Below are 57,023 nucleotides of genomic sequence, written 5' to 3'. Positions count from 1 at the left end.
TGCCGATCATGCGCGTGGCCACCCGGCAGCAATCGGGCCTGGTCGAAGACGTGCTGCGCAGCCAGGTGCCGGACCGTACCAACTGGCGCGCGCTGCTCAAGGGCGATGCCGAGGTGCTCGACCTGCCGGCCATCCGGGAGCAGGTCTTCGAAGCCTGCGCCGACGGCCTGCGCGAGCTGCAGGGGCGCTTCGGCCTGCAGGCGATCCAGCCGCTGCCGGACGCCGAAGTGGTGCAGATGAACTACCCGGTCGAGGCGTACCCCAAGAAGATTGTCAGCTTCAACCTCGACAAGGACCCGGTGGCCGAGGGCACGCTGCTGGGCATCAAGGGCCAGTACCTGATCTTCGACACCGGTGTGATCAATATTCGCAAGTACACGGCCTACCAGTTGGCCGTGCTCCAGTAAAAAGGACCTGCACATGCGTACCGAACAACCGCAAGTGATCTACCTCAAGGATTACCAGGCGCCGGAGTACCTGATCGACGAGACGCACCTGACCTTCGAGCTGTTCGAGGACCACACGCTGGTTCACGCGCAACTGGTCATGCGCCGCAACCCGGCACGCGGTGCCGGCCTGCCGCCACTGGAACTCGATGGCCAGCAGCTGGAACTGCTGCGCGCCTCGCTGGATGACCAGGAACTGCAGCCAGGCGACTACCAGCTCGACGCCGACAGCCTGACCGTACAGCCCAAGGCCGAGCGCTTCACCCTCGACACCAGCGTGAAGATCCACCCGGAAAGCAACACCGCCCTGGAAGGCCTGTACAAGTCGGGCAAGATGTTCTGCACCCAGTGCGAGGCCGAGGGCTTCCGCAAGATCACCTACTACCTCGACCGCCCGGACGTGATGAGCACCTTCACCACCACGGTCATCGCCGAGCAGCATCGCTACCCGGTATTGTTGTCGAACGGCAACCCGATCGGCAGCGGGCCGACCGAAGATGGCCGCCACTGGGCGACCTGGGAAGACCCGTTCATGAAGCCGGCCTACCTGTTCGCTCTGGTGGCCGGTGACCTGTGGTGCGTTGAAGACAGCTTCACCCGTCAGTCCGGCCGTGATGTGACCCTGCGCATCTACGTCGAGCCCGAGAACATCGACAAGTGCGACCACGCCATGGTCAGCCTGAAAAAGTCCATGCGCTGGGACGAAGAAGTCTATGGCCGCGAGTACGACCTGGACATCTTCATGATTGTTGCGGTCAATGACTTCAACATGGGCGCCATGGAAAACAAGGGCCTGAACATCTTCAACTCCAGCTGTGTGCTGGCCCGTGCCGAAACCGCCACCGATGCTGCGCACCAGCGCGTCGAAGGCGTGGTCGCCCACGAGTACTTCCACAACTGGTCAGGCAACCGCGTTACCTGCCGTGACTGGTTCCAGTTGTCGCTGAAGGAAGGCTTCACGGTATTCCGCGATGCCGAGTTCAGTGCCGACATGAACTCGCGCACGGTCAAGCGCATCGAAGACGTGGCCTACCTGCGCACCCACCAGTTCGCCGAAGACGCCGGCCCCATGGCCCACCCGGTGCGCCCGGAAAGCTTCATCGAAATCTCCAACTTCTACACCCTGACCGTGTACGAGAAGGGCGCCGAAGTGGTGCGCATGGTCCGTACCCTGTTGGGTAGCGAAGGCTTCCGTAAAGGCAGCGACCTGTATTTTGAGCGTCATGATGGCCAGGCGGTAACCACCGACGACTTCATCAAGGCCATGGAAGACGCCAACGGCGTCGACTTCACCCAGTTCAAGCGCTGGTACAGCCAGGCGGGCACCCCACGCCTGGAGGTCAGCGAAGCGTATGACGACGCCGCGCAGACCTACAGCCTGACGTTCCGCCAGAGCTGCCCGCAGACCCCGGACAAGGCCGAGAAACTGCCGTTCGTGATCCCGGTGGAACTGGGCCTGCTGGATGCCGCCGGCAACGACCTGCCGCTGCAACTGGTTGGCGAAGACGCCGCTCAAGGGACCAGCCGCGTGCTGTCGGTGACCGAGGCCGAGCAAACCGTCACCTTCCAGGGCATCCAGGCCAAGCCGCTGCCGTCGCTGCTGCGTGGCTTCAGCGCCCCGGTGAAGCTGAGCTTCCCGTATGGCCGCGACCAGCTGATGTTCCTGATGCAGCACGACAGCGACGGCTTCAACCGCTGGGAAGCGGGCCAGCAGCTGTCGGTGCAGGTACTGCAGGAACTGATCGGCCAGCATCAACGCGGCGAAGCCCTGAAGCTCGACCAGCGCCTGATTACCGCCTTGGGCACTGTGCTGGGCAATGCATCGCTGGACCCGGCCATGGTGGCCGAAATGCTCTCGCTGCCAGGTGAGGCGTACCTTACCGAGATCAGCCAGGTGGCCGATGTCGACGCCATCCATGCCGCCCGCGAGTTCGCACGCCAGCAGATCGCCGAACACCTGTTCGACACCCTGTGGGCGCGTTACCAGGCCAACCGCGAAGTGTCGCGCAGCACTGCCTATGTGGCCTCGGCCGAGCACTTTGCCCGCCGCAGCCTGCAGAACATCGCCCTGTCGTACCTGATGCAGAGTGGCAAGCAACAGGTGCTGGAGGCGACCCTGGAGCAGTTCGAGCACTGCGACAACATGACCGAGCGCCTTACCGCGCTGGCGGTACTGGTCAACTCGCCGTTCGAGGCCGAGCGCGCGAAAGCGCTGGAAGCGTTTGCCGAGCACTTCAAGGACAACCCGCTGGTCATGGACCAATGGTTCAGCGTGCAGGCGGCCAGCACGCTGCCGGGCGGGCTGGCGCGGGTCAAGGCATTGATGCAGCACCCGGCCTTCACCCTGAAGAACCCGAACAAGGTGCGTGCGCTGATCGGTGCCTTTGCCGGGCAGAACCTGGTCAACTTCCATGCTGCCGATGGCTCGGGGTATCGCTTCCTGGCGGACCTGGTGATCGAGCTGAATGCGCTGAATCCGCAGATTGCATCGCGGCAACTGGCGCCGCTGACCCGCTGGCGCAAGTATGACGATGCGCGTCAGGCGCTGATGAAGGGTGAGCTGGAGCGCATTCTGGCGTCTGGCGAGCTGTCCAGTGATGTGTATGAAGTGGTGAGCAAGAGCCTGGCGTAATTCTTGTGAATTGGGGCTGCTTTGCAACCCTTCGCGGGTGAACCCGCTCCTACAGGGGGACGTAACCTTTGTAGGAGCGGGTTTACCCGCGAAGGGCCGCCCAGCGGCCCCGGCTTTCCCCGGCCGACAACAAAACATAACACCCCGCCCGTTGTACTCCCGCCAACATCCCCGCTACGATCCCCTCAAGCTATTGCAGGCCTCTAGATCAGGCATTCGCAAGGCCTGCAAGGCATTGACCCACCAAAAAGAACACAACAAGGGGGCAGTCATGAGGGAGCAGTTACGTACGCCAGCCAGGCGTGGTGCCTGGCCATGGGCAGCCAGCGCGATGCTGGCACTGGCATTGGGTGTGTGGGCCGACAGCGCCCAGGCCGCGGCAGCCGACGAATACTCCACCGAGTCGGCCAAGGCCAGTGAAAGCCTGTTGATCGACACCACCCATGCCGGCAAGCGTCTGGTGGTGGTCGGTGATCGCGGCCACATTCTGTTCTCCGACGACCAGGGCAGTACCTGGACCCAGGCCCGGGTACCCACCCGGCAATTGCTCACTGCCGTGTTTTTCCTCGATGACAAGCATGGCTGGGCCGTCGGCCATGACGCGCAGATACTTGCCAGCAGCGACGGCGGCGCTACCTGGAGCAAGCAGTTCGAAGACCTCGCCCGTGAAGCGCCCTTGCTCGATGTCACCTTCCTCGACGCCCAGCACGGCTTTGCCGTGGGGGCCTATGGCGCCTTGCTGGAAACCACCGATGGCGGGCAGCACTGGCAGGACGTGGCCGAGCGGCTGGACAACCCGGATCAGTTGCACCTGAACGGTATCGCCCAAGTGCGCGATGCCGGCCTGTTCATCGTGGGTGAGCAGGGCGGTATGTACCGCTCCGCCGACAAGGGCCAGACCTGGGCCAAGGTCCAGGGCCCCTACGAGGGCTCGCTGTTCGGCGTGATCGGCACCGCCAGGCCGCAGACCCTGCTGGCCTACGGCCTTCGCGGCAACCTGTTCCGCTCCAGCGACTTCGGTGACAGCTGGCAGCCGATCGAACTCAAGGCCGCGCGCGGTACGCTGGAGTTCGGCCTGGCAGGCGCTACGCTTGTCGATGATGGCACCCTGGTGCTGGTCGGCAATGGTGGCAGCGTGCTGCGCAGCACGGACGACGGCCAGACTTTCAGCGTGTACAACCGTGCCGACCGCCTCGCCCTGGCCGGCGTCAGTGGCCTGGCCAACGGCGGCCTGCTGCTGGTAGGGCAGGGTGGTGTGCACCTGACCAGCGCCGAAGGGGCTGATCAGGCTGCCCGGGAGGTGCGTCCATGACCAGCAGGGAGAGCATTGCCATGCACCCGCATCATCAGGATCAAGCCACGCTGCTCGAACGCCTGATCTTCAATAACCGCCCCGTGGTCATCGCCCTGTGCGTGCTGGTCAGCATTTTCCTGTTCTGGCAGGCCACGCAGATTCGCCCGTCCACCAGCTTCGAGAAGATGATCCCGCTGCAGCACCCGTTCATCGAGCAGATGATGGAGCACCGCAACGACCTGGCCAACCTCGGCAACACCGTGCGCATCTCGGTGGAGGCGGTGAACGGTGACATCTTCGACAAGGACTACATGGAGACCTTGCGTCAGATCCATGACGAGGTGTTCTACATTCCCGGTGTCGACCGGGCCGGGTTGAAGTCACTGTGGAGCCCCAGCGTGCGCTGGAGCGAGGTCACCGAGGAGGGCTTTTCCGGTGGCGAAGTAATCCCTAACACCTACAACGGTTCGCAGGACAGCCTCGATAGCTTGCGCGACAACGTGCTCAAGTCAGGCCAGGTGGGGCGCCTGGTGGGCAACAACTTCAAGTCCAGCATCGTCGACGTGCCGCTGCTGGAGAGCTACCCGGACCCGCAGGACCCTGGCAAACAGGTGAAGCTGGACTACCAGCAGTTCTCTCACCTGCTGGAAGAGAAGATCCGCGACAAGTTCCAGGCGCAGAACCCCAATGTAAAAATCCACATCGTCGGCTTTGCCAAGAAGGTCGGTGACCTGATCGATGGCCTGGTGATGGTGGCGATGTTCTTCGGCGTCGCCCTGGCGATCACCTTGGTGTTGTTGTACTGGTTTACCTGGTGCATCCGCAGCACTGTCGCCGTGCTCATTACCACGCTGGTGGCGGTGGTCTGGCAGTTGGGGCTGATGCATGCGGTGGGCTTTGGCCTGGACCCGTACTCGATGCTGGTGCCGTTCCTGATCTTCGCCATCGGCATTTCCCACGGGGTGCAGAAGATCAACGGTATCGCGCTGCAGTCGAGTGATGCCGACAATGCCCTAACCGCTGCCCGGCGCACATTCCGTCAGTTGTTCCTGCCGGGAATGATCGCCATTCTTGCCGACGCAGTGGGCTTCATTACCCTGCTCATCATCGACATCGGGGTGATTCGCGAACTGGCCATCGGCGCCTCCATCGGTGTGGCGGTGATCGTGTTCACCAACCTGATCATGTTGCCGGTGGCCATCTCCTACGTCGGCATCAGCAAGAAGGCCATCGAGCGCAGCAAGAAAGACGCGACCCGCGAGCACCCGTTCTGGCGCCTGTTGTCGAACTTCGCCAGTGCCAAGGTGGCGCCGGTGTCGGTGGTGCTGGCACTGCTCGCCTTCGCCGGCGGCCTGTGGTACAGCCAGAACCTGAAGATCGGTGACCTCGACCAGGGTGCACCGGAGCTGCGCCCCGACTCGCGCTACAACCAGGACAACAACTTCATCATCAGCAACTACTCGACCAGTTCCGATGTGCTGGTGATCATGGTCAAGACGCCGTCGGAGAAGTGCTCGGTCCACTCGACCATGGCGCCGATCGACGAGCTGATGTGGACCATGGAAAACACCCCTGGCGTGCAGTCGGCGATTTCCCTGGTCACCGTTTCCAAACAGGTGATCAAGGGCATGAACGAGGGCAGCCTGAAATGGGAAACCCTGTCGCGCAACCCGGACATCCTCAACAACTCTATCGCCCGGGCCGATGGCCTTTACAACGGCGACTGCTCATTGGCACCCGTGCTGGTGTTCCTCAATGATCACAAGGCTGAAACGCTGGAGCGCGTCACCGCCGTGGCCAAGGCGTTTGCCGACAGCCATGACAAGGAAGGCCTGCAGTTCCTGCTGGCGGCGGGCAACGCGGGCATCGAGGCCGCGACCAACGAGGTGATCAAGTCGGCCGAGCTGACCATCCTGATCCTGGTGTACATCTGCGTGGCCGTGATGTGCCTGATCACCTTCCGCTCGTTCGCCGCCACGCTGTGCATCGTGCTGCCCCTGGTGCTGACCTCGGTGCTGGGCAACGCGCTGATGGCCTACATGGGCATCGGGGTGAAAGTGGCGACCTTGCCGGTGGTGGCGCTGGGTGTGGGGATTGGTGTGGACTATGGCATCTATATCTACAGCCGCCTGGAAAGCTTCCTGCGTGCCGGTTTACCGTTGCAGGAGGCGTATTACCAGACCCTGCGCTCGACCGGCAAAGCGGTGCTGTTCACCGGGCTGTGCCTGGCCATTGGGGTATGCACCTGGATTTTCTCGGCGATCAAGTTCCAGGCGGACATGGGTCTGATGCTGACCTTCATGCTGCTTTGGAACATGTTTGGTGCGTTGTGGCTGCTACCGGCATTGGCGCGGTTCCTGATCAAGCCTGAGAAGATGGTGGGCAAGGAGGGTGGGTCGATCTTTGCCCATTGATTGAAGGGGCCGCAATGCGGCCCCAAGGTTATACTGCCAATCCATTTCAGATTGGTACCCCTATGTCCCCCCTCGCTACCGCCCTGCAGGCCTGCGATATGCTTCTGATCGACGGCCTGCACGCCTTCGACTTCACCGCCGATGAAGCCGGCCTCACTGTCGAATGCATGGACGGCCGCCAATTGCGCCGCTGGTCGTTCACGCCTGAGCAAATCGCTGCCGCCATCGCCACCGGAGACGAGTGGCAACTCGACGATGCCAACGGCGCGCATCGACTAGTCTGTATGAGTGCCTTTCGCGCCCCGGATGATGAGCAAGATGAACCGCACCTGGACTAACCTGCTGACCGCTAGCCTGATGAGCCTGACTATCCACGCCCACGCCTCGACGTTGCTGGTGGGCAGCTACACCGATGGCGCCAGCCAGGGTATCTACCGCTACCAGTTCGACGACAAGGCCGGCCGCATCGACCCCACACCGCGACAAGTGGTCAAGAACGTCAACCCTTCCTGGCTTGTGCTGTCGGCCGACCAGCGTCAGCTGTTCGTGGTCAATGAAACCCCGGGTGGCCATGCCAGTAGTTTCAGCGTCAGCACCAAGGGCGAAATCAAGCCGCTCAACCAGATGGTCACCCAAGGTGACGAACCGACTCACGCCAGCCTCAGTCGTGACCAGCGTTATCTGTTCGTGGCCAACTACGCGGTCAAGCCTGACCCCGGCGGCAGCCTGGTGGTCATCCCGGTGGCCAGGGACGGCAAACTCGAGCCCGCGGTGCAACAGGCCCGGCACAAGGCGAGTGGCGTCAACCCCGAGCGCCAGGCCGGTGCCCATGTGCATGCACTGGTGCTGTCGCCCGATGGCCAGCATGTCTATGCCTGCGACCTGGGCGCGGACAAGGTATTCATCTACCGCTACGACGGCGCCAGTGTGGACAAGCCGTTGAGCCCGGCAATCCCGGCCTCGGTGGCCTTGCCGCCAGGCAGTGGGCCCCGTCACCTGCTGTTCGACGCCAAGGGCCAGCATGCTTACCTGACGTTGGAGATGAGTGGCGAAGTGGTGATGTTCGACGTCGAGGACGCTGCTTTGCTTGAGCGTCAACGCCTGCCGCTGACCGAGCAGCAGGATGCAGCGGCCAAGGCAGCGGGAGGCCTGCACCTGTCGGCGGACGGCCGCTTCCTGTACGTGAGCAACCGTGGCACGGCGAATGAAATCCTGGTGTTCGCGGTTGGCAAGAATGACGGCCAGTTGACGTTCGTGCAGCGCCGCTCCGTGGAAGGCGATCACCCCCGCGAATTTGCCCTGGACCCTAGCGGCAATTTCCTGCTGGTAGCCAACCAGAAGAGCAACCAGATCGTGGTCATGCGCCGTGATCTCTTGACTGGCAAGTTGGGGGAGACCGTGCAGACCATGGCGCAGGACGCGCCTTCGGACCTGAAGTTCATCGATTAAGAGGTTGGGAGGGTTCGCTCATAGGTGAACTGGCCAGACACACCGTGCAAGAAGTGGATTTACCCGCGAAAGGGCCGGGCCTGCTGGCCAATTTTCACGCGCCGTTCACTGTTGCCGCCGCCACCGTATTCGCGGGTAAACCCGCACCTACACACAGATGGTGGTGGACACAGGCCGTCGTAGGAGCGGGTTCACCCGCGAAAGGGCCGGCCCTGCTGGCCAAATTTCCACCCTGTTCAGCGAACCATGATCGCTTTGAACAGCTCCGAAGCCAGCCACCCCTCCAGCCAGCTCCGCACCCGCGGATAAGCCGCCTCGGCGAACCACTGCGGTTCGACCCCGGCAAACTGGCGCATCAGAGGCAGCAACGCGGCATCGGCCATGCTCGGGTGGTCGGCCAGCAGGTAGGGCTGGCCCGCCAGCAGGCCTTCTAGCTCCGCCAGCCAGGCCTCGGCCTGCTGGCGGTAATGTTCGCGGGAATGCTCCGGGTAACGTTCGGCATACTTGTACAGGTTCACGTGCGCCTTGAACGTGGTGTCATTGCGCGCAATCAGCGTTTCAGCCTGCTGTGCAGCCACAGGGTTGGCCTGTAGCCGCCAGTCCTGCGGGTCGTTTTGCGTCAGCGCCCAGCGCATGATGTCCAGGCTCTCTTCCAGTACCCCGGCACCGGTGTCCAGCACCGGTACCGTGCCCTTGGGCGACAAGGCCAGCAGCTCTGCCGGCTTGTTCTTCATCGCCACTTCGCAGATCTCCACCTCGCAGCCGGCATAGCGCAGGGCCAGGCGCGCACGCATGGCCCACGGGCAGCGGCGGAACGAGTAGAGGATCACCCGCACACCTCCACGTGACTCAGGCCATTACCCTGACGCCGCACCTGGATCTGTACCGGGATGCGCTCGTGCATTTCCTGTACGTGGGAAATCACCGCCACTTTGCGGCCCTGGGCTTGCAAGCCGTCGAGGGCGTCCATTGCCAACTGCAGTGACTCGGGGTCGAGGCTGCCGAAGCCTTCGTCGATGAACAACGATTCGATACGCAGGGTGCTGGAAGCCATCGACGCCAGGCCCAGGGCCAGGGCCAGCGACACCAGGAAGGTTTCCCCGCCCGACAACGAGTGCACCGAACGCAGTTCGTCGCCCATCTCGGTGTCCAGCACCAGCAGGCCAAGGGCACTGCCGCCGCGCTTCAGGCGGTAGCGGCGGGCCAGCTGACGCAGTTGGGCGTTGGCGTGGTGCAGCAGCAGGTCGAGGTTGTAGCCCTGGGCGATCTTGCGGAACACATCGCCCGAGGCCGAACCGATCAGGGCATTGAGGCGGGCCCAGCGTTGCCACTGCTGGTGGGCCTGTTCGATTTCTGCCGTCAGCGCCTGGTGGGCCTGCTGCCGGCGCTGGTCGTCGGCCTGTTGCGCGCGCAGTTCGGCGCACTGCTGCTCATGGTTGGCCAGGCGCCCGCGCAGTTCGGCCAGGGCCTGCTCCAGGGCTTCGGCCGAGGTGTCCACGGTCATTTGTGCGGCGTGTTGTTGCAGGCGCTGCTCACGTTCCTGCAGCAGCACGCGGCCTTGTTCGATGGCCTTCTCGGCACCTTGAACACGCTGACGCAGCTCATTCACCTGGGCGTCATCCATGGCCAGCAGGCGATCCAGCCCGGCGTCGTCCAGCTCCGGATGCTCGCTGCGCCATTGCGCGATCTGGCCCTGCAATTGCTGGCACTCGCTTTCCAGCGCCTGTTGCTGCTGGGCATTGGCCTTGAGTTCGCTGGCCAGTTGTACACCCTGGGTGCGCAGCTCCTGCAGGCGCTGGGCGGTGTCGGCGTCAAGGGCGCGGGCGTGTTCCAGCGCGGTGTCCATGTGCTGTTGCCAGGCTTCGGCGCTGGCATGTTCGCCGAGCAGTTCGCCGAGTGAGGCCAGGGCTTGCTGGCGTTGCTCGTCGAGGGCGGCCAGTTTCTGCTGCAACTGCTGCTGGCCTTGCAGGCGCGTCTGTTGTTGATCACGCAGCTTGTCCAGCTGGGTTTGGCGGGCTTGCTGTTCTTCCAGTTCGTCCTTGCGCTGGTCCAGTTGCTGCAGGCGCTGGGCAATCTGCTGGTCGAGGGCGAGGAAGGCATTGGCCGGGTCTTCGTTCAGGGCCTTGAGGGCTTCCTTGGGCAAGACGCCGGCCAGGTCGTCAAGGCCTTGCTGCAACTGCTGCTCATCGTTGGCCAGGGCCTGGTGCTGTTGCTCCAGATGGCGCTGGGCCTGTTGCTGGGCGTCGTAGGCCGCCTGCAATTGCTGGTTCAGGCGGGCGGCGTCTTTTTGCAGAGCCAGCAGGGCGCTCTGGCGTTTCTCGTCCTGGCTGATTTCTTCATCCAGGCGACGTAGCTGGCCGTCGAGCCAGGTGCTACGGGCCTTGTCGTCCTGCGGGGCGAGGGCTGGCCACAGGCTGTGTGCCTGCACCTGAGCCACCAGCGGTTGCAACTGTTCACCCAGTTGCTGCTGTTGCTGCTGGGAGTCCTTGAGCTGGGCGTTGACCACCCCCAGTTGGGTACGCAGCTCCACCAGCTTGCTGTTGAGGGTTTCGACCTGTTTCTGCGCGGCGTGCTCTTCGGCCTGGTCATGGCGACCCAGGCTCTGCAGCAGCGCTTCTGGCTGATGGAACGGGTGTTCGGCGCTGCCACAGACCGGGCAGGGTTCGCCGTCACGCAATTGTCCACGCAGTTCTTCGACGCTGGTGTTGCGTGCCAGGCGTTGCCGTTCCAGCAGTTGACGGGTGAGGACCAACGCCTGTTCGGCGGCCTCCAGCTCGGCCTTGGCGGCAGTGCCTTCGGTAATCAGTTGCTGGCGTTGCAGCATGGCCTGCTGCTGCCGTTCACGCAGGGCGTCCAGCTGCTGGCGCAGCTCCTGTTCACGGCCGTGCAGGCGTGACATTTCCTCTACGGCGCGCTGCTGTTTGCGGTTGTCCTGCAGCATGCCGCCGAGCAGGTCGATCTGCTCGGCAAGGGCCTGGGGTTCGGCCTTGGCTTCACGGAACAACAGGTCGTAGGCGTCGCGCTCGGCCTGCAGGTGCGCATTGGCCTGGCTGGCCTGGGCCTGCAGGCCGGGTAACTCTTCTCGGCCCTTGGTCAGGCGGCCACCGATCAGCATTACCTGCTTCAGTTGCGGCAGGTAGGCGTGCCAGGCATTGGCCAGGCCCGCCAGGTGCTGGCTGTCGGCAAGCGCGGTTTCGATCTGCGCCAGTTGCTGCACGCTGCGCTGCTGGTTGTCTTCCAGCTGCTGCAGTTGCTGCTGGCCGTCAGCGAGCTGCTGTTGCGCCTGCTGGCTGATGTTGCGCTCGGCGGCCAGTTCCTGGTCCAGGCGTGCCAGACTGTCCTGCGCGGCAAAAGCCTGGCGCAGGCGCGGCGCGTTCTCGACGTGCTGGGCCTGGCGGTCGGCAAGCGCTTGGCGCGCATGGTCCAGCGCCTGTTCGAGCTCGCGGGTACGCACCTGCAGTTCGGCTTGTTGCTGTTGCTGCTCGGCAATTTTTGCCGCCACTGGCGCCAGCTGTGCGCTCAGTGCCTGTCGGCGGTGGAACTGGTGACGCTGTGGGGCCAGGCGCTCCAGGCGTACCAGGTCCAGGCGTGGTTCGGCCAGCTGTTGCCAGTCCAGTTCGGCGGCCTGCAGCGTGGTGCTGGCTTCGGTGTGTTGGGCCTGTAGCTGGCGTTGCTCATTCAGCCAACTGCGTTGCTTCTCCAGCTGACGCTCGCCGGCCTGGTCGGTCTTGAACTGCTGCTGCGCCTGCTCCAGGCGCTGGTCGAGCTCGGCACGGGCCTCGGCAGCCATCGGCAGCAGGTGGCTGGCGCGTTCTTTCAGGGCGTTGTGTGCCTCGCTGGCTTCGCGTGCCTTGCTGAAGGCACGCTGGCCCAGGCGGGTGTAGATGGCAGTGTTGGTGAGCTTTTCCAGCAGCTCGCTGCGGTCTTTGTCATCGGCCTTGAGGAACGCGCCGAACTCGCTCTGGGCCAGCATCACCGCACGGGTGAACTGTTCGAAGTTCAGGCCCAGGCGGGCTTCGACCAGTTGCTTGTATTCGTTCTTGCCACTGCCGAGCACCTGCTCGCTGTCGAGGTCGTAGAAGCTCTGGCGGCTGTGCTGCAGTTTGCCGTTGGCCTTGTCGCGGGCACGGTTGGCTTCCCAGCGGGCGCGGTAGCGGCGGCCGTCGATGCCGACGAAATCGACCTCGGCAAAACCGCTGCCGGTGCCACGGCGCAGCAGGTTGCGCGGGTCGGAAGTGGGGATTTCGCCGTCGGCGTCTGGCACCTTGGCCTCACGGCCAATGTCATTGAGGCGCGGCACGGTGCCAAACAGCGCCAGGCACAGGGCGTCGAGCAGGGTGCTCTTGCCGGCGCCGGTAGGCCCGGTGATGGCGAACAGGCCAGCGCTGGCCAACGGTTCTGCGGTGAAATCGATGTCGATCGGACCGGCCAGCGATGCCAGGTTCTTCAGGCGGATGGCGAGAATTTTCATGGCTGTTCCTCCTCCTGCAGCACGTCCTGCAACAGCAGGGCGAAGTCGGCCAGGGTCTGCTCGTCGGCGGGGTTGCCGTAGGCTTGCTCCCAGGCGCGACTGAACAGGTCTTGCGGGGTCATCTGGGCCAGCTCGACAAAGGCCAGGCCATCGTCTTCGGCGTTGTTGCGGCCAGCGTATTCGGCGCTGATGCGGATCAACCGTACCGCCTTGCCTTCAAGCGCGGTTTCGATCTGCTGGCGCAGGTCGGGTTGCGGCTCGTCGAGCATCACCCGCACCTCCAGCCAGGGCTGGCGGTTGGGGTCTTCAAGCAGGTCGATCACTGGCAGGTCGGCCAGTTGCTGCAACAGCTCGCCCAGCGGTGCCGGGCCCACCCGTTGCAGGGCCACGGCGCGTGGTACGGGGCGTGGCTCGACGCTGACCAGGCCGTTGCCGTCCAACTCCACTTCCAGGACCTGGTGCGGGTAGTTGATTTCGGCGAACGACAGCGGGATTGGCGAGCCGCTGTAGCGGATGCGTTCTTCGCGGTTGACCTTCTGCGGCTTGTGCAGGTGGCCCAGGGCGACGTAGCTGATAGCCTTGTCGAACAGCTTGGCCGGCAGCGCCTCGGCGTTGCCGATGATCAGGCTGCGTTCGGAGTCTTCCGACACCGCGCCACCTGCCATGTGAGCATGGCTGATGGCAATCAGCGCCTGGTCTTTCTTGCGCTTCTTCTGCGCGGCGGCGATCAGTTGCTGGTGCACCTGGGTGATGCCTTGCAGGTAGTCGTCACCCAACTGCGGGCCGGTCACTTCGGCCGGGCGCAGGAACGGCAGGGCCAGGCACCAGGCGGCCACCTTGCCACGGCCGTTGGTCAGCGGAATCAGCAGGCGCTCGGCATCCAGCTGGCCCTCGTCCAGCCAGTGCACACGGCCCAGGGCATGGGTGCGCAGGCGGCGCATGAGCGCGGCGGGCAGCTCGATGCGCGAACCGGAGTCGTGGTTGCCGGCGATCATCACGATGTCCAGCTTGGGCTGCTGCTCGTGGGCCTGGACGATGAAGTCGTAGAGGCGTTCCTGGGCTTTGACGGGCGGGTTGACGGTGTCGAAGATGTCGCCCGCAATCAGCAGCGCATCCGGCTGGCGCAGGTGTAGCTGGCCGAGCAGCCAGTCGAGGAAGCAGGCGTGTTCGAAATCGCGTTCCTGGCCGTGCAGGCTTTGGCCCAGGTGCCAGTCGGAGGTATGAAACAGACGCATGGATGACCTGTTGGTGTCGAGTCGAGCAAGCGAGGGCTTGGCTTGGGTGATGGGTGTTGCGCAAGGGCGGTATGGTAACCCATGCACGGGGCCGCTGTGCGGCCCGAAAGTTCAGCGCTTGATCTCATGGGCGCACGGTGCTGGTTGTCCTGCAGGCAAGCCCGCGCATTGAACCCCTTGTTCATGGATGGCATTGGCTTATCGCAGTAGCGTCCTGCGACTCCAGGCGTTGACGCGGGTTGCCACGTTGGTTCCATGAAAAGCTGACATTGATAGCAGGGTGTCGCGCATCTCGGTTTGCCCCACGGACATGTCGCGGCAAAGCATCGAGCACACGCTCGGCCACTTCCGCCTTGAACGTTCTGTGAGCTGGCTCTCGCTTTGCACCAGGGATCAAGCTTGCCCTCAAAAGTATGCTGATTTACCCTCCGAAACGGCCATGATCACGGCTATTCGAAACCCACGGACGACAATCACAGGAGTCACCAATGGAAGGCATCCCTCAGACCCAATCTTCCCCGGATAACCTCAAGCCAAAATGGCGGGAGCGTTTCGCCTTCTTCGATCAGTACGGCGCCCCCACCTCCGAGTCATACAAAGCCGCATTCCGCGCCTTGCCGTTCGGGAAGAAGTTGCTGATCAACAACAATTTCATAGCCTTTTTCTTCGGCCCGATCTATTGGTTCGTGCTGGGGCTGTGGAAGAAGAACCTGGTCATGCTGGCCATCATCATCGGCATCGGGCTGCTGCTGAGCGTCTATGAGGTCGCGACGGGCAGCGAAATCCCGCGTCCTCTGGATAACGGTATCAGCATGGGGTTTGCGTTTTTGTACAGCTTCCTGACCAACCGGGCCTATTACCTGAAGCAGGCCAAAGGGCAGCAGAGCTGGAACCCGTTCGAGGGGCAGCGGTTCATCTGACTCGGCTGGTACATTCGGCAAGTATTGTCAGGGGCGGCCATGAGCTGAAAATTCGCAACCAGCCACTGCGCATCACTTGGGGTAGAGCGGCGGCAAACTGCCGTTCTCACCCGCCGGCAGCAATACCTGCTCAGCTGGCGGAATGGTACCAATCGCCCGCCACAAATCCTCCCCCTGCCAATACTGCCCGCTCTCGCTGTACAACGCCCCGTTCAAACCATCCAGCGCATCCGACAACGGTACGAAGCGCGCCGCCATCTCGGCCAGGGTTTCCGGTTGTTGCCGGGCCCAGGCATCCAGCGCCTGGCGCGTAGCCTGAGGGTCGTTGGCCTGGCACGCGCGCTTGAGGTCGTCCAGCAAGGTGCGTGGGCTTGGCCCGTTCTGCGCCGTGCGCAGCACCGCTGGCCGCGACCGGGCGCGCCACCACAGGGCAAAGCCCAGCACGGTGGTCAGGGCGAACACCAGTGTGGACAGCTGCCAGGGCCACAGCAGGGTGCTGGCGCTGCTGTTGTCGCCCACCGGGGTGTCGGCGCTCAGTGCCGGGTTGTCCTGCACGTTCAGCGTGCGTGCCGGCAGGCTGCTGTGTTCCAGGTGGTCTTCGCGGGTGTTCCACCAGGCCACTTCCAGCGCCGGCAAGGCCAGCGTGCCGCTGTGGGTCGGCACCAGGGCCTCGCGCTCTTCGCGGTTGGCGGTCATGCCCCGTTCGCTGATTTCGTTGCGCAGCAGCGGTTGGTCTGGGTAGCGGCGCAGGCCGATGATTTCTGTGGCCGGCAGCGGTGGCAGTTGGGTGCTGGACAAGCCTTCGGCACGCAAGGTGATGCTGCGCGTCAGCGAGTCGCCAATCTGCACCTGCTGGCTGCCGGGGTCGGGGCTCCAGTGCTCTTCCAGGGTCAGGCTGCTGGTTGGCAACCACGGCAAGCCAGCCGGCCAGGCTGCCGGAATCGGCCGTACGTTAAGGCGCAAGGGCAGCGAGCTGACCTGGACCTGATGGCCGGCGCGGGCCGCGCCATTGGCCTGCGTTGCTGCGTCGTTGCTGGCGGCTGCCGTGGCGGTGAATGTCAGCGGCGGGATGTCGAGGGTACCGCTTTGCTGGGCATACACCGCATAGCGGGTTTCGATCACGCCATGACGCACGCCGTTGATTTCCTTTTCATACGTGCGCGACTCGCCCAGCGGCTCGACCTTGGCGTTCTCCAGTTGCAGGGGGCTGAGGCTGCTGTCGTCGTACAGCGCGACCGAGTGATAGATGCGCAGGGTCAGCACGGCTTGGGCCTGGACATAGACGTCGTGGTTGTCGAGGGTCGCTTCGATGAATACCTGAGCGTTTTCCTGGCGGCTGGCATCGGCCTGCAGCACTTGCAGTTCGATGGCCTGGCTGTGCGACTGGCCCAGTTGCAGCTCGGGGATGCGCAGGCTACCGCTGCGCCGTGGCAGCAGGGTAATGATCCAGCGGGTGCTGGCGCGGGTTTCGCCGTCGAGGGTGTGCAGGCTGTTCAGCTGGCGCGTGCCCCGCACTTCGAAGTCACCTTCCAGGGCGCGCAGGTCGGGCTTGCCGAACTGGGTGACGTCCTGGCTTTCCAGGGTCAGTTCCAGGCTTTCGCCAGCTTCCAGGCGGGTGCGGTCGACACTGGCCTGCAGCAGCGGCTCGGCCTGGGCCAGCACGGCCCACAGCAGGGTGAGGAGAAAGACGCCGAAGCGACTCATCGTGATTTTTCCTGATGCAATTGCTGTTCATACCAGAATTTGCGTCGCAGCAGCTCTGCCGGGTTGTCGGGGATTTCCCGCAGCCATTGTTCCAGGGCTTGGCGCTGTTCGCCGTCGAGGCTGGTCGACACTGGGCGCTGGGGCGGCTGGATGACGCTGTCGTCGCCCCCGGCCTGGTTGCCGGGGGCGGCCTGGCTGTTGCTGCTGCTTTCGCCGGGTTGTTCGGGGCTGGCCTGTTGGTCGTTGCCGGGTGTGCCTTGGGCCGGGCTGCTGGCCGAGCTGCTGTTGCCTTCGGTTTCGCTGCCGGGCGTGTCTTGGGCATCGTTGCCGGGTGGCTGTTCCTCGGCCTTGGCTTCACGTTGCTGCAGCAGTTGCTGCACCAGCGCCTGGTTGTCCAGCGCGGCTTGCAGGTCGGGCTGGCGCTCCAGGGCTTGTTCGTACGCATCCAGGGCGGCTTCCAGCTCGCCACCATGGGCCAGGGCATTGCCCCGATTGTAGTGGGCTGCTGCTGTGTCGCCTTGGGAAAATGCCTCGGCAGCACCGGCGTAGTCGCCGGCCTGGTACAGGGCCATGCCGCGCCATTGCGGGTTCTGGAAGTGACGCGCAGCGCTGGCCGGGCGGTTTTGCTCCAGCAGCTTCTGGCCTTGCTGGTCGGGGCGCAGCCACAGGTCGTTGAACTCGAAAGCGTGGCCGGGCTGCGGCAATGCCAGCAGCAGTGGCAGGCAGAACAGCCAGCCGCGCCGGCCTGCGCAGGCGGCCAGCAGCAACAACGGAATCAGCAGCCAGTAACCTTGGTCGGCCCAGCTGTCCAGTTGCAGGGTCTGGCCGTCATTGCGCCCGCTCCGCGGGTTGTCGAACAGGCCCAGGCCACGCAGGTCGAGGTCGTCGATGCGGGCGTGCCGGTAGCGACCACCCGTGCCGCTGATAAAACCTTTCAGGCTGGCACTGTCCAGGCGAGGCAAGAGGATGCCGCCCTGGTCGTCTTTAAGGTATTCGCCATTGGCCTGGCGCACAGGGGCGCCTTCGCGGCTGCCGATGCCCAGCATCAGCAGGCTGGGGCCCTGGCGGCCGAGGGCCTGGGTGATGCCTTGGCGCTCGGCGTCGCTGAGCGCCGAGCCTACCAGCAGCAGGCGGCCTTGGCCGAGGCCGCTCTGGGCCAGCAGCGCCAGGCCTTTTTGCACAGCCAGGTCGGCACGCTGGCCGGGTTTTGGCATGATCGACGGGTCGATGGCCTCGAGCAAATTGCGGGTGGTGGCCAGGTCGTCAGACAGCGGCACCAGGGTGTGCGCGGAGCCGGCATACACCACCAGCGCCGTCTGGCTGTCGCGGCGGTGTTCAAGCAGGTCGAGGATCTTGCGCCGCGCCTGTTCCAGGCGGTTGGGCGGGCTGTCCTCGGCGAGCATTTGCGGGGTCAGTTCGAGCAGGATCACCAGGGGGTCGGCCGGGCGCTGATGGCTTTCTTCCAGCCGCTGCCAGCTGGGCCCGAGCAGTGCCAGGATCACCAGTAACCAGGCAAGGCCCAATGCCACCCACGGTAGTTTGCTGGTGCTGCCGCTGCCGCCACCCAGCAGTACGCCATGGAAGGCTGGCGGCAGAATCATCTGCCAGCGCCCGGCGCGTTTGCGCCGGTGCCACAGCTTGTACAGCAGCCAGCCGAGCACCGGCACCGCCAGCAGCCAGAGCGGACGCAGCCATTGGGGCCACAAGTCGATCATCGCCGCCTCCTTAAACGCAGGCGTTTCAAGCGTTGGCGCCATTCCGGGTGCGGCTGCAGGAAGCGCGGCTTGCGCAGCAAGCGCTGCAACAGGTTGTCGGGCCACTGCACGGCCACCACCAGCAGCACGCTGAGCAGCAGTGCCAGCGCCAGGGGCCAGGCGTACAGGGCCTGGGCTGTGCGTGCCTGGGTCGGTTGCTGGGCCACGGGCTCCAGTTGGTCGAGGGTATCGCCGATAGCGTCCAGTTCGGCGCCGTCATGGGCGCGGAAGTAGGCGCCATGGGTGATGTCGGCAATTTCCTTGAGTGCGGCTTCGTCCAGGTCCAGGCTCGGGTTGAGGCCGAGCAGGCCTGGGGTGCCACTGGCTTCGGGGTTGGCGCCGATACCGATGGTGTAGATGCGCACGCCTTCCTGGGCCGCCAGGCGGGCGGCTGTCAGCGGGTGAATCTGACCGCCGTTGTTGGCACCGTCGGTGATCAGCACCAGCACCCGGCTTTGTGCCGGGCGTTCGCGCAGGCGTTTGACCGCCAGGCCAATGGCGTCGCCGATGGCGGTGTTCTTGCCGGCGATACCGATCTGCGCCTCAATGAGGAAGGTGCGCACGGTACGCCGGTCAAAGGTGAGCGGCGCCTGCAGGTAGGCCTGGCTGCCGAACAGGATCAGGCCCACGCGGTCGCCTTCACGGTCTTGCAGGAAGTCTCCCATCAGCGCCTTGACCAGGTCGAGGCGGCTGATGTCCTCGTTCTTCCACTGCATGTCGGGGAAGTCCATCGACCCGGACACATCCACCGCTACCAGCAGGTCGCGGCCGCTGGCGGCGATCGGCACCGGTTCGCCCAGCCATTGCGGGCGAGCTGCGGCGCACAGCAGCAACAGCCAGATGACGACGAACGGTGCCTGCTGGCGCAAGGTGGGCAGGTTGAGCCGTGCGCGGCGCCCGGCCAGGCCTTCCAGCTCGTTGAGGAAACCCACCTTGAGCACCGGTTCACCGCTGTCGGCTGCGGGCAGCAGCAGGCGCGCCAGCCATGGCAGCGGCAACAGGGCGAAGACCCACGGCCAGGCCAGTTCAAACATGCTTGCGGATCCAGGTTTCGACGGCTTGGCTGAGCCCGGCGATGGCCTTGTCATCGAGCTTGCACTCGGGTTTATAGGCGCCTTCGACCAGTACCATCCAGCGGGTCAGGCCGGCGGCCGGGCAGCGGTTGTCGAGAAAGGCCAGCCACTGGCGGCCGTTGAGGGTGTGGCTGTTGGCGCCTGGGTAGTGGTTGCGGCACAGGCGTTTGAGCAGGGCGTTGATCTGTTGCAGCCAGGCGCCAGCCGGGGCACCGTCATACGGGCGTGGCAGGCGGGCCAGCTCGGCCAAGGCCTCCAGGCGCACCGGGTCCAGGGGTTGTTCGGCGCGCACGATGCGGCGTTTGCCCGGGCGCCAGCGGCGCAGCCGCCACAGGCCCCAGCCCAGTAGCGGCAGGACGGCCAGCAGCAGCCACCAGCCCGGTGCGGGTGGCCACAGGCTGACCGGTGCCGGGGCGATCAGTGGGTGCAACTGGTCGAGCGGGTTCATGACGCGCTCCGTGGCCGTTGGGCGCTCAGGTACTCGCGCAGTTGTTCGACCATTTCGCTTTGCGTGCTCAGTGGCATCAGTACCACCCTCAGCTTTTGCGCCATCAGCTCCCAGCGCTCGATACGGGCTTCAGCCTGCTGGCGGTACGCCTGGCGCAGGTTGGCGTCGAGGGTGTCTAGCTCCAGCTGGGCGCTGCGCTGAGCGAAGCGCAGCAGGCCGGCGGCGGGCAACGCGTGGTCGAGCGGGTCGGATACCGGCAGCAACAGCAGGTCGCAATGCCGTGAGAGCATGGCCAGGTGCTGTTCCACCTGGGCGCTGAGCGAGCGTTCATCGCAGATCACGATGGCCAGGCTGCCGGGACGCAGCACTTCGCGGGCGCGGCGCAGGGCCAGGCCGAGGCTATCGGCCCCCGGTACGGCTTCGGTGTGCAGTGACTGGTTGACCTTTGCCAAGCGGTTGAGCAGTTGCAGCAGGCTCTGTTTGCTGCGCCGGGGTTTGACTTCGTGGTGTTCGTTGTCGCCGAACACCAGGCCACCGATGCGGTCGTTGTGGCCCAGCGCTGCCCAGCCGAACAGCGCCGCCGCCTGGGCCGCCAAAACGGACTTGAACATCAGCCCCGAGCCGAAGAAAAGCCTTTGGCTTTGTTCGACGAGGATGAAGATCGGCCGCTCGCGTTCTTCGTGGAACAGCTTGGTGTGCGGCTCCTGGGTCCGCGCAGTGACACGCCAGTCGATGTTGCGCACATCATCGCCGGCCTGGTAAACGCGCACCTGGTCGAAGTCGACGCCGCGCCCGCGCAGCCTCGAATGGTGCAGGCCAACCAGCGGGCTGCGTTGGCCGGGCTTGGAAAACAGCTGGATTTCGCGCACGCGGTGGCGCATGTCGATCAGATCGGCAAGGCCAATGCGGATGCCATGTTCGGCCAGCTGCGCAGTGGGCATGGGCTCAGGCAACGGCGACGACGTCGAGGATGCGCTGGATCACGCGGTCCTGGTCGATCCCTGCCGCCTCGGCCTCGAACGAGAGGATGATACGGTGGCGCAGTACATCGAACAGCACGGCCTGGATGTCTTCGGGGCTGACGAAGTCGCGCCCGGCCAGCCAGGCATGGGCACGCGCGCAGCGGTCCAGCGAGATGGAACCACGCGGGCTGGCACCGTAGGCAATCCAGTCGGCCAGCTCGGTGTCGAACTTGGCCGGAGTGCGGGTGGCCATGACCAGTTGCACCAGGTATTCCTCCACTGCGTCGGCCATGTACAGGCCAAGGATTTCCTTGCGCGCGGCGAAGATGGCCTGCTGGCTGACCCGGCGCTCAGGCTTGGTTTCGCCGCCCAGAGCTTCACCCCGGGCCTGCGCCAGGATACGCCGCTCTACGGCGGCATCGGGGAAACCGATTTTTACATGCATCAGGAAGCGGTCGAGCTGGGCTTCGGGCAGCGGGTAGGTGCCTTCCTGCTCGATCGGGTTCTGCGTGGCCATGACCAGAAACAGCGGCGACAGGTCGTAGGTGCTGCGGCCCACGCTGACCTGGCGCTCGGCCATGGCTTCGAGCAGCGCCGACTGCACCTTGGCCGGCGCGCGGTTGATTTCGTCGGCCAGCACCAGGTTATGGAAGATAGGCCCCTGCTGGAACACGAAGCTGCCGGTTTCCGGGCGGTAAATCTCCGTGCCGGTGATGTCGGCCGGGAGCAGGTCGGGGGTGAACTGGATGCGATGGAACTGCGCTTCGATGCCTTCTGCGAGTTCTTTGATGGCTTTGGTCTTGGCCAGGCCAGGTGCCCCTTCGACCAGCATGTGGCCGTCGGCCAGCAGCACGATCAACAGCCGTTCGACCAGTTTTTCCTGGCCTAGGATCTGGGTAGAAAGAAAAGTGCGCAGCGCGATCAGCGCTTCACGGTGTTCCATCGGCGACGGTTCCTGGTAGGGGGCCTGAGGCGGCGTGAGGCAGCAGCCTTGGCAAGGGGTGATACTTTAATCTATCCGGGGGGGCGGCGACCAATGGCGGCGGGTAAATTTATCGTTGCAGTCGGGCATGCGGGTAAAGAAATGTCCCACGTATGGCTGGCCATTGCCTGATGTTCCGTGACGGCGTGCTGGCGCCTGCTTGTGCTTTTTGGACAAGCAGAAGGCACGATGATGAAAATGAGCAGCGGCAGCACGCCAAACCTTACGCCGGTCACCCTGCGTTTTGGCGTGTTCTTCGATGGCACCGGTAACAACCTGCACAATGCCACGACGGTGGGTGAGCAGGAGGACAAAGGCGGCAGCTATGGCAACGCCTTGAGCAATGTGGCCCTGTTGCATGCGCTGTATCCGGCTGATGCGGTCAGTGCCGACGGGGCCCAGGCGTTCTTGAAGCGCTATGTGGAAGGCGTGGGCACGTTGGCGGGTGAAGCCGACCATGTCTACGCCTCGGCCACCGGGCATGGGCGCACGGGTGCCGAGGCGCGGGTGGCCGAGGCGTTGCAGGGGATGGCCGAGCAACTGCAGGCGTGGCGCCGGGCGCATCCGCAGGCAACGCTGGAAGGGGTCGAGTTCGACCTTTTCGGTTTCAGCCGCGGCGCGGCAGCGGTGCGGCATCTGGCCAACCTGCTGCACGATGGCGCGGGCGGGCTGTTGTCGGTGGCGTGCGAAACCTCGATCAACTTTATTGGCCTGTTCGACACCGTGGCGGCAATCGTCGCGCCCCTACAGGGTGACTTCGACCCTGCAGACGACCGCCACGGCGGCCTGCGCCTGGGCCTGGGTGCGGATATTGCCCGGCACGTGGTGCAGTTGGTGGCCGAGGACGAGCGGCGGCATAACTTCCCGCTGGTGCGCAGTGGCCACGACATCGTGCTGCCGGGCGTGCACTCGAACATTGGTGGTGGTTACCCGGAGACCCTCCTGGAGCAGGTGTTGCTGTGCAAGCCGCAGTCCCAGCGGGTGCCCGCAGGCATGTGCGTCGAGCAGTGCCGCGTACATGCCAAGGTGAGTGCCTTGCTGGCTTCGGCGTTTGCCGACATGGGCGAACCCAGGCCGCGCGTGATGACCTGGGAGGAGCCGATTGCCGGTGGGCGGCGGGACGAGGCGCAAAAGCAGGTCTATGCGGCGGTGTACCGGGAGCGGCAAGTGGCGGGGCACCTGTCCCGGGTGTACTTGAGCGTGATGCGGGCGTTGGCGGTGCGCGCTGGCGTGCCGTTTGCGCCGTTGGGGGCGCAGGCTGAGCATTGGCTGCCGGATGAGTTGTCGGGTATCAGCCGCAAATTGCATGCCTTTGCCTTGGGGGAAACTGGCCAGGTGGGGTTGAGCGAGGAAGAACAGCGGCTGTTGCGCGACAGATACGTGCATGCGTCAGCGAACTGGAATGCACTGAAGGGCTTGCGCAACAGTGTGCTGGATGTGTTGTTCGTCAATCGGCCGGGGGCAGGCGGGCGAGTGATGCATGCCAACCCGGCGCAATGAATGATTGATCGTGGCCTGGCAATGCTGCACCGGGTCCTACTGGGCGCGCGCCAACTGTTCTGTCGCGCGTCTCTTGGCTGAATACGTCTCCTGTGCCAGGGTCAGCAGCACTGTCAGCAGCATGAATACCACCGATGCGATGAAAATCCCGTTGGGCAGGCGCTGATCGAGCATCCAGCCGAATGCCACCGGCCCGATGGCCCCGCCGACGTTGAACCCGGTCGACACCAGGCCGAAGGTTTTGCCCTCGGCCCCGGGTGGCGCCGCCGCCTTGACCAGCATGTCCCGTGATGGGGCGATGACCCCGGTGAGCAAGCCGATGGCACCCAGTACGACCACCAACGCCCAGCCCTGCAGCAGCCCCAGCGCCACCAGTGCGGTCAGCGCAGCCGCCAGCGCGAAGGCCAGTGCCGCCACCAGGCCATGGCGGCGGGTACGGTCGGCCAAAGCGCCCCCGCACAGCACGCCGGCTGCGCTGCTCAGCAGGAAAGCGGTGAGCGCGGCGTTGGCCCAGGCCAGCGTCAGGCCTTGGCCCTGGACCAGGGCGGCCACGGAGAATTTCTCGATGGCACTGGTGCTCAGGTTGAGCAGGATGAACAGCACCGTCAGCACGCCGATCATGGGGGTGAACAAGCGTACGCGGCCTGTTGCTGCGGCCGGGCCTGCGCCTTGTGGGTTGGCAGGCCTGGCGACCCGGTACACGCCGCTGCCGGGTATCGATATCAGCAGCAGCGCGGCTACCCCGAATACCGCGCCCGCCGCCAGGGCTGCCCGCGTGCCGAACGCTGCGGCGATGCCGAGGAATACTGCAGGTGTAACGGCCGAACCGAGGAAGCCGGCAAAGGTATGAATAGAGAACGACCGCCCCAGGCGTGCTGGCTCGATGCCGTTGGCCAGCAGCGCATAGTCGGCCGGGTGATACACACCATTGGCCAGGCCAGCCATGGCCATCGCCACCAGCAATACCGCGTAACCGGGGCTGGCCGCCAGCAGCACAAAGCTGAGGCTGCCCAACAGCAGCCCGGCCTTGAGCATTTTACGTGCACCGTAGTGGTCGACGGCGTAACCCAGCGGGGCCTGCACCAGCGCGGAGACGATGTTGAACACTGCCAGGGCTACGCCGAGCTCTACGAAGCCCACGCCCAGCAGGCCGGGCAGCACCGGCAGTAGCGCCGGGATCAGCATGATGTGCACATGGCTGACGAAATGCACGGCAGCAATTTGGGTCAGCAGCTTGGGGCCAGGGTGGGGCATGTCGATACCTGTTGAACAGCGTGCGCCCCTGGCGCACGGCAGGATGGTGGAAAGCCCGCTTAGCGGGAGGCGCCCCTCAAACCGGGGAGGCGGCCGTTGAGTACAACATGGGCCAGCAGACCAATGACCAGGCCCCAGAAAGCCCCGCCAATGCCCAACAGGCTGATGTTGGCCGCCGCCGCCAGGAAGGTGATCAGTGCTGACTCGCGTGAGCGGGCATCGGCCATGGCGCTGGCCAGGCTGGCGCCGATGGTACCCAGCAGGGCAAGGCCCGCCAGGGTGGTGATAAAGGTGCCCGGCAGGGCCATGAAGACACTCGCGAGCGTGACGCCGAACACCCCGACCAGGATGTAGCAGACACCGGCAGCGATGCCCGCTACCCAGCGCTTGTCCGGGTTTTCATGGGCTTCCTTGCCGGTGCAGATGGCCGCGGTGATGGCGGCGATGTTGAACGCGTGTGAACCGAAGGGCGCCATCAGCAACGAGCCGATGCCGGTGACGGCGACAATCGGGTTGGCGCTGGTCTTGAAACCATCGTTGCGCAGCACCAGCATGCCGGGCATGTACTGGCCGGTGAGGGTGATCAGGAACAAGGGTAGGGCCACGCTGAGGGCCGCGTTGAGGGAGAAGGTGGGCGCGGTGAAAACCGGTGAGGCGAATTCCAGCCGCAACGTCGTCAGGCCCACTTGCCCCTGCAGCAACAGGTAGCCCAGGCCCAGCAGCAGTATGGCGACCACGGCGTAACGGGCGGTGAAGCGTTTGAAGGCCACATAGGCTGCAATCAGCAGCCCGGCGAGGGCGGGGTCGACCGACAGGCTGGCAAAGGCACCGATGCCGAACTGCAGCAGGATGCCGGCCAGCAGGCCGGCGGCAATGCCGCCGGGCACGACGCGCACCAGGCGCTCGAAGCACCCGCTAAGCCCCAGCACCACGAAGCCGGCGGCCGACAGCAGGTAGGCACCTATGGCCTCGCTGTAGGGCACGCTGGCAAGCGCGGTGACCAGGAACGCGGCGGCTGGCGTGGACCAGGCTGTGATGACCGGCTCGCGGGTGTACCAGGACAGTGCCAGGCCGCTGAGGCCGACGCCAATCGACACCGCCCAGACCCACGATGACGTCAGTTCCGGGCTCAGCCCGGCCACTTTGGCTGCCTGGAACACCAGGATGAACGTGCCGCCGTAGTTGACGATCACCGAAACGAGTCCGGCAATCACCGGGTGAAGGATGTCTGTCAGCCTCAGTGGGGTAGCAGAGCTTTGTGCAGGCGCGTCCATGGTTGCCTCTGGGAATGGTCAGATGAGGAGCAGTTTTGTGTGGCGAAGGGGTAATGCGACTGCAGCGTCATTGGCCCCTTCGCTGCAAAAGGCTGTTTCTGAAGAAAAAGGCTGCCCGACAGCGACAGGCTGCCGGGCAGTTTTGTGCGTCAGTTGGTCAGCGCCACCAGCAGGCTTTTCAGGTGGTTGCTGCCTTGCGCATCCAGTGGCTGCAGGGGCAGGCGTGGGTCGCCGACATCCTGGCCGAGCATTTTCAGGCCGGCCTTGATGGTGGTCGGCAGGCCACGGCGGGTGATGTATTCCAGCAGTTCGTACTGGCGATAGAACAACGCACGGGCTTCGGCCAGATCGCCTTGTTGTACGGCGTCCCACAGCGCCAGGTTGAGTGCCGGGATCAGGTTGGGCGCGGCGGTACACCAGCCCGTGGCACCGGCCACCAAGGCTTCCAGGGTCAGCGGGTTGCAACCGTTGTAGAACGCCACCTGCCCATCCGTAGCCTTGAACAGGCGGTGCATGCGCTGGATGTCACCGGTGCTTTCCTTGACCATGGTCACGTTGGGCACCTCGCCGAGGATACGCAGGATCAGCTCCACCGACAGGTCGGTGCCGCTGGTGCCCGGGTTGTTGTAGAGCATGATCGGAATGTCGATGGCGGCGCCGACCGCCTTGTAGTGGGCGACCACTTCGGCTTCGGTGAGTTTCCAGTAAGAGATGGGTAGCACCATCACCGCCGTAGCGCCGCAGGCCTGTGCCAGGCGGGCACGCTGCACGGTGCGGGCGGTGGTCAGGTCGGAGACGCTGACCACGCTGGGTACGCGCCCGGCAATGCGTGCCTGGCTGAAGCGCACCACGGTTTCCCATTCGTTATCGGACAGGTAGGCCCCTTCGCCGGTGCTGCCCAGCGGCGCGATGGCGTGCACGCCGTCTGCGATCAGGCTATCGATGGACGTGCCCAGGGCATCCAGGTCGAGTGTGCCGTCTGCCGTGAAGGGGGTGATGGTGTAGCCGATAACGCCGCGAATTACAGATGTAGACATGACCAGGCACCTTTGCCGTTGTTGAGGAAAGAGTACAGCTTCGATCAGCCCAGGCAGTCGCCATGGGCACGCAAGGCACGGCGCGCGTAGTAGCTGAAGGCGGCGCCGTGACGTTTGGGGGTGGAAATCCAGTCGTGGGCTTCTTTGCCCAGTGCTTCGGGGATGGGGCGGATGTCACCGGCGCCCATGGCCAGCAGTTGCATCTTTGCTGCGCGCTCGAACAGCAGGGCGAGCACGCAGGCTTCCTCGATCGAACGGCCAGCGATCAGCAGGCCATGATGGGAAAGCAGGATTGCGCGCTTGTCGCCAATCGCCTTCGCGATGATTTCGCCTTCTTCGTTGCCCACCGGCACACCGGGCCATTCCTTGAGGAATGCACAGTCGTCGAACAGTGGGCACAGGTCCATGTGCGAGATGGCCAGCGGAACTTCCAGCATCGACAAGGCGGCGCTGTGCAGCGGGTGGGTGTGGATGATGCAGTTGACGTCGGGGCGGGCGCGGTACAGCCAGCTGTGGAAGCGGTTGGCCGGGTTGGCCATGCCACGGCCTTGCAGCACCGTCAGGTCTTCGTCCACTACCAGCAGGTTGGAGGCGGCAATTTCGTCGAAGCCAAGCCCCAGTTGTTGGGTGTAGTAGGTGCCAGGTTCCTGCGCGCGCGCAGTGATCTGCCCGGCCAGGCCAGAGTCGTGGCCGCCGTCGAACAGGATACGGCAGGTGAGGGCGAGCTTTTGTCGCGCGGTGTAGGTGTTGTCGGCCAGCGCCGTCAGCATCTGTTGCTGGGCGAGTTTGACAAGCTGGTCCTTGGGGGTGTGCATGGTGGTCGTCATGGGCGGTACCTGCAAGGGGAGGAGTGTATGGATGACTGATCGGCGCGGAGGCGACGCCAGGACACGTTGTTGATCATAATGACACAAAGTGTCATTTGCAAGCGATGTGTCATCCTTGGCTCAGGTCGTCAAAGCACCCGTGCCAGCGCAATCTGTTATGGCGTGCATACGTAACTGGTATTACTTGCCCCGGCTTCCCGCTGTTTAGCATCGACCTGGTCTTAACCGTCGACGAGAACAACAACGTGAACCTAGGAACCCTATCCAGTCGAAGTGCAAGATACTGGCCTGAACGTTTGGCGGTGATCGACCGCCATACCCGGCTGACCTTCGCTCAGCTCGAACAGCGGGCCAACCAGCTGGCCTCGGCCTTGCTGGCACAGGGCATCGCCATGGGCGAGCATGTCGCCATCCTGGCGTCCAACCGCGCCGAACTGGTGGAAGCAGAAGTGGCTTTCTACAAGGCCGGCCTGGTCAAGGTACCGGTCAATGCGCGTTTGGCACCGGATGAAGTGATTCAGGTGCTCAACGACGCCTGCAGTGTCGCGCTGATCGCCGATGCGCAACTCGCCCAGGCGTTGCTGGCTCGCAGGCAGGAGGTACCTTCGTTACGCTTGATCGTGACCTTGGGTGAGCGGGGCGGTGACATCACCTACGCAGCACTGTTGGCCCAAGGCAGTAGTCAGCCAATCAGCTGCGACCTGCCTGACGATGCCCTCGCCGTTTTGCATTACACCTCTGGCAGCTCCGGTGTGCTCAAGGCTGCGATGCTCAGCGTAGGCAACCGCAAGGCGCTTATCCGCAAAAGCCTCGCCAGCCCCACCCGTCGCGCCGCCCCTGGCGACGTCATGGCCCACGTTGGCCCTATCACCCATGCCAGCGGCATGCAGCTGATGCCACTGCTGGCGGTCGGTGCCTGCAACCTGCTGCTGGAGCGCTACGACGACCAACTGTTGCTCGAGACCATCCAGCGCGAAGGCGTGACCCGGTTGTTCCTGGTACCTGCCATGATCAATCGCCTGGTCAACTTCCCCGATGTCGAGCGCTACGACCTGAGCAGCTTGCGCCTGGTGATGTACGGTGCCGCGCCGATGGCGCCAGCACTGGTGAAGCGGGCCATCGAGGTGTTCGGGCCGATCCTGGCCCAGGGTTACGGTGCTGGCGAGACCTGCTCGCTGGTAACCGTCCTGACCGAACAGGACCATCTGTGCGAGGGCGGCGACTACCGGCGCCTGGCCTCGTGCGGGCGTTGCTACTTCGAGACCGACCTGCGCGTGGTGAACGACCACTTCCAGGACGTCCAGCCGGGAGAGGTGGGCGAAATCGTAGTCAAGGGCCCGGACATCATGCAGGGCTACTGGCGCGCACCCCACCTCACCGCCGAGGTGATGCGCGACGGCTACTACCTGACTGGCGACCTGGCCACGGTGGATGAGCAGGGGTATGTGTTCATCGTCGACCGCAAGAAAGAAATGATCATTTCCGGTGGTTTCAACATTTACCCCAGCGAGGTCGAGCAGGTGCTCTACAGCATGCCGCAGGTGTTCGAGGCGGCGGTGGTGGGGGTGCCTGACGAGCAGTGGGGCGAAGCGGTGCGGGCGGTGATCGTGCTCAAGCCGGGCATGGTGCTGCAGGAGCAGGACGTCATCGAACATTGCGCCCAGGCCCTGGCCGGCTTCAAGAAACCACGTGCGGTGGACTTCGTCAGCGAGCTGCCGAAAAACCCCAACGGCAAGGTGGTACGCCGGCTGATCCGTGACGCCTACTGGCAAAACAGCGAACGCCGTATCTGACACGAGGAACGACCATGTATCAGCCAAGCGAAAAGGCCCAACAGATCATCGAGGCCATCAGTGGCTTCGTTCGAAACGAAATCCTGCCCCTGGAACAGCAAGCCGGTCTCAGTTGGGCGGAGCCGCACCCGCGGGCGGTGCTGCAGCAGGTATGGCAGCGCTCGTGCGAGCAGGGCTTCTACAACATCATGCTGCCCGAGGCGATAGGTGGCGCCGGTTTGAGCGTGTCAGACCTGTGTGCGGTCAAGGAAGCCACGGTGCTCACCGGCTCGATGCTGGCGCCGCATATTCTCGGTGAGCTTTCCGGGCCGCCCCGCATCGGCCATCTGTTCAAGGTGGCGAGCCCGACCCAGATCGAGGCGTTCCTGCAGCCGGTGTGCCGTGCCGAAAAGGCCGTGTGCTTCGCCCTGACTGAAAGCGAAGCCGGCTCTGATGCAACGGCGATCAAGACCTCCGCACGGCGGGAAGGTGAACACTATGTGCTGAACGGCGCCAAGCGCTACATTTCAGGTGCGCCCTATGCCGACATCGCCGTGCTGCTTGCAGTGACGGATCCCGGGCGCGGTGCCCAAGGAATTTCTGCATTCTTCGTCGACCTGAGTGCCCCGGGGGTAAGGGTTGAAAGCGATTATTCGGTCATGTCCGGCGGTGGTGCGCATGGCGACATCATCCTTGAGGACGTACGGGTGCCGGCGGCCAACCGCATCGGTGAGCAAGGGCAGGGTTTCAAGCTGGCGATGGGGCGCATCACCCTCAATCGCCTGCTGCATTGCCCCACCTTGCTGGGGCTGGCCGGCCTGGCCCTGAACCTCTCGATCGACTATGCCCGTACGCGCAAGCAGTTCGGCCAGCCTATCGCCATGTTCCAGTCGATCAACCACATGATCGCCGACATGGCCACCGAGCTGCATGCTGCACGCAGCATGGTCTACGCCACGGCAGCGGTGAATGATGCCGGCGGCAATATCCGCACCCAGGCCCCGATGTGCAAGCTGTTCGTTTCGGAGACGGCCTTCCGCATCGCCGATCGTGCGGTGCAGATACACGGCGGTGCCGGGCTGCTGCGTGGCAACCCGGTGGAGTGGATATTCCGCGCGACACGTATGATGCGCATTCTCACCGGAACCAGCGAGATCCAGCGCAACACCATCGCCAAGGGCGTGCTCATGCCTGAGCAATGACGCGGTATGCCCGGCCCGTGGCGGCCGGGCTCTCCAGACAATAACAAGAACGAGAGATCATCATGACTCATACTGACACCCCCGCGCGTGCAGGCACGGCCTGGATGATTGCGGTACTGCTGGCGCTGTTGATGCTGGTGAACTTCCTGGACAAGGTGGTCATCGGCCTGGTGGCGGTGCCGATGTCCAAGGAACTGGGCTTGTCCCCTGCCGAGTTCGGCTTGGTAGGGGGCGCACTGCACTGGTTCTTCGCCATCTCGGCGGTGATAGGCGGCTTCATGGCCAACCGGCGGCCAACCCGCACCCTGCTGCTGGGCATGGGCGCATTCTGGGCGCTTATCCAGTTGCCCATGTTGTTCGTCAGCTCGCTGTGGGCGATCGTCGCCTGCCGGGTGCTGCTGGGTATTGGCGAGGGGCCGGCCTCACCGGTGGCTACACATGCCTTGTACAAGTGGTTCCCCAACGACCGTCGCAACCTTCCCGTGGCGCTGTTGCATACCGGCAGTGCGCTGGGGCTGCTGGTCGCGGGTGCCATGATCCCATGGATCAGTGTGCACTACGGCTGGCGCATGAACTTCATCGTGCTGGCGGTGATCGGCGCGGTGTGGTGTGTGCTGTGGTGGCTGCTGGGCAGCGAGGGCAACCTCGACCGCATTCGCCCGGGCCAGCTTGAAGAAGGGCAGGCCTCTGTTCCCTATCGTCGTCTGCTCGGTGACCGCACGGTACTGGGCAACTACCTGTGCCACTTCGCCGCCAACTGGTCCTTGGCGTTGACCCTGACCTGGGTACCGAGCTATCTGGAAACCGGGCTGGGTATCGACCCGATCATGACCGGCCAGGTGTTCGTTCTGTTCGTGGTGGTTACCACGCCGTTGAGCCTGTTCATGGCCTGGCTGTCACAGCGAATGATGCGTGCCGGGGTTGCCACACGCTGGTCGCGCGGTGCGTTCGTTTCCGTGTGCCTGATCGCCAGCGGGATGCTGTCAGCGGCGTTGTTCCTGCCTGGTCTGAGCAACGTCGAGCGGATCGTCAGCCTCACGTTCAGCGGCGGGCTGGCGCTGGTGATGTACTCGGTAGGGCCTGCCATGCTGGCGGAGTTCACGCCCAGCGGGCAGCGCGGCGGCATTCTGGCGATCGGCAACGGTATTGCCTCGTTGGCCGGGCTGTCGGCACCGGTGGTCACCGGTTTGCTGGTGCAGGGCGCCGGGGCCGGGCACACGGCAGGGTTTGGCCAGGGTTTTCTGGTGTGCGGCGCGGTGCTGGTGATTGCCGGGCTGATCGGGCTGGCCTGGATGGACCCACAGAAAACCCGGCAACGTCTGATGCAGGTGGGCACGGCTGCGCCTGCCCAAGCGTGATGTTCACTGCGCTCAGAGGCTCTGCTCCGCCAGGGCCTCGCGCTCGATCAGGGTGCCTTTCCAGCGCTCGCTGCGCACCGCATCCACCAGCAGTGCGCGCACCAGGTCGCGCATGCAGGCGGCGGCAAACGACAGCGGCTTGTGCTGCGAGTGGGCCAAGGCGATGGTGCGGGTGATGCGCGGTTCCACTATCAGCCGCGCGCTGGCAGGCGCGGCCAAATCCAGCAGCGGCGGCCAGTTGCTGATGGTGGCCGCCAGGCCGGCACGGACCAGGCTGGTGATACCGGGGGCCGACTGCTGTTCGTAGCTGGAGTCCAGTGTCACACCGGTCTCCATGGCAGCCTGCTCGATGCGCCTGCGCAAGTGCAGGCTACGGGGTGGCATTACCAGGCGGCTCGCTGCGGCCTCAGCCAAGGTGATGGGCGACTCGTCAGGACCGTGCCCAGGCAAGCCGACCCAGTACAGGTCTTCGGAAAACACGGGCTCGGCGACCACATGGACAAGCTCTTCGGCGTTGGGCACCACGCCGAAATCCACCTTGCCCAGCTCGATCGCCTGGCCACCTTCGCGGCTCAGGCCATCCCATACGGTGAGCTTGATACCCGGGAAGCGTACCTGGGCCTGGGTGATGATGGCCGGCAACAACAGTGCCGAGGCAGTGGCGGGAATCGAGATGGCCACGTGCCCCTTGGGGTTGCCGCGGCTGGACTTCAGCTCGTCCTTCACCGAGTCGAGCTGCTGCACGACCGATCGTGCCACTTCGTACAACTGCCGCCCGGCATCGGTCAGTTCGATACCGTCATGCTGGCGCGCCAGCAGTTGCATTTCCAGTTCGCTTTCCAGCAGGCCTATCTGTCGGCTCAAGGCGGGTTGGGCGATGAACGCCTGGCGTGCGGCATTGGAGAAACTGCCGGCTTCGACAATGGCGATCAAATAACGCAGTTGTTTCAAAGTCATCGTGATTCTCAGGCTATGCCGAAGTGATATGGCAACCATCGGGAGACGCTATTTGTTCAGCCCCGGTGGCCTACTTAGTATCGGTAAGCAGCAAAACGAGGATAACAGAAACGTTCGAATAATTACCCAAGCCCTTGCCTGCAGGCCTTTGCGCCGTACTTAAGCATTAACTCGCAATTCACTCTCTAATAAACACAATAAGAGGTTAAGAGTGATGGCATCTCGTATTTACGGTCGCTCGGGACCGTTGTCGGTACTTGCCTCATCAGTACTTTTTTCTGCATCTGCCGGTGCCGCTCAGTTTCACTGGGGTGAACTTGAGGGGCAATTCGACTCGGCGCTTTCCTTTGGTACCAGCATTGCGACTGCCAACCCTGACCCGGCCCTGCACCTCAGCGCCAACAGCGATGACGGCCGCCTGAACTTTGCCTCCGGCGATGTGTTTTCAGCGGTGTTCAAAGGCACCCATGACCTGGAGCTCAAGCACGACAACCTGGGGGTGTTCCTTCGCGGTACCTACTGGTACGACACGGCCCTGCGTGATCACGATCAGCGCTTCAAGCAGGTCGAGGACAACAACCGCAAGCGCTCAGCCAAGACTGCAGGTAGCCAGCTGCTCGATGCCTTCGGTTACTACCTGTACGACATCGACGGCCAGCCGGGCTCGCTCAGGCTGGGCAAGCAAGTGGTCAACTGGGGTGAAAGCACCTTCATTCAGGGCGGTCTGAACGTCATCAACCCCTTCAACCTGGCGGCCTTGCGCCGCCCCGGTTCGGAAGTGAAGGACGCGCTGGTGCCGGTGAACCTGTTCTACTTCACCCAGAACCTCACCGAAGCGCTGTCGGTCGACGGTTTCTATCAGCTGGATTGGGAACAGACCCAGCTCGACAACTGCGGCACGTTCTTTTCGAACAACGACTTTTTGCCCGATGGGTGTGATGGCCTGGACGTGGGCGCCAAATTGCTCGGCAACCCCACAGCCGTGGCCGGGCTTGCGCCGTTTGGTGTAAACCTCACCAGCGAAGGGGTGCGCATACCCCGCGGCAGCGACCAGGATGCCCGCAACAGCGGGCAGTGGGGCGTTTCGCTGCGCTGGTACGTGGCGGCGCTGGACACCGAGTTTGGCGCCTACGCGGCGAACTACCACAGCCGTACGCCTTACCTGGGTACGGTCAGCAGCCCGTATTTCGACAACCGCCGTTTCGCCCCGCAGCTGTGCGCCAACCTCGCTATCGGGCTTGCAGACTGTGCCGCTTTCCTGGGCTCCAGCGCAGGCCAGTCGCTGGTCGGCGCGCTACGCCTGGGCACCTCGCAGTACCGGGTGCAATACCCCGAGGACATTCGCCTCTACGGCCTTTCGTTCTCCACCACCCTGCGCACCGGCACGGCGCTGCAGGGGGAGCTGAGCTACCGGCCGAACATGCCCATGCAGCTCAACGGCACCGACATCATCCAGTCGCTGTTGAACGTCGATGGCCGCTCGCCCTTGCTGGGCGATGGTCTGCGGCCAGACAGCGCCAGTACGTTGTTCGACGGCTACCGCCGTAAAGAGATGACCCAGTTGCAGGTAACCGCTGTTCACGCTTTCAGCCAGGTGATGGGCGCCAACCAGGTGCTGCTGATAGGCGAGGCGGGCGCCACCTACGTCGGCGGTCTGGAGGGCGCCTATGGCCCTCGTTATGGGCGTTCGGGCACGTTCAACAGCGGCGAACTGGCGGACAACAGTGTGTGCGTGGCCATTTCCAAAACCCCTGAGCATTGCAATGACGAAGGCTTCATGACCCCGTTTTCCTGGGGCTACCGGCTACGCGCCACCTGGGCCTACCCCAATGTGATTGCCGGTTTCGACCTGCGGCCGAACCTGTCCTGGGCACATGACGTGCACGGCACCGGCCCGGTGGAGGGGTCGGCCTTCAGCGAAGGCTCCAGGGCCATCAGCGTCGGGTTGGATGCGACGCTTGCCAGCACCTACAGCCTGAGCGTGTCGTACACCGACTTCATCGACGGCGACTATGGCACCCGCGGCGACCGGGACTTCATCTCGCTGAGCGTGGGCGTCACTTTCTGAGGGCATGACAATGAAAATGCGCATGGTGATGATCGGCCTGTTCTGGGCGAGCGGCGCGCTGGCGGCAGCCGGCCTGCCCGACAACCTGACCCCGGTGGGGGCCGAGCGTGCTGCCAGCCCCGACGGGCGCATCCCGGCCTGGCAAGGTGGGTTGAGTACGGCCCAGCAACGCCTGGGCGACAACGGCACGCCGCTGGACCCGTTTGCCGATGAGCAGCCCCTGTACCGGATCACGGCCGCCAACTACCGGCAGTACCGAGGTCAGCTTACCGACGGCCAGGTGGCCTTGCTCAAGCGCTTCCCGGCCAGCCTGAGCTTGCCGGTGTATCCCACCCACCGCAGTGTTGCGGTACCCGACGCGGTCGCGGCATCGGCCGCCCGCAACGCCGAGCAGGCGCAGCTGGATGACCAGGGCAACGGTGTGCGCGGTTTCACGGGTGTCATCGCCTTTCCGCAGCCAACCAACGGCCTGGAGGTGATCTGGAACCACCTGACCCGGCATCGCAACGTGAGCTACAGCCTGAGCTCCGACAGCGTCACGCCGCTGAAGAATGGCCGCTTCGTGCTGATGAGCGCGCGTCAGGAAGTGGCACGGCCCGAAGGTTTGGCCCGCCTTGGGGAGGGCAATGTACTTTATTACTTCACCTACCGCATGACGGCGCCCTCGCGGCTTGCCGGTGATGCGATGGTGGTGCATGAGACACTGGACCAGGTCGCCGAACCGCGCTTGTCCTGGGTGTACAGTGCCAGCCAGCGGCGGGTACGGCGTGCGCCGAACATCGCCTATGACACCACCGGGCCGGGCACCGCCGGCCTGCGTACCGCCGACAGTCGCGACATGTTCAATGGCGCACCCGACCGGTATGACTGGAAGCTGCTGGGCAAGCAGACGCTGCACGTGCCCTACAACAGTTACCGCCTGGCATCGCCCGAGCTGCGCTATGCGGACCTGATCAAGCCAGGCCACATCGACCCGACACCGACCCGCTACGAGCTGCACCGGGTATGGGTCGTGGAGGCGACGTTGAAGCCCGGGGCGCAGCATATCTATGCCAAGCGCCGGTTCTACCTGGATGAAGACACCTGGGCCATTCTCGAAACAGATAGCTACGACGCACGGGGCGAGTTGTGGCGAACCTCCCAGGCCCATGGTTTCTTTCACCCCGGCGGCCAGGTGGCGGTCAACGCCATGGAGATCACCTACGACCTCAAGAGCGGCCGCTACCATGCATCGGGGTTGATCAACGAACAGCGTCGGCCGTTTGCCTTCAATGTGCGCACCAGCCTTTCGTACTTCTCGCCCGGCGCCCTGCGCAGCTTTGGTGTGCGCTGATGGGCGTACCTGAACCACGGCCTGTCTGGTCGCAGCGGCTGTTGGGCCAGGGTGAAGCGCCTGATCCGCGCTTCACCCTGGCCAACGAGCGTACCTTCCTGGCCTGGATCCGCACCGCGCTGGCGCTGCTGGGTGGCGCGATCGCCATTGAAACCTTCGCCGGTCACGTCCTCGAGGCACACCTGCGGCTGTGGCTGGTCGCTGGCCTGATGCTGCTTAGCGCATCGCTGAGCGCTGGCGCCTGCCTGCGCTGGCTGCGGGTAGAGCGGGCATTGCATCAGCGACGCCCGTTGCCATTGCCGGCACTGGTGCCGTTGTTGGCGCTGGGTTGTCTGGTCGCCGTACTGCTGGCAGGTCTCGTCCTGTGGCCACGCTGGCATGGGTGATCCGGGCCTGCAGGCAGAACGCACCGAGCTGGCCTGGCGGCGCACTGTGCTGGCGCTGGTGGCAGTGGCGGCATTGGCCTGTCGTCAAGGCGATGTGTACGTGCTGGCATTGGCGGGCGTGGCCGCGCTGGCGCTGCTGACCCGCCAGCGGCGGCGTTACGAGCGGGGCCTGGCGATGTTGCAGGCCGAACGCGGTCAGCCTGCGCCGTGGGTAGTGCTGGCATTGGGCAGCGTAGTGTGGCTGATGGCACTGGCAGGCTTGTGCCGGTTGGCGAAGGGCGGCTGAGCACAGTGCCGGCGCCGCCCGCTGCCGTTCAGGGCGTGACGATATTGAAGCGCGAATCAGCCTCTTCCAGCCCCCCCATGAATTGCAGGAATTTCACCCGTTCGCCTTTGATGTCGATAGCCCCTGCTGTGGCTTCCTTGAGAAAGCCTGTCTGTTTGAGGGCAATGCGGTCCAGCGTCTGTTTGCGCATGGTGACCTCTACATCGGCCTTGGCGTGGCGCGCCAGGTCGCGGTGGGTGAGGACGCCGTTGCGCAGGGTCAGGGCGTAGTCTTCGTCCAGGTCGGAAAACCGCCAGTTGATGGTCAGGTCGCTATCGGCAGCCTGGTAGGCATTTACCCGCACGCCCAGGTAGTCGAAAAACAGGCTGGGTGTCAGGGCCCGCACCATGTCATCGGCGTTGCCGCCGCTACCCGCACCGGCGGCAACGCCTGAGCGCAATTCCTGCGCGCCACTGAGGTAGGCATTGCGCCAGGTGGCGTTCTCACTCTGGTAACCCAGTTGCTCCAGCGCGTCGGCCTGCAGTTCGCGGGCCTCGGTGTTGTCCGGCTCGGCGAATACCAGATGGTTGACCAATTGCGCCACCCAGCGATAGTCGCCCTCGGCGAAGGCCTGGCGGGCCTGGGTCAGCACCTGATCGGCACCCCCCATGGCCGCCACGTAACGCTTGCCGGCCGCTTGCGGTGGCAATGGGTCGAGGTTGGCCGGGTTGCCGTCGTAGAACCCCATGTAGCGTTGATAGACGGCCCTGACGTTATGGCTGAGCGAACCGTAGTAGTCGCGGCTGTACCATTTGCTTGCCAGGCGCGGTGGCAGGCTGGCCAGGGTCTGGGCAATTTCCATGGGTGTCTGGCCCTGATTGATCAGGCGCAAGGTCTGGCTGTCGAGGAAGGCGTACATATCGCGCTGGTCAGCCAGGTAGTCGCGGATGGCCACTTTGCCCCAAGTGGGCCAGTGATGCTGGGCGAACGCCACCTCGGCCTGGTCGCCGTAGCGCACCAGCGACTGGTCCAGGTAATGGGCCCACACTTTCGGATCGCGCACCAGGGCCCCGCGCAGCGTCAGTACGTTGTGCTGCACGTGGGTGGCGTTCTCGGCCATGCACAGTGCCTTGAACGCCGGGAAATAGATGTTCATTTCCGCCGGCGCCTCGGTGCCCGGGGTCAGCTGGAACTCCACCTCCACGCCGCTCAGGGTCATGCGTTGCAGCGGTTGGCTGATTTCAAGCGTCGGCGCGATGAGGCTGACGGTGGCATTGGCCGGCACGCCCTTGCCCAGCCCGGCATCCACCTGGCCTCGCGGCCCGCGAGGCAGAGGGGCGCCGTACATGTACTGGGCGCGGCGCTTCATGGCCGGACCGGCCAGTACGTTTTCACCGATGGCATGTTCGAAGAAGCCTTCGGGCGCGATGACCTGGACGTTGCCAGCCTTGACGTCCGCCTCGTTGATCACCCCGCGCACCCCGCCGAAATGGTCGACGTGCGGGTGGGTGTAGATCACCGTGGTCACCGGCTTGCGCGGCCGGTGCTTGAAGTACAGTTCGAGGCCCGCCTTGGCGGTCTCCACGGCAAGCAGCGGGTCGATCACAATCAGCCCGTCCTGCCCCTCGACGATGGTCATGTTGGCCAGGTCCAGGCCGCGAAGCTGGTAGATGCCCTCGGTGACCTTGAACAGCCCGGCGATGTTGTTCAACTGAGCGAGGCGCCACAAGCTCGGGTTTACCGTGGCAGGGGACTGCGCCGGTTCCAGAAAAGCATACTGGGCCAGGTTCCACACGGTCTTGCCATCGGCCGTCGCGACTGGCCCGTCGTACCGCTCGACCAGCCCACGCCGGGCTGTTTCGTAGTCGACGCGATCCTCGAAGGGTAACCGTTGCAGCCACTGCTGGTTGCTGGCCAGGGTGGCCGGCGTGGCATCCTTGGCCGCTGTTGCGGCCAGGCTCGGAAGGGGGGCCAGCAGGGCAAGCGCCAGCATCGACAGTGAAAAACGCATGGGATGTCCTTGTTGTTCTTGGGGCAGAACACTCTAGGGGAGGGGCTTGCACACCAGCCAATACCAGAGCGGCATGGCGGCTATCGCGTTTCCTGATGGCTCAGGCGGGGGGCAACGTGAGGATCTGTTCGACCAGCCAGGCCAGGGCGGGGTCGTGCTGACGGTGGCTCAGGTGTACCAGTTCCAGTTCGAAAGGCTCCAGGGCAAAAGGCAGTTCGTGCACCGCCAAGGGCAGCAGGTGCGCAAACTGCTGGGCCAGTTGCCGCGGCAGCACCACACACATGTCGGTGGCTGCGGCCAGATGTGCGGCCTGCAGGTAGTTGGGCGTGGTATAGGCGATTTGCCGGGTCAGGCCTTGCTCGGCCAGCCACTGGTCGACCATGCCCCGGGTCTGGCCGCCGTGCACCCAGATGTGCCGCAAGCCCAGGAATGCGTCGAGGTCCAGTGCCTGGCCCGGCGCCAGGTGCGGGTGCTGCTGGCGCAGCGCGATCTGCAGGGTTTCACGGCGCCAGGGGTGGCGGGTGAAGCGCGCCGGCACCTCGTCGAAACGGCCCAGTACCAGGTCGAGGTCGCCCCGGTCCAGCGCCTCGGCCGGCAGGTTGGGGGCCAGGTGCACCACGTCGATGCGCACGTTGGGGGCCAGTAGTTCCAGCCGCGCCAGGAGTGGCGGCATGCACAGCTGTTCGACGAAATCGGTGAGGGCGATGCGCAACTGGCGATGGCTGCGCTGTGGCTCGAAGCCATCGCCGGTGCCCAGCGTCTGCTCGATCTGCTGTAACGCCGCACGTATCGGCCCCTCCAGTGCCAAGGCCCGTGGCGTCGGGCGCATGCGCCGGCCCACGCGGACCAGCAGCGGGTCGCCCAGCTGGTCACGCAGGCGCGCCAGGGCATTGCTCACGGTCGGCTGTGTCAGGGCCAGACGCTCGGCTGCGCGGGATACGTTCTGTTCACGCAGCAACATGTCGAAGACGCGCAGCAGGTTCAGGTCGAAGTTCGAAATATTCATGTCGAAAATATATGGCATACGAAATGGAAATTTCAAAAATACCTTCGGCCTGCTTAGGGTGATCACAGTCCTCATACCTACAAGAAAGCAGGAGCGTTGCGCGTGAATACTCCCTTCCCGATCAATCAGGTGGCTGTGATAGGTGCAGGCACCATGGGCCGCGGCATCGTCATCAGCCTGGCCAACGCCGGGCTGTCGGTGCTGTGGCTGGACTGCAACGCGGCAGCGCTCGAAGCCGGGCTGGGCATGGTCAGCCAAGCCTGGGCCCAGCAGGTGGACAAGCAGCGCATCACCCAGGCCCAGGCCGGCGCCTGCCTGGCGCGTGTGCAGGTCGTGGACGGCTATCCGGCGTTGGCGGAGGCCGACCTGGTGATTGAAGCGGTGTATGAAAACCTGGCGCTCAAGCAGGAAATCTTCCGTGCACTGGATGCACACCTCAAGCCACGTGCAATCCTGGCCAGCAACACCTCGGCGCTGGACATCGACGCAATTGCCGCCGTCACCCAGCGGCCGTCCCAGGTCCTGGGGCTGCATTTCTTCAGCCCTGCGCATGTCATGAAGCTGCTCGAAATCGTGCGTGGGACACACACCGATCAGAAAGTGCTCGACGCTGCACGCGCGCTGGGCGAGCGCATGGGCAAGGTGGCGATAGTGGCAGGCAACTGCCCTGGGTTCATTGGCAATCGCATGTTGCGCAGCTATGTGGGCGAAGCGCGCAAGTTGCTGCTTGAAGGGGCGTTGCCACATCAGGTGGATGCGGTGCTGCAGCAGTTCGGCTTCGCCATGGGGCCGTTCCGCATGTACGACGTGGTGGGCATCGACCTGGAGTGGCGCGCCCGGCAGTTGGCCGGGCAAGGCATGCACGACCCGCTGGTGCAGGTCGATAACGCGCTGTGCGAGCTCGGTCGTCTCGGGCAGAAGACCGGGCAAGGCTATTACCGCTATGCGCCCGGCAGCCGACAGGCCGAGCATGACCCGCAGGTCGACGCCCTGGTGCTGCAGGTATCCCAGAAACTTGGCTACCGACGCCGGGGCATCAGTGCCGAGGAAATCCTCGAGCGCTGCCTGCTGGCACTGGTCAACGAAGGGGCGAAGGTTCTCCAGGAAGGTATCGCTGCCAGCAGCGGCGACATCGACCAGGTCTGGCTCCACGGCTATGGCTTCCCGGCTGCCACTGGCGGGCCCATGCGCTGGGCCGACGAGCAGGGGGCGCCGTTCATCCTGGCCCGGCTGGAATACCTGCAAGGCGTGCTTGGCGAGCATTGGCGCCCGGCAGGGCTGCTCTACTCACTTGTGGCCGGTGGCAAGCGTTTCGAACCGCGTGGGGAGGTTCAGGCATGAACTACCAGGCGCCCCTTCGCGACATGCGTTTCGTGCTGCATGAACTGTTCGACCTGAGCGGACATTGCCAGCAACTAGGTATCGAACTGGACCGCGACACCCTCGACGGCATCCTTGAGGAGGCCGCACGTTTCACTGGCCAAATCATCGCACCGCTCAATCGCAACAGTGACGAACAGGGCTGCCAGTGGGTGGGCGGCGAGGTCACCACCCCGGACGGCATGCGGGACGCCTATCGGCAATACGTCGAGCATGGCTGGGCCAGTATGACCGGGCCGCAGGCCTATGGTGGCCAGGGATTGCCGCAGATGGCATCGGCCAGCTTCCATGAAATGCTGATGGCGGCGTCGTTGTCGTTCCGCATCTACTCCGGCCTGACCGAGGGCGCGGTCCTGGCGTTGCATCGCCATGGCAGCGAAGCACTCAAGCAGGCCTACCTGAGCCGGATGGTCAGTGGCGAGTGGGCCGGCACCATGTGCCTGACCGAGCCGCAGGCCGGCACCGACCTGGCGTTGCTGCGTACCCGCGCCCAGCCGGAAGCGGACGGCAGCTACCGCATTACCGGCAGCAAGATATTCATCAGTGGTGGCGAGCACGACCTGACCGACAACATCGTTCATCTGGTACTCGCGCGCCTGCCTGATGCGCCGGCCGGTGTCAGGGGCATCAGCCTGTTCCTGGTGCCCAAGCTGCTGCCCGGTGGCGAGCGCAACGCGCTGGGCTGCGGGGCGCTGGAACACAAGATGGGCATCAAGGGTGCCTCGACCTGCGTGATGAATTTCGACGGTGCCCAAGGCTGGCTGGTGGGGGAGGCCAACCAGGGCCTGGCCTGCATGTTCACCATGATGAACGATGCCCGCTTCCAGGTCGGCCTGCAGGGGCTTGGTATTGCCGAGGCCGCTTTTCAGGGGGGGCTGGCCTATGCCCGGGAGCGTCTGCAGTCGCGCTCGCTTGCCGGGCCGGTGGCTGCGGAAAAGCCTGCCGATCCGATTATCGTCCATCCAGACGTGCGGCGCATGCTGCTGACCCAGAAGACCCTTACCGAGGGTTGTCGCATGCTGGGCATCTACACCGCTCGGCAACTGGACCTGGAGCACGCTGCGAAAAGTGCACCGGCGCGCCAGGCGGCAGCCCGGCGGGCGGCGTTGCTGATCCCTATCGTCAAGGCGTTCTTCACCGACGTCGGTCAGGAGGTCGCCAGCCTTGGGGTGCAGGTGTATGGCGGCCACGGCTACATCCGCGAGTGGGGCATGGAGCAGTTGATGCGCGATAGCCGCATCACCCAGCTTTATGAAGGCACCAACGGCATACAGGCCCTCGACCTGATACGCCGCAAGGTCCTGGGGGACGGCGGGGCCGAGCTCAATCTGCTGATCGACGAAATGGCGCTGCACGTCAGGGCTGCCAATGCGCTCGGCGGCCTGCAGGCCATGGCGACCGCCGTGGGGCAACGTTTGGAGGAGTGGCGCGCCTTGTCCGGCCATGTGGTCGAGGCCTGTCAACGCGACCCTCAGGAGTCAGGGGCAGTGTCGGTTGATTTTCTTGCCTACTCGGCCTACGTGCTGTTGGCGGCGATGTGGTTGCAAGCGGCTGTGCGCGCTCAAGCAACGCTTGCCGCCGGCAGCGCGGAAACAGCCTTCTACAGGGCCAAGCTTGACGCCGCAACGTTCTACTGGCGGCGGATCCTGCCCCGCGCCACTGCTCACCGCGAGGCCCTGCTGGGTGGCGCGGATTGCCTGATGGCGCTACCGGCGAGCGATTTCGCGTTCTAGCGCACGGCAAACCACACGAACAAGGAGAGTGCGATGCAGCCTTTCAGCTTTGCCACCACTGCGCAGATCCTCTGCGAACCCGGCGCGGTGCAGCGCCTTGCAGGCCTGTGCCGTGAGCGCGGTGCCAAGCGTGTATTGATCGTCAGTGACCCGGGTATCGCCCGCCTAGGCATGCTCGATGACCTGCTGCCGGGGTTCACGGCAACCAAGGTCGGCGTGGCGATCTTCAGTGAGGTTACGGCCGACCCCAGCGAGGCATGCGTGCTGGCGGCCGTCCAGCGCGCCCGGCATATCGGTGCCGACCTGGTGGTGGGGTTTGGCGGCGGCAGCTCGATGGATGTGGCCAAGCTGGTTGCGCTGCTGGCCCACCGCGACTGTTCGCAGCCCATCGCCGAGCTGTACGGCATCGACAAGGCCAAGGGCCGCCGGCTGCCGTTGATCCAGGTGCCCACCACGGCAGGTACCGGTTCGGAGGTGACGCCGATCGCCATCGTCACCACCGGTGCCACCACCAAGATGGGCATTGTTTCGCCGCTGCTGTTGCCAGACCTGGCAGTGCTCGACGCCGTCTGCACCCTCGGCCTGCCAGCGGCGGTGACTGCTGCTACCGGTATCGACGCCATGGTGCATGCCATCGAAGCCTATACCAGCCGCCTCAAGCGTAACCCGCTGTCCAGCCTGCTGGCCCGTGAGGCGCTGCGGCTGCTGGCGGATAACCTTGACCAGGCTGTGCACAACGGCGGCAACCTGCAGGCCCGCCAGGCCATGCTGCTGGGGGCTTGCCTGGCCGGCCAGGCCTTTGCCAATGCACCGGTGGCGGCGGTGCATGCCCTGGCCTATCCGCTGGGTGGGCACTTTCATGTTCCCCATGGCCTGGCCAACGCGCTGGTGTTGCCGCATGTGCTGCGCTTCAACCTGCCGGTGGCGGCAGTGGACTACGCCGAACTGGCCGTGCCGCTGCTGGGGGCCCGTTTGCAGCCCGGCGATCAACGCCAGCAGGCAGAACAATTCGTGGCCGAGCTGGCCGCGCTGAGCAGCCGCTGCGGGTTACCGGACCGCCTGCGCGACGCCGATATACCACGTCATCGGCTTGGCCAGCTGGCCGAAGACGCGATGCAACAGCAACGCCTTTTGGTCAATAACCCGCGTGAAGTCACCCAGACCGATGCGCTGGCCATCTATGAGGCAGCCTACTGATGAGCCACCTCCGGCAACGTGAACACTATCGGCACTTCACGCCCATCACCACCCGGTGGCACGACAACGATGTCTATGGCCACGTGAACAATGTGGTTTATTACAGCTTTTTCGACAGCGCCGTGAACCGCCTGCTGGTGCGGCAGGGCGGGTTGGATATCGACCAGGGGAGGGTGATCGCGCTGGTGGTCAGCTCCGCCTGCGACTACCAGGCGCCGGTGGCCTTCCCGCATGACGTCGAAGTGGGCCTTGCGGTGAGCCGGTTGGGCAACACCTCGGTGCACTATCAGTTGGCCGTGTTCCTTGCCGGTCAGCCATTGGCCTGCGCCACCGGCCGCTTCGTCCATGTATTCGTCGACCGCGAAGGGCGGCGCCCGGTGCCGGTGCCGGACTGCCTGCGGCACGTGTTGAGCGAACTGCAGCCCCTATCCCCTGAGGAACAGCCATCATGAAAGACGCCGTGATCGTCGCCACTGCTCGCACCCCTATCGGCAAAGCCATGCGTGGCGCCTTCAACGACCTGAAAACCCCCAGCATGACGGCTGTCGCTATCCGCGCCGCAGTAGAACGTGCCGGCATCGAACCGGCGCAGGTCGATGACCTGGTGCTGGGGACCGCCATGCAGAGCGGCACTGCCGCGATCAACCCGGGGCGGCTGTCGGCGCTGGCCGCCGGCCTGCCCCAATCGGTCAGCGGTCAGACCGTCGACCGCCAGTGCGCTTCAGGCCTGATGGCCATTGCCACGGCGGCGAAGCAGATCATGGTTGATGGCATGCAGGTGACCATTGGCGCAGGCCAGGAGCAGATCAGCCTGGTGCAGCAGGTGCACAACCAACTGGCCAGTGAGGCTTACGACCCCGCGGTGCTGCGCATGAGCGAGCACGCCTACATGCCGATGTTGCAAACGGCCGAACGGGTGGCCCGGCGTTATGGCATAAGCCGCGAAGCGCAGGATGTCTACGCCCTGCAGTCTCAGCAGCGCACGGCGGCGGCGCAGGCGGCAGGGCTGTTCGCCGCTGAAATCGTGCCGGTCATCGCACGCAAGAAGGTGGTGGACAAGCTGACAGGTGTTGTCAGCCATGAAGAGGTGCGCCTGACCCAGGACGAAGGGAACCGGCCGGCGACGACCCTGGCCGATCTGCAGGGGCTCAAGCCCGTGGTCGAAGGCGGTTGTGTCACGGCCGGCAATGCCAGTCAGTTGTCCGATGGCGCCAGTGCCTGCGTGCTGATGGAGGGCGCGCTGGCGGCGCGCTCGGGCACTGCAGCCCTGGGGCTTTACCGCGGTATCGCCGTGGCTGGCCTTGCCCCCGAGGAAATGGGTATCGGCCCGGTGTTGGCGGTGCCCAAGCTACTGCGCCAGCAGGGCCTGACGGTAGACGATATCGGACTATGGGAGCTGAACGAGGCGTTCGCCTGCCAGGTGCTGTATTGCGCCCGGCAGTTGCAGATCGACCCGGCGAAACTGAACGTCAATGGCGGTGCCATTGCTATCGGCCACCCCTACGGCATGAGCGGCGCGCGGATGGTCGGCCATGCCTTGCTGGAGGGCAAGCGACGTAAGGTGAAGTACGTGGTCGTGACGATGTGCGTGGGCGGCGGCATGGGCGCAGCAGGCCTGTTCGAAGTGCTTTAGGCCGGTACCCAGGGCCAGCCCATGGCGGTGACCGGGACGCAGGCGCAACCCGCGCCCACAGTGTCCCGGCCAGGGCTGGTTATGAGCCTACAGCAACCGCGTGGCGCAAAGCCGGCTGTGGCAATTGGCGGAAACCTTCACTGATGGCAGCGATCAGTTCCGCGTCCTTGACGGGGCACAACCCGGGGAACGGTTTGTTGGCATGGGTGAGCACGGCTTCGACGCTTTCCTGGTTATCCAGGTAAACCTGCCTGATTGCCTGGCTTTCCAGGTCTTTGCTGTCGCTGCAGTTCAGGGCGTGGTGAATGGCGAGCCCGGCGCCAAACGCCAGGGCTGGGGTTGCAATACCGTGCTTGCGGGCAAGGTCGATGCTGCTGAGGATGCGTTCGTTGCGTTGCAGCTTGCGCAAGGGGTCGCGGCCTACCCGGGCACACGGGTCTTTGAACGAGGTTTTGCAGCGCTCGAGGAATGCCTCGGCAAAGCGGCTGACCACCTCGGCCATCTGTGGGTATTCGGCCACCAGTGCAGGCGCGACCTCCTGGCGAATCAGGCGCTCGGCCAGTTCACTCACTCGCGTATCGCCCATGCCCTGGCCGACCCAGGCATGGCCCAGCAGGCTGGCGTACCAGGCCACGATGGCGTGCGGGCCGTTCCACAGGCGGTTCTTGATGATCTGGATCTGGGCAATGTCTGGGACTGTCTTCACCTGGCGCAGGCGTTCGAGAAGATCGCTGCCGCGCTCGGCGTAAAGCGGCATGTCGGCTTCGCTGTTGAACAGCACCAGATGCAGCTGGCTCATGGCGCTGCTGGGCTGTGCAAAGGGCCTGAAGTGGCCGATCAGCCGTTCGTACTCTGGTAGCGGCGCCGAGGGCTTGCGGGTGCTTGCAGGCTCGTCTTCCAGGCTGTTCTGGAACATCTGCGACTTGATGCGCAGTTGCCTTACCAGCGCGTCGTTGCCCAGTTTGGACACGATACGGCTGACCACCGTTTCGGCGAAATGGGTCTTCTGCAAAACCTGCTCGCTGATCGCAGGCGGGCACAGCAATGCCAACTCGGCTTGCACATGACGCCGCACGAACGCCGCACCGCCAACCTTGTTCAGCACGATCAACAGGGTCAGCTCGCGGCCTCGGCGCTCGAAGCGTTGCAGCAGGCCTTGGGCGATCACCCTGGCCTGGCTTCTGATGGCCTGCTCGGGCAGGCTCAGGCCAATGATTTCGGCAGTGGTGTACATGCCGATGACGGCGTCGTCATCGTCCATGTCGATCATGCGCACGTTGTCGATGGTCTGGTCGAATGACGTGGCACCGTAGCGCACGCTGTAGCGGCCGAAGGCGCTGACGCTTTCGCGCAGCATGCGTGAGCGGGTTGCGGCAATGATTTCACGCGGTCGGGTGTAGCCGTCCCAATGGGAAAATACCTGTGTCAGGTAACCGCCGCCGATGGCGCCGAAACCATGAATGCCCACGCTGAACTGGTTCATCGAGGCCGGAAACGGCTCGCTCAATGCAGGCATGCCCAGGTCGGGTACGCACTCGCTCAGGTCGGCGAGAAATTCATGCATGCTGCGGTAGGCTTTTAGCGCGCCCGCCTTGATTTCCGGCGCAGGCGGCTTGATGTCCTCGATCAGGATCGCCTGCCCTTCAGCACGCATCGCCGACAGCATGCCGTTTTCCGAGTCCTCGACCATGAAGCACTGGCCTGGCTCGCAATTGAGCGCGCGGGCGGCTTTCAGGAAAATCTCGGGGTGGGGTTTGCCTTGGCTGACTTCATCGCCACAAACGGTGATGTCGAAGTACTTCAGCACGTTGGCGTTGATCAGGTATTCCTCGGCAATGGCACGGCGGCTGGAAGTGGCCACCGCCATGGTCAGGCCTGATTTGCGCAAGCGCTCCAGCACCTCCAGCAGGCCGGGCTTGATCGGTACGCCGTGATTGCGCACGTACTCCAGTTCAAGTTCATCCGCGCGTTGGCGGATTTCGGCGTACGGGAAGTCGTCGCCGTTATGCGCCTTGGCAAGGGCCTCGGCCTTCTTTGCGCTCAGGCCCAGCGAGCCAATCAGGGTCTGCTCGCTCAGCGCTTTGCCGAAGATTTCCAGAGAAGCTTGCTTGAGTGTCTTGAAGCGCAGGCGCTCGGTGTCGAAGAGGGTGCCATCCATATCGAAGATGGCGCTGAAAATGTGTTTACCGTGAAAGAAAAGCATTGGCTGTTGCCCCTTGTCGTTGCGTCAGGCACTCCGCCTGCAACAGGCGAGTACGGTGTGTGAGCTGCCGAGGAGGCAGTCAGGTCGGAGGCACACGTTCGACAGCGGGACGCTCAGGGGTGACACAGAGGTAAGGCGGAGCGGAGCGGGGGGTGCAGAGAAGGTTGGCAACCTTCGAGGCGAGGCGGGTGGCGCGTTTGGCCTTGAGTTCACGCCCACTGGCTGCGGTCGGTTTCGCAGGCAGTGGGCGCAAATAGCGATGGATACGTGTGATTCCAAGCATGAGGTGCTTTGCTTCCTTTTCGTCATGGGTGATCCCTTTTTCAGCCTTGCACGTATGCGCCGTGACATGCAAGGCTTGGCCTCCCGCGCGAATTGCGCAACAAGGTGAACCCCAATGACCCAAGCTACCGACCAGGCCTTTTACGATCGTGCCGATGCGCACATCGAACTGGCGAACCAGCAGATCGAAAAGTTCGAAGACCTGGGCAAGGTAAGCGCCTCGCTGACCTTCGGTGCAGCGCGCTTCAGCGCCTGGATGAGCGCCCGCAGCTTCAAGAGCGGCGCGGAACTGGGTGCGGCACGGGAAGAGATTCTGAAGTACTTCTGCGACCAGTACCGGATGATGCTCGAGGACAACCTCGATGAGCATATCGAGCATTTTGACCGGTACATGCTGGGCAAGGACGACTAAGCCAGGCGCGCCGCTCCCTCAGCGATTTGGCCATTTCTGCAGCAGGATCGAAACGAATTTTTCCGCAGCCGGCGACAACGATGCGCCGCGCCGGTACACCAGCCCTAGCGTGCGGGTGACTTGCGGCTCGATCAACGGCACGCTCACCAGCGTGGGGTGGTCGGCATTGGGCATGGCCAGGCTGGGCATGGCGGACACGCCCAGCCCGGCCTCGACCATGCCCAGCGACGTGGACAGGTGTTGCACTTCGTAGAACCACTTGGGCCGCAGGTTGAGCCCGGACAACGCATGGTCCAGCAGCATGCGGTTGCCACTCAGGCGGCCGACGCCGATCAGGCGGTAATCAGCCAGCTCTGTCCAGGTAACGGAGGCACGATTCGCCAGTGGGTGGTCACGCCGGCAGGCCAGTACAAAGTGCTCCTGCACCAGCGAGACAAACTCGATGTCCGGGTGCTGGCCACTCATCATGTTGATGCCGAAGTCGGCCTCGCCGCGCAGTACGGCTTCGAGCCCGTCGTTGGCGCTAAGGTCCAGCAGGCGAATGCGGATTTTCGGGTATTGCTCGTTGTAATCGCGGATCACCGACGGCAGGAAGTAGAACGCCGCGGTAGGAATGCAGGCGAGGGTAACCTGACCGGTCTGGCGCTCGGCCAGTTCGCGGATGCTGAGGATCGAGTCTTCAAAGTCATCCAGCAGGCGCCTGGCCTTGGGCAGAAAGTCGCGGCCCACGCTGGTCAGGCTGACCCGGCGAGTGGTGCGTTCCAGTAGCGAGGTGCCCAGGCCTTCCTCCAGTTTCTTGATCCGCCGGCTCAGGGCCGGCTGGGACAGGTGAAGCGCTTCGGCGGCCTCATGAAAGCTGCCAAGTTCGGCGATTTTCACGAAAGATCTGATGTCTTGCAGCTCATATTCCATAAAAAACCTTCGACTGGCCTGGTGCTTTATTGATGTTTAAATCGCAATAATAGCTACGATATTTGCATTGGATTGATTTATCCATCCCTGTCACTCTTTTGCCCACAGCATCAATGATGTCCATTGATCAACAAGAGTGCGAAATCATGCAACGAATTCCTTGCGTACTCATGCGCGGCGGTACCTCCAAAGGGCCGTTCTTCCACGCCTGGGACCTGCCTGCCAATGTGGTCGAGCGCGACGAGTTGCTGATCAACCTCATGGGCTCTGGCCATGAGCTGGAAATCGACGGCATCGGTGGCGGCAGCCCGCAGACCAGCAAGGTGGCGATCATCAGCCCGTCACTGCACGCCGACGCCGACGTCGACTACCTGTTCGTGCAGGTCATGGTCGCACAGCGCCGGGTCGATACCGCCCCCAACTGCGGCAACATGCTCTGTGCTGTTGGGCCGTTCGCCATCGAACAGGGGTTGGTAAAAGGCCAGGAAGGCAAGACCTTGGTGCGCATTCGCAACCTGAACACTGGCACCTTCGTCAATTCGCTGGTCGAAACGCCCGGCGGTATCGTGCGCTACGAAGGCCGCACGGCGATCGATGGGGTACCGGGCACTGCCGCCCCGGTGCACCTGACCTTCCTCGACGCGGTCGGCAGCAAGACCGGCAAGCTGTTCCCCACGGGCAAGGCCCAGGACGTGATTGATGGCGTGCCGGTGACCTGCATCGACATGGCCATGCCGATGATGGTGGTGGAGGCCAGCCAGCTGGGGGTAAGCGGCTCGGAAACCCCGGCTCAGCTGGACGCCGACAGCGCGCTGCTCGAACGCCTGGAAGCGTTGCGGCTGAAGGCCGGAAAGGCCATGGGCCTGGGCGATGTCAGTGGCATGGTCATCCCCAAGCCAGTGCTGGTGTCCAAGCCGCGCTACGACGGCACGCTGCAGGTTCGCTATTTCATGCCGCACAACTGCCATCGTGCCTTGGCGATCACTGGCGCCGTGGGGCTGGCGACTGCCTGCGTCAGCCCTGGCACCGTGATTGCCGACCTGTTGGGCGAAGGCGCGCAGCAACTGGCCGAGGTCCGCCTGGAGCACCCCAGTGGCGGCATCGATGTTGCGCTGACGCGCAGCGGAGCCGATGGCCAGACGATCCAGGCTTCGGTGGTGCGAACCGCCCGGCGGCTCTTCTCAGGTTTCGTCTACGCCCCTACATTCCGCAGGTTGGCCGGGTAGTTCCAGGCACCGATCCAGACCTGCACATTCGTAACAAGCGCATCCGCACAATTTCAACAATGGGTGATGCCTCATGAGACTCGCCAAATCGCTGTATTTCCAGATTCTCTGCTCCGTCCTGCTGGGCGTGGTGGTCGGCCACTTCTGGGCGCAACAGGCCGTGGCCCTCAAGCCGCTGGGTGATGCGTTCATCAAGCTGATCAAGATGATGATCGCGCCGGTGGTGTTCTGCACCATCGTCACCGGCATCGCCGGCATGACCGACAAGCGTTCCCTGGGCCGCTTGATGAGCAAGACCCTGCTGCTGTTCCTGGGCCTGACGGTGGTCAGCCTGGTAATCGGACTGGCGGCGGTCTATCTGTTCAAGCCAGGTGCCGGCATGAACATCGATCCTGCCACCCTGAGCACGGCGGGCCTGAGCCAGTACACCGCGTCGGCCGCCAAGTTGAGCGTGGTGGACTTCTTCATGCACATCATCCCGGACACCTTCGTAGGTGCCTTCAACAAGGGTGAGGTCTTGCCTGTACTGTTCATCGCCGTACTCAGCGGGTTCGCCCTTTCGTCGATGGGCGAGAAAGGCAAGCCGGTCCTGGACGTGCTGGAGTCGGCCTCGACCATGGTGTTCCGCATCTTCGGCTACCTGATGCGCTTTGCCCCGGTCGGCGCTTTTGGCGCACTGGCATTTACCGTGGGTCAGTACGGCATTACGTCCCTTGGCGCGCTGGCCAAGCTGGTGGGGACGTTGTACATCGCCTGCGCGTTCTTCGTGCTGGTGGTGCTCGGTGGCATCTGCCGTGCCCATGGCTTCAGCCTGTGGAAGCTGCTGCGCTATTTCCGCGAAGAGTTCCTTGTGGTGCTGGGGACTTCTTCAACCGAGCCGGTACTGCCGCGAATGCTCGAGAAACTCGAGAAGCTTGGGTGCAAGAAAGGCGTGGTTGGGCTGGTGCTGCCCACTGGTTACTCGTTCAACCTGGACGGTACTGCCATCTATCTGTCGTTGGCAGCCGTGTTCATCGCACAGGCCTGCAACATCGACCTGAGCCTGGGCCAGGTGGTCACCATGCTGGCGATCATGTTGCTGTCCTCCAAGGGCGCGGCAGGTGTCACCGGCAGCGGTTTCGTGGCCTTGGCCTCGACCCTCACCGTGATCCACGACATTCCCCTGGCCGGCCTGGCCCTGTTGATCGGGGTCGACCGCTTCATGTCGGAAGCCCGTGCGCTGACGAGTCTTGCCAGCAACGCAGTGGCTACGGTGGTGGTTTCGCTGTCGGAAAACGCCTGTGACCGGCAGACGCTGCACAGCCGCCTGAATGGCGAGCCGGTGGTCAGCCCCGTCGCTGAAACAGCCGACTGGGTCGCCGAACCGCGCCGCCACGGCTGAGCCCCGACACCCTCAAGCTTTTCACAGCCCCCCACCATGCGTTGCCGGGGGGTAGGGGGCCGTCTGCGCTGCAGGTGGCCACAGACAATAAAAACAAGAGAACAAACCATGCTCGCACTTCTGGGCCTGATCATGGTGGTGACCTTCACCTACCTGATCATGAGTAAACGCCTGTCCCCTATCGTCGCGCTTACCATCGTGCCGATTGTTTTCGCCGTTATTGGCGGTTTCGCGCCAGACCTGGGCAAGATGATGCTCGAAGGGCTGAAAATGGTCGCACCGTCTGCCGCGCTGCTGCTGTTCGCCATCCTGTTCTTCGGCCTGATGATCGACGCCGGCCTGTTCGACCCGTTGATCCGCAAGATTCTCAAGCGGGTGAATGGCGACCCGATCAAGATCGCCATCGGCACCGCCCTGCTATCGCTGCTGGTGGCGCTGGACGGTGACGGCACCACGACCTACATGATTACCTGCGCCGCCATGCTGCCGCTGTACAAGCGCATCGGCATGAACCCGATGATCCTGGCGACCGTATCGATGCTGTCATTGAGCATCATGAGCGGCATGAGCCCGTGGGGTGGTCCCGCCACCCGTGCCATTGCAGCGCTCGGCCTGGATGCGACCGAGTACTTCATTCCGATGTTGCCGACCGTCATCGGTGGGGCGGCGTGGGTCGTGTTCACCGCCTACCTGCTGGGCCGTGCCGAGCGCCGGCGTATCGGCAACATTGCCCTGGAGTCTGGTGGCGGCAACTGCTACATCAAGGAAATCCTCGGCGACAACCCGCACAAGCGCCCGCGCCTTGCCTATGTGAACCTGGTGCTGGTGATCGCCGTGATGACCGCGCTGGTGCTGGGGCTGATGCACGCAGCCATCCTGTTCATGATCGGTTTCGTCGCGGCGCTGATGATCAACTACCCGCAGCTGGACTTGCAGAAAGAGCGCATCCTCGCCCATTCGGGCAACGCCATGACCGTGGTGCTGCTGGTGTTCGCCGCGGGCATCTTTGCCGGTATTTTCTCGGGTACCAAGATGGTCGATGCATTGGCCCAGACGCTGGTGGACTGGATTCCGGAAGCGTGGAGCCACTGGTTCCCGCTGGTGGTGGCGCTGACCAGCATGCCGCTGACCTTCGTGCTGTCCAACGACGCGTACTACTTCGGCGTTGTGCCGATCCTGGCCAATGCCGCGGCCGCGTACGGCATCGACCCGGTGGAAATTGCCCGCGCCTCGGTGCTGGGGCAGCCTGTGCACCTGATGAGCCCGCTGGTGGCCTCCACCTTGTTGCTGGTGGGCATGGTCGACCGGGATATCGGTGACTTCCAGAAGGCCACGGTGAAATGGGCCGTGCTCACCTCGCTGGTGATCACAGCGCTGGCGTTGCTCACGGGCGCCTTGTCCTTCTTCGTCTAAGTATTATCGGGCGCTGCCAGGCGCCCCGACTCACGCTCACTCCGAAAACAACAATAGAGTACCGATCATGTCCCGAGCTGTGTTCCGTGGGGCCACCTTAGGCCTGCTTTGCGGCTGGCTACCTGCTGCCGGCGCTTCCGGTTTTGTCGATGACAGCAAGCTCAAGCTGCAGTTGCGCAACGTGTATTTCAACGAGAATTTCCGTGACGAGCAGGGTATGAGCGCCCGCGCTGCCGCCACGGCCAAAAGCGAACGGGTGGAATGGGCTCAAGGCTTTCTGCTCGACTACCAGTCAGGTTTCACCCACGGTAAGTTAGGTGTGGGGCTCGATGCACTGGGCCTGCTGGGCGTACGCCTTGATTCCGGCCGCGGGCGCAGCGGTACCGGGTTGTTGCCGGTGCACGACGATGGCCGTGCGGCGGATGAGTTCGCCAGCGCCGGGGTCACGGCCAAAGCCCGCCTGGGCAGCACCGTGGTCAAGCACGGCACCTTGCTGCCAAAGACACCGGTGCTGGTCTACAACGATGCGCGGGTGCTGCCACAGACCTATCAGGGCACTCAGCTGACCAGCACGGATATCGACGGGCTGACCCTGATGGCCGGGCACCTTGACCGCTTCAAGCAGCGTGACTCGTCCAACAGCACCGGCATTTATCTGGATGGCCATGGGGGCGGCAAGTCGGGTGACTTCACCTTTGCCGGTGCCGACTATGCCGTCAGCAAACAACTGCGCCTGAGTGTCTACCATGGCCAGCTAGAGCACTTCTATCGCCAGGATTTTGCCGGGCTGGTACATGACCTGCCGTTGGCCGGCGGAGTACTGACCACGGACCTGCGCTACTTCAAAAGCCGCGACAGCGGGGCGGCCTACGGCGGCGGTATCGACAACCACATGTTCAGTGGCCAGGTGGCGTATGCGCATTCCGGCCATACCCTGGGGGCCGGTTATCAGGTGCTCGATGGAGATGCCGGTTTGCCATACATCAGTGGTGCGACCGTTTATTCGTTCAGCAACGTCGGCATCGGCAAGTTCATCGAGGAGGAAGAGAAAACCTGGATGGCCAGCTACGCCTACAACTTCGCGGCCGCCGGCGTGCCGGGGCTGACCTTCATGACGCGCTACCTGAGTGGTGACAATGGCCGTTCAGGTGGCGAGGGCATCAAAGAATGGGAGCGTGACGCCGAGATTGCCTACGTGGTGCAGGGCGGGCTACTGAAAGGTCTGGGCGTGAAACTTCGCAACTATGTCTATCGTTCGGATTTCGCTCGCGGCCGCGACAGCAACCGCCTGTACCTTACCTACGATATCGCCATCTGGTGATGGCGCGGGCCGGATCGCACACCCGGCCCAGGCCCTGCTTGCGGTGCCCTGTTCAGCGGCGCAGGAGGCGAGAGACCACCAGTGTGGCGGCGGCTGTGATGGCCAGTGCGGCGAAGGGCTTTTCCTTGACGAACGAAGACACGGTGTCCAGGGTGTTACCGTAGGTCTTGGTCAACTGGCCTGCGGCCTGGCGCGCATCGCCTTCGGCCTCCAGCGCCGGGTCTTCGACCAGACGGCCTACGGCGCTTTGCGCCTTGCCTGTGAGGTTTTCAGCAACACCTTCGATCTGTTCACGTTTCATGATGGTTTTGTTCCTTCCTGTGAGCGACTGAGTGTTAACAGCACAGGGTTAGGGTGGTGGCGCGTCGCAATGGTTCCACCGCAAGCAAGCTCGAAGACAACCAGACGGCCTTAACGAGCATTGTGACCGTTACGAACAGGGTAAGCCTGCAGCCTGGCGGGCCTTCTTCTCGAGGATCCGCGCCCCGGTCCCTTCCTTGGCCAGCACATCCTCGGGGTTGCGCAGCGGGCAGTCTTCAAGCGACAGGCAACCGCAGCCAATGCAGTTGTCCAGGCTGTCGCGCAGTGCTTCCAGTGTGCGAATGCGGGCATTCAGGTCTTCGCGCCAGGCCGTGGACATCTCGCTCCATTGTGCTGCCGTGAGCTTGCTGTTGGGGGCATAACGGCTGAAGGCCTGTTTGATTTCCTCAAGCGGAATTCCCGTGCGCTGGGCTACCTTGATGATCGCCAGGGTACGCAGCACCAGCGAGGGATAGCGGCGCTGGTTGCCTGCCGTGCGGACGCTGGCGATCAGCCCCTTGGTTTCGTAGAAGTGCAGGGCAGACACCGCCACGCCGCTGCGCTTGGCCACTTCACCCACTGTGAGCATCCGTGTGTTATCTGCTGCCATACGTGTTAGACCTAAAGTTAAATTGAGCTTTTATAAGCCTGCCCGGTCGGCGCCGCAACCTTTTTTCGGGGCATTGGGGTATTGCACGAAGGTATTCGCCTTTGCCCATTACCTTCCAGCCGTTGCGCACGCTACCCAAAGCCACGACGCACGGTTCTCACCTCATAGCCCAACCCTTCCAGGTAGGCTTTTACGAGCGCCATGCGCCAGGGCTCAGGCTGATAGTGGCCGGACCAGTCGTCGACAATAAACACCCCCTTCTCATAGGCGATATAACCCGCAGCGCTAACGTTATTGCTGGCGTTGAAATTCCACATTTCAGCGCCGCTGGCGTGAGTATTCAAGAGGGCGTCAGTAGAGGCACCGAAGACTACCAGGGTCGTTTCGTCTCCTTCATTTATGAGTGTGTATTTGTAAATGAGTGATGGGCTGATTTTTTTGGCGCTATTGTTGTCGTTGATAATATTGATGTCTACGATACCCTTGCTTATAAAGCTTTTGGCATCCTTGAGTTCGATTTTAAGGTGTTTGGCTTGGTTGTTAGAAAGTAGGTGTCCCGTATTGGAAGGTTTGAATCGTTTGCTATAAGTCTTGCCTATCTTGATAGCGGTCTGAACTAATGTATTGATTGCGTTTTTTCCGCTAGGGTCTTGTGCGTTGACAGGGTCGTTCAGGCAGTAGGCATAGGCGTTGATGCCGCCTTTGAGGAAAGGGCTTTGGTTGTCTGGGCTGATGAATCGCATCAAGCGTGGGATGAATATTCGGTACCCGTTTCCGAGTGCGTAACCGTTCAGCGCAGAAATGTAAAATTCACCATTGAACCCCTCTGCTCCGGTCGGCTTCGCATTGGCGTTTCGAAACCCATAGGGTGTGTAGTTTACTGGCTGGCCTGTTGTTGGGTCCGTGGGTGTTCGTGCGGCGCCATGTTGGTCACGGGCCTGACTTTCCGAACGGGGTGCAATGGCCGGATCGTGTTTTTTACGGGG

46 protein-coding genes (2 of these 46 cut by a window edge) are annotated in these 57,023 nt (G+C 63.8%); 25 read left to right on the top strand and 21 right to left on the bottom strand.

Annotated elements, in window-relative coordinates; translation table 11 throughout:
- The 6 genes from ACF8RA_RS04640 to ACF8RA_RS04615 form a co-directional block, all read left to right on the top strand.
- Positions 1–407 carry the 3' portion of a DUF2797 domain-containing protein gene (locus tag ACF8RA_RS04640; RefSeq protein WP_339444509.1) on the top strand. Its footprint begins 424 nt before the window's first position, so the window shows 407 of its 831 coding nt (coding positions 425–831); the start codon falls outside the window, past its left edge; its stop codon occupies positions 405–407.
- A 13-nt stretch (positions 408–420) separates the two neighbouring features.
- The gene (gene pepN / locus ACF8RA_RS04635; protein ID WP_392518835.1) at positions 421–3,078 is read left to right on the top strand and encodes an aminopeptidase N; all 2,658 of its coding nucleotides are present in this window, start codon (positions 421–423) and stop codon (positions 3,076–3,078) included.
- A 271-nt stretch (positions 3,079–3,349) separates the two neighbouring features.
- Positions 3,350–4,390, top strand: coding sequence for a YCF48-related protein (locus ACF8RA_RS04630; protein WP_176684486.1), 1,041 nt, complete (start codon positions 3,350–3,352; stop codon positions 4,388–4,390).
- Positions 4,387–6,786, top strand: a complete 2,400-nt coding sequence (locus tag ACF8RA_RS04625) for an RND family transporter (RefSeq protein ID WP_176684485.1) — start codon at positions 4,387–4,389, stop codon at positions 6,784–6,786. Before ACF8RA_RS04630 ends, ACF8RA_RS04625 begins: the two co-directional genes overlap by 4 nt.
- A gap of 62 nt (positions 6,787–6,848) precedes the next feature.
- Positions 6,849–7,124, top strand: coding sequence for a DUF5629 family protein (locus tag ACF8RA_RS04620; RefSeq protein WP_176684484.1), 276 nt, complete (start codon positions 6,849–6,851; stop codon positions 7,122–7,124).
- On the top strand, positions 7,105–8,235 hold the full coding sequence (locus ACF8RA_RS04615) for a lactonase family protein (protein WP_256122363.1): 1,131 nt from the start codon (positions 7,105–7,107) through the stop codon (positions 8,233–8,235). Before ACF8RA_RS04620 ends, ACF8RA_RS04615 begins: the two co-directional genes overlap by 20 nt.
- Positions 8,236–8,471: 236 nt before the next feature.
- Here the strand turns inward: ACF8RA_RS04615 and ACF8RA_RS04610 are convergent, their stop codons facing one another.
- From ACF8RA_RS04610 to ACF8RA_RS04600, 3 genes are read right to left on the bottom strand one after another with little or no spacing between them, the layout of a single operon-like run.
- Positions 8,472–9,065 (bottom strand): glutathione S-transferase, encoded by a 594-nt coding sequence (locus ACF8RA_RS04610; RefSeq protein WP_392461003.1) that lies wholly within the window; start codon positions 9,063–9,065, stop codon positions 8,472–8,474.
- Complete coding sequence (locus ACF8RA_RS04605) at positions 9,062–12,706, bottom strand: AAA family ATPase (protein ID WP_392518833.1); 3,645 nt, start codon at positions 12,704–12,706, stop codon at positions 9,062–9,064. The genes ACF8RA_RS04610 and ACF8RA_RS04605 overlap by 4 nt, the downstream gene beginning before the upstream one ends.
- Positions 12,703–13,941, bottom strand: coding sequence for an exonuclease SbcCD subunit D C-terminal domain-containing protein (locus tag ACF8RA_RS04600; protein WP_176684480.1), 1,239 nt, complete (start codon positions 13,939–13,941; stop codon positions 12,703–12,705). The genes ACF8RA_RS04605 and ACF8RA_RS04600 overlap by 4 nt, the downstream gene beginning before the upstream one ends.
- A gap of 488 nt (positions 13,942–14,429) precedes the next feature.
- On the opposite strand from ACF8RA_RS04600, the gene ACF8RA_RS04595 reads away from it, so the two are divergent.
- The gene (locus ACF8RA_RS04595) at positions 14,430–14,861 is read left to right on the top strand and encodes a DUF2628 domain-containing protein (protein WP_003247236.1); all 432 of its coding nucleotides are present in this window, start codon (positions 14,430–14,432) and stop codon (positions 14,859–14,861) included.
- Positions 14,862–14,933: 72 nt separating this feature from the next.
- Here the strand turns inward: ACF8RA_RS04595 and ACF8RA_RS04590 are convergent, their stop codons facing one another.
- From ACF8RA_RS04590 to ACF8RA_RS04565, 6 genes are read right to left on the bottom strand one after another with little or no spacing between them, the layout of a single operon-like run.
- On the bottom strand, positions 14,934–16,565 hold the full coding sequence (locus ACF8RA_RS04590; protein ID WP_392518832.1) for a BatD family protein: 1,632 nt from the start codon (positions 16,563–16,565) through the stop codon (positions 14,934–14,936).
- Entirely contained in the window at positions 16,562–18,280 is a 1,719-nt protein-coding gene (locus tag ACF8RA_RS04585) for a tetratricopeptide repeat protein (protein ID WP_392518831.1), read from the bottom strand. The genes ACF8RA_RS04590 and ACF8RA_RS04585 overlap by 4 nt, the downstream gene beginning before the upstream one ends.
- Entirely contained in the window at positions 18,277–19,353 is a 1,077-nt protein-coding gene (locus tag ACF8RA_RS04580) for a VWA domain-containing protein (RefSeq protein WP_176684477.1), read from the bottom strand. Before ACF8RA_RS04580 ends, ACF8RA_RS04585 begins: the two co-directional genes overlap by 4 nt.
- The gene (locus ACF8RA_RS04575) at positions 19,346–19,840 is read right to left on the bottom strand and encodes a DUF4381 domain-containing protein (protein WP_003247240.1); all 495 of its coding nucleotides are present in this window, start codon (positions 19,838–19,840) and stop codon (positions 19,346–19,348) included. Before ACF8RA_RS04575 ends, ACF8RA_RS04580 begins: the two co-directional genes overlap by 8 nt.
- Positions 19,837–20,781, bottom strand: a complete 945-nt coding sequence (locus ACF8RA_RS04570) for a DUF58 domain-containing protein (RefSeq protein WP_176684476.1) — start codon at positions 20,779–20,781, stop codon at positions 19,837–19,839. The genes ACF8RA_RS04575 and ACF8RA_RS04570 overlap by 4 nt, the downstream gene beginning before the upstream one ends.
- 4 nt (positions 20,782–20,785) lie before the next feature.
- Positions 20,786–21,745, bottom strand: a complete 960-nt coding sequence (locus tag ACF8RA_RS04565) for a MoxR family ATPase (RefSeq protein WP_176684475.1) — start codon at positions 21,743–21,745, stop codon at positions 20,786–20,788.
- Between the two features lie 228 nt (positions 21,746–21,973).
- Here ACF8RA_RS04565 and ACF8RA_RS04560 point away from each other — a divergent pair, with 228 nt between their 5' ends.
- The gene (locus ACF8RA_RS04560) at positions 21,974–23,284 is read left to right on the top strand and encodes a T6SS phospholipase effector Tle1-like catalytic domain-containing protein (RefSeq protein WP_392514778.1); all 1,311 of its coding nucleotides are present in this window, start codon (positions 21,974–21,976) and stop codon (positions 23,282–23,284) included.
- A 36-nt stretch (positions 23,285–23,320) separates the two neighbouring features.
- Here ACF8RA_RS04560 and ACF8RA_RS04555 read toward each other — a convergent pair whose 3' ends face one another.
- From ACF8RA_RS04555 to ACF8RA_RS04540, 4 genes are all read right to left on the bottom strand, one after another.
- On the bottom strand, positions 23,321–24,538 hold the full coding sequence (locus ACF8RA_RS04555; RefSeq protein ID WP_339444099.1) for an MFS transporter: 1,218 nt from the start codon (positions 24,536–24,538) through the stop codon (positions 23,321–23,323).
- Between the two features lie 59 nt (positions 24,539–24,597).
- Positions 24,598–25,812, bottom strand: a complete 1,215-nt coding sequence (locus tag ACF8RA_RS04550) for a benzoate/H(+) symporter BenE family transporter (protein WP_392514774.1) — start codon at positions 25,810–25,812, stop codon at positions 24,598–24,600.
- Positions 25,813–25,961: 149 nt separating this feature from the next.
- The gene (locus ACF8RA_RS04545; protein ID WP_392514772.1) at positions 25,962–26,849 is read right to left on the bottom strand and encodes a dihydrodipicolinate synthase family protein; all 888 of its coding nucleotides are present in this window, start codon (positions 26,847–26,849) and stop codon (positions 25,962–25,964) included.
- A 44-nt stretch (positions 26,850–26,893) separates the two neighbouring features.
- Positions 26,894–27,676 carry an aldolase gene (locus tag ACF8RA_RS04540; protein WP_021784050.1) on the bottom strand — a complete coding sequence of 261 codons (783 nt, stop codon included), beginning with the start codon at positions 27,674–27,676 and terminating at the stop codon, positions 26,894–26,896.
- A gap of 245 nt (positions 27,677–27,921) precedes the next feature.
- Here ACF8RA_RS04540 and ACF8RA_RS04535 point away from each other — a divergent pair, with 245 nt between their 5' ends.
- The 3 genes from ACF8RA_RS04535 (at position 27,922) to ACF8RA_RS04525 (ending at position 32,008) form a co-directional block, all read left to right on the top strand.
- Positions 27,922–29,469 (top strand): AMP-binding protein, encoded by a 1,548-nt coding sequence (locus ACF8RA_RS04535; RefSeq protein WP_176684470.1) that lies wholly within the window; start codon positions 27,922–27,924, stop codon positions 29,467–29,469.
- Between the two features lie 14 nt (positions 29,470–29,483).
- On the top strand, positions 29,484–30,650 hold the full coding sequence (locus tag ACF8RA_RS04530) for an acyl-CoA dehydrogenase family protein (protein WP_020191767.1): 1,167 nt from the start codon (positions 29,484–29,486) through the stop codon (positions 30,648–30,650).
- 104 nt (positions 30,651–30,754) lie between these two features.
- Positions 30,755–32,008, top strand: coding sequence for an MFS transporter (locus ACF8RA_RS04525; RefSeq protein WP_392518838.1), 1,254 nt, complete (start codon positions 30,755–30,757; stop codon positions 32,006–32,008).
- A 12-nt stretch (positions 32,009–32,020) separates the two neighbouring features.
- Here the strand turns inward: ACF8RA_RS04525 and ACF8RA_RS04520 are convergent, their stop codons facing one another.
- The gene (locus tag ACF8RA_RS04520) at positions 32,021–32,965 is read right to left on the bottom strand and encodes a LysR family transcriptional regulator (RefSeq protein WP_176684469.1); all 945 of its coding nucleotides are present in this window, start codon (positions 32,963–32,965) and stop codon (positions 32,021–32,023) included.
- A 214-nt stretch (positions 32,966–33,179) separates the two neighbouring features.
- Here ACF8RA_RS04520 and ACF8RA_RS04515 point away from each other — a divergent pair, with 214 nt between their 5' ends.
- Genes ACF8RA_RS04515 through ACF8RA_RS04500 form a run of 4 tightly spaced genes read left to right on the top strand, consistent with a single transcriptional unit; the run spans position 33,180 to position 37,038 of the window.
- Positions 33,180–35,033: a DUF1302 domain-containing protein gene (locus ACF8RA_RS04515; RefSeq protein WP_392460996.1), complete on the top strand. Its 1,854-nt coding sequence runs from the start codon at positions 33,180–33,182 to the stop codon at positions 35,031–35,033.
- Between the two features lie 22 nt (positions 35,034–35,055).
- Complete coding sequence (locus ACF8RA_RS04510) at positions 35,056–36,366, top strand: DUF1329 domain-containing protein (protein WP_392461023.1); 1,311 nt, start codon at positions 35,056–35,058, stop codon at positions 36,364–36,366.
- Entirely contained in the window at positions 36,366–36,752 is a 387-nt protein-coding gene (locus ACF8RA_RS04505) for a YidH family protein (protein WP_176684467.1), read from the top strand. Before ACF8RA_RS04510 ends, ACF8RA_RS04505 begins: the two co-directional genes overlap by 1 nt.
- A complete protein-coding gene (locus ACF8RA_RS04500; RefSeq protein ID WP_176684466.1) occupies positions 36,745–37,038 on the top strand; it encodes a DUF202 domain-containing protein in 294 nt (97 codons plus the stop codon). Before ACF8RA_RS04505 ends, ACF8RA_RS04500 begins: the two co-directional genes overlap by 8 nt.
- Before the next feature lie 28 nt (positions 37,039–37,066).
- On the opposite strand, the gene ACF8RA_RS04495 is transcribed toward ACF8RA_RS04500, so the two are convergent.
- Both ACF8RA_RS04495 and ACF8RA_RS04490 read right to left on the bottom strand, forming a co-directional pair.
- Positions 37,067–39,028: an alkyl/aryl-sulfatase gene (locus tag ACF8RA_RS04495; RefSeq protein WP_392488418.1), complete on the bottom strand. Its 1,962-nt coding sequence runs from the start codon at positions 39,026–39,028 to the stop codon at positions 37,067–37,069.
- A 100-nt stretch (positions 39,029–39,128) separates the two neighbouring features.
- Positions 39,129–40,052: a LysR family transcriptional regulator gene (locus tag ACF8RA_RS04490; RefSeq protein WP_392460994.1), complete on the bottom strand. Its 924-nt coding sequence runs from the start codon at positions 40,050–40,052 to the stop codon at positions 39,129–39,131.
- A gap of 84 nt (positions 40,053–40,136) precedes the next feature.
- Between ACF8RA_RS04490 and ACF8RA_RS04485 the strand changes: the two genes are divergently transcribed.
- The 5 genes from ACF8RA_RS04485 to ACF8RA_RS04465 are packed head-to-tail and all read left to right on the top strand — an operon-like array spanning position 40,137 to position 45,977.
- Positions 40,137–41,375 carry a 3-hydroxyacyl-CoA dehydrogenase NAD-binding domain-containing protein gene (locus ACF8RA_RS04485; protein ID WP_392518830.1) on the top strand — a complete coding sequence of 413 codons (1,239 nt, stop codon included), beginning with the start codon at positions 40,137–40,139 and terminating at the stop codon, positions 41,373–41,375.
- The gene (locus tag ACF8RA_RS04480; protein WP_392514767.1) at positions 41,372–43,147 is read left to right on the top strand and encodes an acyl-CoA dehydrogenase C-terminal domain-containing protein; all 1,776 of its coding nucleotides are present in this window, start codon (positions 41,372–41,374) and stop codon (positions 43,145–43,147) included. The genes ACF8RA_RS04485 and ACF8RA_RS04480 overlap by 4 nt, the downstream gene beginning before the upstream one ends.
- 33 nt (positions 43,148–43,180) lie before the next feature.
- Entirely contained in the window at positions 43,181–44,344 is a 1,164-nt protein-coding gene (locus ACF8RA_RS04475; protein WP_176684461.1) for an iron-containing alcohol dehydrogenase, read from the top strand.
- The gene (locus tag ACF8RA_RS04470; protein ID WP_176684460.1) at positions 44,344–44,796 is read left to right on the top strand and encodes a thioesterase family protein; all 453 of its coding nucleotides are present in this window, start codon (positions 44,344–44,346) and stop codon (positions 44,794–44,796) included. The genes ACF8RA_RS04475 and ACF8RA_RS04470 overlap by 1 nt, the downstream gene beginning before the upstream one ends.
- Complete coding sequence (locus ACF8RA_RS04465; protein ID WP_176684459.1) at positions 44,793–45,977, top strand: acetyl-CoA C-acyltransferase; 1,185 nt, start codon at positions 44,793–44,795, stop codon at positions 45,975–45,977. Before ACF8RA_RS04470 ends, ACF8RA_RS04465 begins: the two co-directional genes overlap by 4 nt.
- Positions 45,978–46,056: 79 nt before the next feature.
- Here the strand turns inward: ACF8RA_RS04465 and mtlD are convergent, their stop codons facing one another.
- Positions 46,057–48,180 (bottom strand): bifunctional mannitol-1-phosphate dehydrogenase/phosphatase, encoded by a 2,124-nt coding sequence (gene mtlD / locus ACF8RA_RS04460; RefSeq protein ID WP_392518829.1) that lies wholly within the window; start codon positions 48,178–48,180, stop codon positions 46,057–46,059.
- A 397-nt stretch (positions 48,181–48,577) separates the two neighbouring features.
- Here mtlD and ACF8RA_RS04455 point away from each other — a divergent pair, with 397 nt between their 5' ends.
- The gene (locus ACF8RA_RS04455) at positions 48,578–48,874 is read left to right on the top strand and encodes a DUF3144 domain-containing protein (protein WP_176684457.1); all 297 of its coding nucleotides are present in this window, start codon (positions 48,578–48,580) and stop codon (positions 48,872–48,874) included.
- An 18-nt stretch (positions 48,875–48,892) separates the two neighbouring features.
- Here the strand turns inward: ACF8RA_RS04455 and ACF8RA_RS04450 are convergent, their stop codons facing one another.
- Positions 48,893–49,786 (bottom strand): LysR family transcriptional regulator, encoded by an 894-nt coding sequence (locus ACF8RA_RS04450; RefSeq protein WP_003247268.1) that lies wholly within the window; start codon positions 49,784–49,786, stop codon positions 48,893–48,895.
- A gap of 146 nt (positions 49,787–49,932) precedes the next feature.
- Between ACF8RA_RS04450 and ACF8RA_RS04445 the strand changes: the two genes are divergently transcribed.
- The 4 genes from ACF8RA_RS04445 to ACF8RA_RS04430 all read left to right on the top strand — a co-directional run bounded on the left by ACF8RA_RS04445 (position 49,933) and on the right by ACF8RA_RS04430 (position 55,127).
- The gene (locus tag ACF8RA_RS04445) at positions 49,933–51,012 is read left to right on the top strand and encodes a 4-oxalomesaconate tautomerase (RefSeq protein ID WP_076403476.1); all 1,080 of its coding nucleotides are present in this window, start codon (positions 49,933–49,935) and stop codon (positions 51,010–51,012) included.
- A 73-nt stretch (positions 51,013–51,085) separates the two neighbouring features.
- A complete protein-coding gene (locus tag ACF8RA_RS04440; RefSeq protein WP_392518828.1) occupies positions 51,086–52,393 on the top strand; it encodes a dicarboxylate/amino acid:cation symporter in 1,308 nt (435 codons plus the stop codon).
- Positions 52,394–52,501: 108 nt separating this feature from the next.
- Positions 52,502–53,806 (top strand): CitMHS family transporter, encoded by a 1,305-nt coding sequence (locus ACF8RA_RS04435; protein WP_176684455.1) that lies wholly within the window; start codon positions 52,502–52,504, stop codon positions 53,804–53,806.
- A 67-nt stretch (positions 53,807–53,873) separates the two neighbouring features.
- Positions 53,874–55,127 carry an OprD family porin gene (locus tag ACF8RA_RS04430; protein ID WP_176684454.1) on the top strand — a complete coding sequence of 418 codons (1,254 nt, stop codon included), beginning with the start codon at positions 53,874–53,876 and terminating at the stop codon, positions 55,125–55,127.
- 52 nt (positions 55,128–55,179) lie between these two features.
- On the opposite strand, the gene ACF8RA_RS04425 is transcribed toward ACF8RA_RS04430, so the two are convergent.
- The 3 genes from ACF8RA_RS04425 to ACF8RA_RS04415 form a co-directional block, all read right to left on the bottom strand.
- Positions 55,180–55,428: a CsbD family protein gene (locus ACF8RA_RS04425; protein ID WP_176684453.1), complete on the bottom strand. Its 249-nt coding sequence runs from the start codon at positions 55,426–55,428 to the stop codon at positions 55,180–55,182.
- Positions 55,429–55,557: 129 nt separating this feature from the next.
- Positions 55,558–56,037, bottom strand: a complete 480-nt coding sequence (soxR, locus tag ACF8RA_RS04420) for a redox-sensitive transcriptional activator SoxR (RefSeq protein ID WP_176684452.1) — start codon at positions 56,035–56,037, stop codon at positions 55,558–55,560.
- A 131-nt stretch (positions 56,038–56,168) separates the two neighbouring features.
- Positions 56,169–57,023: the 3' portion of an RHS repeat-associated core domain-containing protein gene (locus tag ACF8RA_RS04415; RefSeq protein WP_392514763.1), read on the bottom strand. The gene runs 24 nt beyond the window's last position; 855 of the gene's 879 nt are visible here — the last part of the coding sequence; its start codon lies off the right edge, out of view; the stop codon is at positions 56,169–56,171.

Source organism: Pseudomonas sp. FYR_5 (assembly GCF_043106315.1).
GTDB lineage: Bacteria > Pseudomonadota > Gammaproteobacteria > Pseudomonadales > Pseudomonadaceae > Aquipseudomonas > Aquipseudomonas putida_Y.
Note: the sequence above shows the minus strand (reverse complement) of the source record. Positions and strands in the feature narration are given on the sequence as shown.

Excerpts from the sequence above, each read along its gene's own strand:
- ACF8RA_RS04595 (WP_003247236.1), top strand. The coding sequence starts at position 14,430 with ATGGAAGGCATCCCTCAGACCCAATCTTCCCCGGATAACCTCAAGCCA.
- pepN (WP_392518835.1), top strand. The coding sequence starts at position 421 with ATGCGTACCGAACAACCGCAAGTGATCTACCTCAAGGATTACCAGGCG.
- ACF8RA_RS04545 (WP_392514772.1), bottom strand. The coding sequence starts at position 26,849 with ATGTCTACATCTGTAATTCGCGGCGTTATCGGCTACACCATCACCCCC.
- ACF8RA_RS04510 (WP_392461023.1), top strand. The coding sequence starts at position 35,056 with ATGGTGATGATCGGCCTGTTCTGGGCGAGCGGCGCGCTGGCGGCAGCC.
- ACF8RA_RS04590 (WP_392518832.1), bottom strand. The coding sequence starts at position 16,565 with ATGAGTCGCTTCGGCGTCTTTCTCCTCACCCTGCTGTGGGCCGTGCTG.
- ACF8RA_RS04490 (WP_392460994.1), bottom strand. The coding sequence starts at position 40,052 with ATGCCATATATTTTCGACATGAATATTTCGAACTTCGACCTGAACCTG.
- ACF8RA_RS04445 (WP_076403476.1), top strand. The coding sequence starts at position 49,933 with ATGCAACGAATTCCTTGCGTACTCATGCGCGGCGGTACCTCCAAAGGG.
- ACF8RA_RS04495 (WP_392488418.1), bottom strand. The coding sequence starts at position 39,028 with ATGCGTTTTTCACTGTCGATGCTGGCGCTTGCCCTGCTGGCCCCCCTT.
- ACF8RA_RS04560 (WP_392514778.1), top strand. The coding sequence starts at position 21,974 with ATGATGAAAATGAGCAGCGGCAGCACGCCAAACCTTACGCCGGTCACC.
- ACF8RA_RS04500 (WP_176684466.1), top strand. The coding sequence starts at position 36,745 with ATGGGTGATCCGGGCCTGCAGGCAGAACGCACCGAGCTGGCCTGGCGG.
- ACF8RA_RS04565 (WP_176684475.1), bottom strand. The coding sequence starts at position 21,745 with ATGGAACACCGTGAAGCGCTGATCGCGCTGCGCACTTTTCTTTCTACC.
- soxR (WP_176684452.1), bottom strand. The coding sequence starts at position 56,037 with ATGGCAGCAGATAACACACGGATGCTCACAGTGGGTGAAGTGGCCAAG.
- ACF8RA_RS04620 (WP_176684484.1), top strand. The coding sequence starts at position 6,849 with ATGTCCCCCCTCGCTACCGCCCTGCAGGCCTGCGATATGCTTCTGATC.
- ACF8RA_RS04550 (WP_392514774.1), bottom strand. The coding sequence starts at position 25,812 with ATGGACGCGCCTGCACAAAGCTCTGCTACCCCACTGAGGCTGACAGAC.
- ACF8RA_RS04505 (WP_176684467.1), top strand. The coding sequence starts at position 36,366 with ATGGGCGTACCTGAACCACGGCCTGTCTGGTCGCAGCGGCTGTTGGGC.
- ACF8RA_RS04525 (WP_392518838.1), top strand. The coding sequence starts at position 30,755 with ATGATTGCGGTACTGCTGGCGCTGTTGATGCTGGTGAACTTCCTGGAC.
- ACF8RA_RS04425 (WP_176684453.1), bottom strand. The coding sequence starts at position 55,428 with ATGAAACGTGAACAGATCGAAGGTGTTGCTGAAAACCTCACAGGCAAG.
- ACF8RA_RS04570 (WP_176684476.1), bottom strand. The coding sequence starts at position 20,781 with ATGCCCACTGCGCAGCTGGCCGAACATGGCATCCGCATTGGCCTTGCC.
- ACF8RA_RS04605 (WP_392518833.1), bottom strand. The coding sequence starts at position 12,706 with ATGAAAATTCTCGCCATCCGCCTGAAGAACCTGGCATCGCTGGCCGGT.
- ACF8RA_RS04615 (WP_256122363.1), top strand. The coding sequence starts at position 7,105 with ATGAACCGCACCTGGACTAACCTGCTGACCGCTAGCCTGATGAGCCTG.
- ACF8RA_RS04520 (WP_176684469.1), bottom strand. The coding sequence starts at position 32,965 with ATGACTTTGAAACAACTGCGTTATTTGATCGCCATTGTCGAAGCCGGC.
- ACF8RA_RS04630 (WP_176684486.1), top strand. The coding sequence starts at position 3,350 with ATGAGGGAGCAGTTACGTACGCCAGCCAGGCGTGGTGCCTGGCCATGG.
- ACF8RA_RS04475 (WP_176684461.1), top strand. The coding sequence starts at position 43,181 with ATGCAGCCTTTCAGCTTTGCCACCACTGCGCAGATCCTCTGCGAACCC.
- ACF8RA_RS04530 (WP_020191767.1), top strand. The coding sequence starts at position 29,484 with ATGTATCAGCCAAGCGAAAAGGCCCAACAGATCATCGAGGCCATCAGT.
- ACF8RA_RS04465 (WP_176684459.1), top strand. The coding sequence starts at position 44,793 with ATGAAAGACGCCGTGATCGTCGCCACTGCTCGCACCCCTATCGGCAAA.
- ACF8RA_RS04580 (WP_176684477.1), bottom strand. The coding sequence starts at position 19,353 with ATGTTTGAACTGGCCTGGCCGTGGGTCTTCGCCCTGTTGCCGCTGCCA.
- ACF8RA_RS04555 (WP_339444099.1), bottom strand. The coding sequence starts at position 24,538 with ATGCCCCACCCTGGCCCCAAGCTGCTGACCCAAATTGCTGCCGTGCAT.
- ACF8RA_RS04600 (WP_176684480.1), bottom strand. The coding sequence starts at position 13,941 with ATGCGTCTGTTTCATACCTCCGACTGGCACCTGGGCCAAAGCCTGCAC.
- ACF8RA_RS04435 (WP_176684455.1), top strand. The coding sequence starts at position 52,502 with ATGCTCGCACTTCTGGGCCTGATCATGGTGGTGACCTTCACCTACCTG.
- ACF8RA_RS04430 (WP_176684454.1), top strand. The coding sequence starts at position 53,874 with ATGTCCCGAGCTGTGTTCCGTGGGGCCACCTTAGGCCTGCTTTGCGGC.
- ACF8RA_RS04440 (WP_392518828.1), top strand. The coding sequence starts at position 51,086 with ATGAGACTCGCCAAATCGCTGTATTTCCAGATTCTCTGCTCCGTCCTG.
- ACF8RA_RS04450 (WP_003247268.1), bottom strand. The coding sequence starts at position 49,786 with ATGGAATATGAGCTGCAAGACATCAGATCTTTCGTGAAAATCGCCGAA.
- ACF8RA_RS04575 (WP_003247240.1), bottom strand. The coding sequence starts at position 19,840 with ATGAACCCGCTCGACCAGTTGCACCCACTGATCGCCCCGGCACCGGTC.
- ACF8RA_RS04625 (WP_176684485.1), top strand. The coding sequence starts at position 4,387 with ATGACCAGCAGGGAGAGCATTGCCATGCACCCGCATCATCAGGATCAA.
- ACF8RA_RS04480 (WP_392514767.1), top strand. The coding sequence starts at position 41,372 with ATGAACTACCAGGCGCCCCTTCGCGACATGCGTTTCGTGCTGCATGAA.
- ACF8RA_RS04515 (WP_392460996.1), top strand. The coding sequence starts at position 33,180 with ATGGCATCTCGTATTTACGGTCGCTCGGGACCGTTGTCGGTACTTGCC.
- ACF8RA_RS04585 (WP_392518831.1), bottom strand. The coding sequence starts at position 18,280 with ATGATCGACTTGTGGCCCCAATGGCTGCGTCCGCTCTGGCTGCTGGCG.
- ACF8RA_RS04455 (WP_176684457.1), top strand. The coding sequence starts at position 48,578 with ATGACCCAAGCTACCGACCAGGCCTTTTACGATCGTGCCGATGCGCAC.
- ACF8RA_RS04540 (WP_021784050.1), bottom strand. The coding sequence starts at position 27,676 with ATGACGACCACCATGCACACCCCCAAGGACCAGCTTGTCAAACTCGCC.
- mtlD (WP_392518829.1), bottom strand. The coding sequence starts at position 48,180 with ATGCTTTTCTTTCACGGTAAACACATTTTCAGCGCCATCTTCGATATG.
- ACF8RA_RS04470 (WP_176684460.1), top strand. The coding sequence starts at position 44,344 with ATGAGCCACCTCCGGCAACGTGAACACTATCGGCACTTCACGCCCATC.